At 62.6% G+C, this 57,292-nt stretch carries 52 protein-coding genes (2 of these 52 only partly in view); 6 read left to right on the top strand and 46 right to left on the bottom strand.

Annotated elements, in window-relative coordinates; translation table 11 throughout:
• The 22 genes from dnaG to ACTQ1Z_RS02625 all read right to left on the bottom strand — a co-directional run.
• On the bottom strand, nt 1–381 hold the 5' end (the start) of the coding sequence (gene dnaG, locus ACTQ1Z_RS02730) for a DNA primase (protein ID WP_441858535.1). Its footprint begins 1,518 nt before the window's first position; the window shows 381 of its 1,899 coding nt (coding positions 1–381); its start codon is at nt 379–381; its stop codon lies beyond the left edge, outside the window.
• Between the two features lie 22 nt (nt 382–403).
• Entirely contained in the window at nt 404–1,639 is a 1,236-nt protein-coding gene (ribF, locus tag ACTQ1Z_RS02725) for a bifunctional riboflavin kinase/FMN adenylyltransferase (RefSeq protein WP_441858533.1), read from the bottom strand.
• Complete coding sequence (truB, locus tag ACTQ1Z_RS02720) at nt 1,639–2,541, bottom strand: tRNA pseudouridine(55) synthase TruB (protein WP_441858531.1); 903 nt, start codon at nt 2,539–2,541, stop codon at nt 1,639–1,641. Before truB ends, ribF begins: the two co-directional genes overlap by 1 nt.
• 65 nt (nt 2,542–2,606) lie before the next feature.
• Nucleotides 2,607–3,683: a DHH family phosphoesterase gene (locus ACTQ1Z_RS02715; protein ID WP_441858529.1), complete on the bottom strand. Its 1,077-nt coding sequence runs from the start codon at nt 3,681–3,683 to the stop codon at nt 2,607–2,609.
• A gap of 3 nt (nt 3,684–3,686) precedes the next feature.
• Nucleotides 3,687–4,139, bottom strand: coding sequence for a 30S ribosome-binding factor RbfA (gene rbfA / locus ACTQ1Z_RS02710; protein ID WP_293834488.1), 453 nt, complete (start codon nt 4,137–4,139; stop codon nt 3,687–3,689).
• Nucleotides 4,140–4,221: 82 nt separating this feature from the next.
• The gene (infB, locus tag ACTQ1Z_RS02705; RefSeq protein WP_441858527.1) at nt 4,222–6,801 is read right to left on the bottom strand and encodes a translation initiation factor IF-2; all 2,580 of its coding nucleotides are present in this window, start codon (nt 6,799–6,801) and stop codon (nt 4,222–4,224) included.
• 83 nt (nt 6,802–6,884) lie between these two features.
• Nucleotides 6,885–8,144, bottom strand: coding sequence for a transcription termination factor NusA (gene nusA, locus ACTQ1Z_RS02700; RefSeq protein ID WP_293814096.1), 1,260 nt, complete (start codon nt 8,142–8,144; stop codon nt 6,885–6,887).
• 90 nt (nt 8,145–8,234) lie between these two features.
• Entirely contained in the window at nt 8,235–8,771 is a 537-nt protein-coding gene (rimP, locus tag ACTQ1Z_RS02695; protein ID WP_320680263.1) for a ribosome maturation factor RimP, read from the bottom strand.
• Nucleotides 8,772–9,063: 292 nt separating this feature from the next.
• Entirely contained in the window at nt 9,064–9,633 is a 570-nt protein-coding gene (locus ACTQ1Z_RS02690) for a PASTA domain-containing protein (RefSeq protein WP_320680262.1), read from the bottom strand.
• A gap of 58 nt (nt 9,634–9,691) precedes the next feature.
• Nucleotides 9,692–12,256, bottom strand: a complete 2,565-nt coding sequence (gene leuS / locus ACTQ1Z_RS02685) for a leucine--tRNA ligase (RefSeq protein ID WP_320680260.1) — start codon at nt 12,254–12,256, stop codon at nt 9,692–9,694.
• Between the two features lie 212 nt (nt 12,257–12,468).
• Nucleotides 12,469–13,980, bottom strand: a complete 1,512-nt coding sequence (locus tag ACTQ1Z_RS02680) for an IMP dehydrogenase (protein WP_441858525.1) — start codon at nt 13,978–13,980, stop codon at nt 12,469–12,471.
• Nucleotides 13,981–14,331: 351 nt separating this feature from the next.
• Nucleotides 14,332–15,633: a glycosyltransferase family 2 protein gene (locus ACTQ1Z_RS02675; RefSeq protein ID WP_441858523.1), complete on the bottom strand. Its 1,302-nt coding sequence runs from the start codon at nt 15,631–15,633 to the stop codon at nt 14,332–14,334.
• Between the two features lie 51 nt (nt 15,634–15,684).
• The gene (locus tag ACTQ1Z_RS02670; RefSeq protein WP_320680255.1) at nt 15,685–16,713 is read right to left on the bottom strand and encodes an RluA family pseudouridine synthase; all 1,029 of its coding nucleotides are present in this window, start codon (nt 16,711–16,713) and stop codon (nt 15,685–15,687) included.
• 1 nt (nt 16,714) lies between these two features.
• Nucleotides 16,715–17,245: a signal peptidase II gene (gene lspA / locus ACTQ1Z_RS02665; RefSeq protein WP_320680254.1), complete on the bottom strand. Its 531-nt coding sequence runs from the start codon at nt 17,243–17,245 to the stop codon at nt 16,715–16,717.
• Nucleotides 17,246–17,247: 2 nt separating this feature from the next.
• Nucleotides 17,248–20,070: an isoleucine--tRNA ligase gene (ileS, locus tag ACTQ1Z_RS02660; RefSeq protein ID WP_441858520.1), complete on the bottom strand. Its 2,823-nt coding sequence runs from the start codon at nt 20,068–20,070 to the stop codon at nt 17,248–17,250.
• A gap of 388 nt (nt 20,071–20,458) precedes the next feature.
• The gene (locus ACTQ1Z_RS02655; RefSeq protein ID WP_320680252.1) at nt 20,459–20,794 is read right to left on the bottom strand and encodes a DUF3783 domain-containing protein; all 336 of its coding nucleotides are present in this window, start codon (nt 20,792–20,794) and stop codon (nt 20,459–20,461) included.
• A gap of 104 nt (nt 20,795–20,898) precedes the next feature.
• The gene (locus tag ACTQ1Z_RS02650) at nt 20,899–21,486 is read right to left on the bottom strand and encodes an NADH peroxidase (protein ID WP_293814086.1); all 588 of its coding nucleotides are present in this window, start codon (nt 21,484–21,486) and stop codon (nt 20,899–20,901) included.
• Nucleotides 21,487–21,566: 80 nt separating this feature from the next.
• Nucleotides 21,567–21,992 carry a Fur family transcriptional regulator gene (locus tag ACTQ1Z_RS02645; RefSeq protein ID WP_320680250.1) on the bottom strand — a complete coding sequence of 142 codons (426 nt, stop codon included), beginning with the start codon at nt 21,990–21,992 and terminating at the stop codon, nt 21,567–21,569.
• 76 nt (nt 21,993–22,068) lie between these two features.
• Nucleotides 22,069–23,202 (bottom strand): acyltransferase, encoded by a 1,134-nt coding sequence (locus ACTQ1Z_RS02640; protein WP_441858517.1) that lies wholly within the window; start codon nt 23,200–23,202, stop codon nt 22,069–22,071.
• Between the two features lie 122 nt (nt 23,203–23,324).
• Nucleotides 23,325–25,217: an ATP-dependent zinc metalloprotease FtsH gene (gene ftsH, locus ACTQ1Z_RS02635; protein ID WP_320680246.1), complete on the bottom strand. Its 1,893-nt coding sequence runs from the start codon at nt 25,215–25,217 to the stop codon at nt 23,325–23,327.
• 87 nt (nt 25,218–25,304) lie between these two features.
• On the bottom strand, nt 25,305–27,215 hold the full coding sequence (locus tag ACTQ1Z_RS02630) for a fructose-1,6-bisphosphatase (RefSeq protein WP_441858514.1): 1,911 nt from the start codon (nt 27,213–27,215) through the stop codon (nt 25,305–25,307).
• 225 nt (nt 27,216–27,440) lie between these two features.
• Nucleotides 27,441–28,919: a L,D-transpeptidase family protein gene (locus ACTQ1Z_RS02625; RefSeq protein ID WP_320680244.1), complete on the bottom strand. Its 1,479-nt coding sequence runs from the start codon at nt 28,917–28,919 to the stop codon at nt 27,441–27,443.
• Between the two features lie 228 nt (nt 28,920–29,147).
• Here ACTQ1Z_RS02625 and ACTQ1Z_RS02620 point away from each other — a divergent pair, with 228 nt between their 5' ends.
• The gene (locus ACTQ1Z_RS02620) at nt 29,148–30,041 is read left to right on the top strand and encodes a TrmH family RNA methyltransferase (protein WP_320680243.1); all 894 of its coding nucleotides are present in this window, start codon (nt 29,148–29,150) and stop codon (nt 30,039–30,041) included.
• 157 nt (nt 30,042–30,198) lie between these two features.
• Here ACTQ1Z_RS02620 and ACTQ1Z_RS02615 read toward each other — a convergent pair whose 3' ends face one another.
• Together ACTQ1Z_RS02615 and glf are read right to left on the bottom strand one after the other, a co-directional pair.
• A complete protein-coding gene (locus tag ACTQ1Z_RS02615; protein ID WP_320680242.1) occupies nt 30,199–31,239 on the bottom strand; it encodes a glycosyltransferase family 2 protein in 1,041 nt (346 codons plus the stop codon).
• Between the two features lie 101 nt (nt 31,240–31,340).
• Nucleotides 31,341–32,543 carry a UDP-galactopyranose mutase gene (gene glf / locus ACTQ1Z_RS02610; protein WP_293814078.1) on the bottom strand — a complete coding sequence of 401 codons (1,203 nt, stop codon included), beginning with the start codon at nt 32,541–32,543 and terminating at the stop codon, nt 31,341–31,343.
• Nucleotides 32,544–32,699: 156 nt separating this feature from the next.
• Here glf and pta point away from each other — a divergent pair, with 156 nt between their 5' ends.
• A complete protein-coding gene (gene pta, locus ACTQ1Z_RS02605) occupies nt 32,700–33,680 on the top strand; it encodes a phosphate acetyltransferase (protein ID WP_293834462.1) in 981 nt (326 codons plus the stop codon).
• Nucleotides 33,681–33,761: 81 nt separating this feature from the next.
• Here the strand turns inward: pta and pckA are convergent, their stop codons facing one another.
• The 4 genes from pckA to ACTQ1Z_RS02585 all read right to left on the bottom strand — a co-directional run bounded on the left by pckA (nt 33,762) and on the right by ACTQ1Z_RS02585 (nt 38,733).
• On the bottom strand, nt 33,762–35,369 hold the full coding sequence (pckA, locus tag ACTQ1Z_RS02600; RefSeq protein ID WP_441858511.1) for a phosphoenolpyruvate carboxykinase (ATP): 1,608 nt from the start codon (nt 35,367–35,369) through the stop codon (nt 33,762–33,764).
• A 235-nt stretch (nt 35,370–35,604) separates the two neighbouring features.
• Nucleotides 35,605–36,255 carry a peptidylprolyl isomerase gene (locus ACTQ1Z_RS02595; protein WP_320680238.1) on the bottom strand — a complete coding sequence of 217 codons (651 nt, stop codon included), beginning with the start codon at nt 36,253–36,255 and terminating at the stop codon, nt 35,605–35,607.
• Nucleotides 36,256–36,315: 60 nt separating this feature from the next.
• Nucleotides 36,316–37,713, bottom strand: a complete 1,398-nt coding sequence (locus ACTQ1Z_RS02590) for an ATP-binding cassette domain-containing protein (RefSeq protein ID WP_441858508.1) — start codon at nt 37,711–37,713, stop codon at nt 36,316–36,318.
• A gap of 12 nt (nt 37,714–37,725) precedes the next feature.
• Nucleotides 37,726–38,733, bottom strand: a complete 1,008-nt coding sequence (locus ACTQ1Z_RS02585; RefSeq protein ID WP_320679444.1) for an ABC transporter substrate-binding protein — start codon at nt 38,731–38,733, stop codon at nt 37,726–37,728.
• Between the two features lie 338 nt (nt 38,734–39,071).
• Between ACTQ1Z_RS02585 and ACTQ1Z_RS02580 the strand changes: the two genes are divergently transcribed.
• Nucleotides 39,072–39,962 (top strand): aldose 1-epimerase family protein, encoded by an 891-nt coding sequence (locus ACTQ1Z_RS02580; RefSeq protein WP_320679443.1) that lies wholly within the window; start codon nt 39,072–39,074, stop codon nt 39,960–39,962.
• 273 nt (nt 39,963–40,235) lie between these two features.
• Here the strand turns inward: ACTQ1Z_RS02580 and ACTQ1Z_RS02575 are convergent, their stop codons facing one another.
• The 7 genes from ACTQ1Z_RS02575 to ACTQ1Z_RS02545 form a co-directional block, all read right to left on the bottom strand.
• Entirely contained in the window at nt 40,236–41,171 is a 936-nt protein-coding gene (locus ACTQ1Z_RS02575; protein ID WP_441858506.1) for a type I phosphomannose isomerase catalytic subunit, read from the bottom strand.
• 122 nt (nt 41,172–41,293) lie between these two features.
• Nucleotides 41,294–42,061 (bottom strand): gamma-glutamyl-gamma-aminobutyrate hydrolase family protein, encoded by a 768-nt coding sequence (locus ACTQ1Z_RS02570; RefSeq protein ID WP_320679439.1) that lies wholly within the window; start codon nt 42,059–42,061, stop codon nt 41,294–41,296.
• Nucleotides 42,062–42,064: 3 nt separating this feature from the next.
• Complete coding sequence (locus ACTQ1Z_RS02565; RefSeq protein WP_320679437.1) at nt 42,065–42,823, bottom strand: amino acid ABC transporter ATP-binding protein; 759 nt, start codon at nt 42,821–42,823, stop codon at nt 42,065–42,067.
• Nucleotides 42,824–42,847: 24 nt separating this feature from the next.
• Nucleotides 42,848–43,666: an amino acid ABC transporter permease gene (locus tag ACTQ1Z_RS02560; RefSeq protein ID WP_330027992.1), complete on the bottom strand. Its 819-nt coding sequence runs from the start codon at nt 43,664–43,666 to the stop codon at nt 42,848–42,850.
• Nucleotides 43,663–44,322, bottom strand: a complete 660-nt coding sequence (locus tag ACTQ1Z_RS02555; protein ID WP_320679435.1) for an amino acid ABC transporter permease — start codon at nt 44,320–44,322, stop codon at nt 43,663–43,665. Before ACTQ1Z_RS02555 ends, ACTQ1Z_RS02560 begins: the two co-directional genes overlap by 4 nt.
• Nucleotides 44,323–44,441: 119 nt before the next feature.
• A complete protein-coding gene (locus ACTQ1Z_RS02550) occupies nt 44,442–45,425 on the bottom strand; it encodes a transporter substrate-binding domain-containing protein (protein ID WP_441858503.1) in 984 nt (327 codons plus the stop codon).
• Between the two features lie 189 nt (nt 45,426–45,614).
• On the bottom strand, nt 45,615–46,784 hold the full coding sequence (locus tag ACTQ1Z_RS02545; RefSeq protein WP_320679433.1) for an acetate/propionate family kinase: 1,170 nt from the start codon (nt 46,782–46,784) through the stop codon (nt 45,615–45,617).
• 240 nt (nt 46,785–47,024) lie between these two features.
• Here ACTQ1Z_RS02545 and ACTQ1Z_RS02540 point away from each other — a divergent pair, with 240 nt between their 5' ends.
• From ACTQ1Z_RS02540 to ACTQ1Z_RS02530, 3 genes are all read left to right on the top strand, one after another.
• Complete coding sequence (locus ACTQ1Z_RS02540; protein WP_320679432.1) at nt 47,025–47,564, top strand: cysteine hydrolase family protein; 540 nt, start codon at nt 47,025–47,027, stop codon at nt 47,562–47,564.
• Nucleotides 47,565–47,625: 61 nt separating this feature from the next.
• Nucleotides 47,626–48,489 (top strand): PfkB family carbohydrate kinase, encoded by an 864-nt coding sequence (locus ACTQ1Z_RS02535; RefSeq protein WP_441858500.1) that lies wholly within the window; start codon nt 47,626–47,628, stop codon nt 48,487–48,489.
• A 36-nt stretch (nt 48,490–48,525) separates the two neighbouring features.
• The gene (locus ACTQ1Z_RS02530; RefSeq protein WP_293834432.1) at nt 48,526–48,804 is read left to right on the top strand and encodes a TIGR04076 family protein; all 279 of its coding nucleotides are present in this window, start codon (nt 48,526–48,528) and stop codon (nt 48,802–48,804) included.
• On the opposite strand, the gene ACTQ1Z_RS02525 is transcribed toward ACTQ1Z_RS02530, so the two are convergent.
• From ACTQ1Z_RS02525 to ACTQ1Z_RS02475, 11 genes are all read right to left on the bottom strand, one after another.
• The gene (locus ACTQ1Z_RS02525; RefSeq protein WP_441858498.1) at nt 48,801–49,307 is read right to left on the bottom strand and encodes a DNA-deoxyinosine glycosylase; all 507 of its coding nucleotides are present in this window, start codon (nt 49,305–49,307) and stop codon (nt 48,801–48,803) included. The genes ACTQ1Z_RS02530 and ACTQ1Z_RS02525 overlap by 4 nt on opposite strands.
• Before the next feature lie 18 nt (nt 49,308–49,325).
• On the bottom strand, nt 49,326–49,817 hold the full coding sequence (locus tag ACTQ1Z_RS02520) for an S-ribosylhomocysteine lyase (RefSeq protein WP_320679424.1): 492 nt from the start codon (nt 49,815–49,817) through the stop codon (nt 49,326–49,328).
• A gap of 104 nt (nt 49,818–49,921) precedes the next feature.
• Entirely contained in the window at nt 49,922–50,755 is an 834-nt protein-coding gene (locus ACTQ1Z_RS02515; protein ID WP_441858496.1) for a TIGR00730 family Rossman fold protein, read from the bottom strand.
• Between the two features lie 12 nt (nt 50,756–50,767).
• The gene (locus ACTQ1Z_RS02510) at nt 50,768–51,508 is read right to left on the bottom strand and encodes a YdcF family protein (RefSeq protein WP_320679421.1); all 741 of its coding nucleotides are present in this window, start codon (nt 51,506–51,508) and stop codon (nt 50,768–50,770) included.
• Nucleotides 51,509–51,611: 103 nt separating this feature from the next.
• Nucleotides 51,612–51,998: a fluoride efflux transporter CrcB gene (gene crcB, locus ACTQ1Z_RS02505; RefSeq protein WP_343006075.1), complete on the bottom strand. Its 387-nt coding sequence runs from the start codon at nt 51,996–51,998 to the stop codon at nt 51,612–51,614.
• A gap of 501 nt (nt 51,999–52,499) precedes the next feature.
• Nucleotides 52,500–53,369, bottom strand: coding sequence for a hypothetical protein (locus ACTQ1Z_RS02500; protein WP_320679419.1), 870 nt, complete (start codon nt 53,367–53,369; stop codon nt 52,500–52,502).
• 298 nt (nt 53,370–53,667) lie between these two features.
• On the bottom strand, nt 53,668–54,537 hold the full coding sequence (locus ACTQ1Z_RS02495) for a DegV family protein (RefSeq protein ID WP_441858493.1): 870 nt from the start codon (nt 54,535–54,537) through the stop codon (nt 53,668–53,670).
• A 94-nt stretch (nt 54,538–54,631) separates the two neighbouring features.
• On the bottom strand, nt 54,632–55,096 hold the full coding sequence (locus ACTQ1Z_RS02490) for a MarR family winged helix-turn-helix transcriptional regulator (RefSeq protein WP_320679415.1): 465 nt from the start codon (nt 55,094–55,096) through the stop codon (nt 54,632–54,634).
• A 92-nt stretch (nt 55,097–55,188) separates the two neighbouring features.
• On the bottom strand, nt 55,189–56,055 hold the full coding sequence (locus ACTQ1Z_RS02485) for an HAD family hydrolase (RefSeq protein WP_441858491.1): 867 nt from the start codon (nt 56,053–56,055) through the stop codon (nt 55,189–55,191).
• A gap of 8 nt (nt 56,056–56,063) precedes the next feature.
• Complete coding sequence (locus ACTQ1Z_RS02480; protein WP_441858489.1) at nt 56,064–56,687, bottom strand: DUF47 domain-containing protein; 624 nt, start codon at nt 56,685–56,687, stop codon at nt 56,064–56,066.
• Between the two features lie 144 nt (nt 56,688–56,831).
• Nucleotides 56,832–57,292: the 3' end of an anion permease gene (locus ACTQ1Z_RS02475; RefSeq protein ID WP_441858487.1), read on the bottom strand. 592 nt of this gene lie beyond the right edge of the window; the window shows 461 of its 1,053 coding nt (coding positions 593–1,053); its start codon lies off the right edge, out of view; the stop codon is at nt 56,832–56,834.

Below are 57,292 nucleotides of genomic sequence, written 5' to 3'. Positions count from 1 at the left end.
GCGCATGAGGCGGGTGGAGAAGGAAGCCTGGGCAGCCTCGAGCGCATCGATCACGCGCGTGCGCTTGGGCCCGCGCCTCGCCGTCCCCTGACCCTCTTCGATGTCGATGTGAGCTCGCTCCGCGAGGAAGCGAACGGCGTCGAGGAAGTCGAGGCCCTCGCGCTTCATGACGTAGTCGAACACGTCGCCACCTGAGTGGCAGCCGAAGCAATGCCACAGGCCGGTCGACGGCGTCACGTGAAACGACGGGCTCTTCTCGTGGTGAAAGGGGCAGCAACCCCAGAAGTCGCCGCCGCGCTGCCTGAGCACAACGGTCTCCGAGACGAGGTTGACGATGTCGGTTGCCTGGCGAACGCGCTCCTTGTCCTCCTCGGTAATCATGTGACACCCCCCGACCTCGTCGTTAGTTGATTCTGATGCCCCGCCCGCCAAGAGCGTGGCACGTCCAGCCTATGTTTCCGAGCACCGTTCGCTCGAGCTCCTCGAGCGTGGAGAACGGACGGGAGTCGCGCAGCCACCTCACGAAGGAGACGCACGCCTTGCTGCCGTAGAGATCCCCGTCAAAGCCGATGAGGTTCGCCTCGAGAAGCGTACCCTCGGGCGCCTCGCCCTCGAAGCTCGGCGGAAGGCCGATATTGATAGCGGCGGGATAGGCACTGCGAGCGCCATCCTCATCCGCAATCGTGACGAAGCCGGCGTAGACGCCCTGCTCGGGCACGCATGCAGAGGGGTCGCAGACGATGTTTGCCGTGGGGAAGCCAAACGACGCACCCTCTCCCCTGCCGTGCTCGACCCTGCCAATCACCATGTGCGGACGACTGAGAAGCCCGGCGGCCTCTTCGACACGCCCCGCATGCACCAGTCCGCGGATGCGCGTCGCCGTAACGGGAGCGTCGCACTGCTCGAGAAGATCAACGCCCGTGACGTCATAGTCGCGGATATCACCGACCCTCCGGAATAGCTCGAGATCTCCCTCGCCATGGGCACCGAAACGGAAGTCAGACCCAACGAAGACGGCTTCGAAATAGTCCTCGAACTCGTCGCCAAAGATGAGGCCAAGCGCCTCGCCGGCAAACTCCGCCCAAGTGAGCGATGCGAACTCGCGGTCGAAATCGACGCAGACGACCGAACTGACATCCGGGCAACCCCCGTCCCCATCGAATGCGAGCAACGCGCTCACGCGCCCCTCGTCCGAAAGAAGCTTTGAAGAGGGAGTGGGACCGGAAAGCACGTCCGCCGGGTCTGGCGTGAACGTGAGGACGGCGAGCTTGTCTCCCCGCTCTGCCGCATCTCGCGCCGCACGCTGAAGGAGCTTCTGGTGGCCGAGATGCACTCCATCAAAGACACCGATTACGCAGACGTAGCGATCAGACTTCAGGAGCTTCTGCCCATACGTCATGTACGAGACAAATTTATCGGAACCCTCGGAGCCTTCGACTGCCAGAGAGGCTAGATCCGCCGGCTCGGGCGTGTCGAGAAGACGTCCCGAGAGCGAGAGAAACTCTCGCGCGCGGGCGGCGGCGAGGGGCATCTCCGGCGCGAGGTCCATGAGCTCGCGGCCAAGCTCTGTGGAGTTTGCGGCAGCCACGGCCTCGGGCATCCCCGCAGGCGCGGCCTTCCCCATTGAACCCTTTGCCATCAGCGAACCCCTTCGATTGCCTGCGGGAAGTTGGTGGAGCAGACGAGATCGGTCGAGCGGCGTTGCCACACGCCTACGAGAGCGTGGTCCCACACGAGCGCAATAGGCTCGCCAGGCCTCGGCTCGCGGCTGGCGCCATCGAGCGAGACGAGGCCCATGGGAATGTGACGCCCGCAGGTGATATCCGCAATCTCGGCGACCTCGACCGCGCGCGTGGCGATACCGAGACAGGCAACCGGGTCAAGCGCGCGGTCCGCCATCAAGTCGCGGCCACGCTCGGCGAGCTCGTCGAGCGACACACAGTCGGCGATTCTCACCATGCCCGCACTCGTGCGCCTAAGACCGCAGAGGTGCGCGTGAGTCCCGAGCGCAAGGCCCAGGTCACGCGCGATGCTCCTAATGTAGGTGCCCTTCGACACGTCGAAGTCGCACTCCCAGACGAGGGGCGATTCCGCCGTGCCCTCGCCGGTGACGGAAAGCAAGCTCGCCTCGTGGATGGTCACATGGCGAGGCGACAGCTTAACCTCCTTGCCCTCGCGCGCGAGCGCATAGGCGCGCTTGCCACCCACGCTGATGGCACTAAAGGCGGGAGGCATCTGATCAAGCTCGCCCACAAGGCCTGCCACCGCACGCGCGGCGACGTCGGCATCGAAAAGCTCAGAGGGCACCGCAGAAGATGCAATGACCTCGCCCTCGGCATCATCGGTCGTGGTCTGCGAGCCAAACTCGATGCGCGCGCGATAGCTCTTGCGGTCGAGCGTGAGCATGCCAAGGAGCTTGGTCGCCTGCCCCACGCCAACCACGAGCACGCCGGATGCGTCCGGGTCGAGCGTACCGGCATGCCCCACGCGACGCTCGCCGAGCGCGCGCCTCACGCGGGAGACCACATCATGCGAGGTCATGCCACACGGCTTGTCAACCGCGAGAAGGGCGTTGATTGCAGATATGCCACGTCGCATAGGTGTCGTTATGCCTCTCGGTCGATGTTCAACGATAGCTGTCGAGCAATGGGGCCGGGGTTCTCGCCGGGACCCGCGGCGAGAACGGCTCGCATGAGCGGCAGGACCGCGGCGAGCGTGGCATCGATGCCCATGTCCGTCGTGAAGCCGGACGCGGCTTTGTGGCCACCTCCCCCGAAGGCGCGCGCGACGCCGGATATGTCATGGTCTCCCTTGGAGCGGAGATTGCCGCGAATGAGGCCATCGGGCGTCTCCTTGAGGAAGAGGGCGAGCTCGGAACCCTCGACGCTGCGAACGACGTCGATGAGGCCGTCGCACTCGTCAGGCAAGGCGCCCGTACGCTCGAGATCTTTCCTCGTTGCGTAGCTATAGGCGATGCGCCCGTGCTCAAACGTCACGATTCTGCCCATGACAACGCTCTCGAGGTGAAGGTAGGCGAGCCTGAAGCTCTGGTACACGTTGAGCGAGATGAGCGAGGGCGACGCGCCGGCGTCGACGAGCATGCTCGCGCACTCGAAGGCCTCGGAGTCCGCATTCTGGTACTGGAAGCGGCCCGTATCCGTCACAATCGCGCAGAACAGGCAGTTGGCGATATCGGGAGTGATCGTGGCTCCCATCGCAAGCGCGAACTCCGCGATGATCACGCCGGCTGCTGCCGCGTCAGGACGAATGAGCGCGACGTCGCCGAAAGGCGTCGTGGACGGATGGTGGTCGAGGATCGCGACATGAGCGCTGCGATCGAGCACTGGCTGAGCCTGATTCAGGCGTGAAGCGACGGAGAGGTCGACGATGATGAACAGGTCAGGGTCGCCCTCATACGCGCTTGCGCGGACGAAGGAGTCCGCTCCAGGAAGGAAGCGGTACAGGCGCGGCACAGGGTCGTTGTCTGCGAGCAGGTTCGTGACGTGCTTGCCCTCCCAGTGCTGGGAGATGAGCTGCGCGAGCGCAAGGCCAGAGCCCAGGGCGTCGCCGTCCGGGTTGGTGTGCGCGCAGATGACAATCTCGGTCGCAGCATCAATGAGTGCCGCCACCTGCGCGAACTTCTCTCGTTGTTCTGAGAAGACCTTCTCGTCCCCTACGTTCATGGTTTAAGCCTCAGCGTCCTCTTCGAGAGCGTCGACATCATCAGCGCCATCGGCATCCTCATCGTCCCCGGCGCCATCGACGATGGGATAGCCGAACTCGTCCTTCTCGACGTCGATCGTGGGAGGACGGTTCTCGAGGGCGACGGCGATGCGCTCGGCCTCGTCGGTAGTGGTGTCGAGAGAGAAGGCGAGCTCGGGGGTCACTCGCCAACCGAGGGCACGGCCAAGCAGCGAACGGAGGCGACCCTTGGCGCGATTCAGCGCCGCCATGACGGACTCGTAGCGCTCGGGCTCGCAGGAGACGTAGGCGCGAACGAAGGAGCGGTCGACGGACACCTCGCAACCAGTGAGGGTCACAAGCTCGAGATCGGGGTCGGAGATCTCGAACAGGAGGATGCTAGCGAGCTTCTCACGCGCAATCTCGCCGTTCCTACGCGAAGAGGAGTTCTGCTTCATCGTTTCCACCTTCTTTGGTCAAGTAGGGGCGACCCGCGTTGGGCCGCCCCAGGTACGTTACTAGCGTTATACCCGCCCGAGGCTACTCGGTGCGCGCGACCTCGTCGATGCGGTAGGCCTCGATCTGGTCGCCAGGCTTGATGTCCTGGAAGTTCTCGAGGCCGATACCACCCTCGAGGCCGCTGCGGAGGGTCTTGACGTCCTCCTTGTAGTGGCGCAGGGACGCGATCTTGCCGTTGTAGACGACGATGCCGTCACGGACGAGGCGCACGGAGTTGGTAGCGGCGATTTCGCCCTCCTCGACGCGGACGCCGGCGGCAATGCCGACCTTCGGCACCTTGAAGGTGTCGAGGACGAGCGCCATGCCCGTGGAGACCTCGACCTCCGTGGGCTTGAGCATGCCGATACGGGCAGCATCGAGGTCCTCGAGGGCCTTATAGATGACGTCGTAGCAGCGAATCTCGACGCCCTGGTGCTCAGCGGCGGAGCGAGCCTTGGCATCCGGACGCACACCGAAGCCGATGATGATGGCGTTGGAGGCGTCGGCAAGGGTGACGTCCGTCTCAGTGATGGCACCGACGGCGGAGTGGATCGTGTTGATACGGACCTCGGACTGATCCATCTTGTCGAGGGAGTCCTGGAGAGCCTCGATCGAACCTTGGACGTCGGCCTTGATGACGAGGTTGAGCTCCTTGACCTCGGCGTCCTCCATCGTGGAGAAGAGCGTCTCGAGCGTGACGTGCTTGACGCGGTTCTGCTCCTCGATGCGGGCCTTGAGGGCGCGCTGCTCGGCGAGGGCGCGGGCCTCGCGGGCCTCGGTGAAGACGCGGAACTCGTCGCCGGCGGCGGGAACGCTCTGGAGACCGAGAATCTCGACCGGGTCAGAGGGGCCAGCTTCGGTGACCGGACGGCCCTTCGGGTCGAGCATGGCACGGACGGATCCGTAGGCCATGCCGGCGACCAGGGAATCGCCGATGTGGAGCGTACCGCGGGTCACGAGGACCGTGGCGACGGAGCCGCGACCGCGATCGAGCTTGGCCTCAAGGACGTTGCCGGACGCGAAGGTGTTCGGGTTGGCCTTGAGCTCGAGGACGTCGGCCTGGAGAAGGACAGTCTCGAGCAGCTCGTCGATGCCAATCTTCTTCTTCGCGGAGATGTTGACGAACATGTTCTGTCCGCCCCACTCCTCCGGGATGATGCCATACTCGGTGAGCTCCTGACGGACCCTGTCGGGGTTGGCGCCGGGCTTGTCAATCTTGTTGACGGCCACGATGATGGGCACGCCGGCGGCCTTCGCGTGATTGATCGACTCGACGGTCTGGGGCATGACGCCGTCGTCCGCGGCGACGATCAGAATGACAATGTCCGTCACCTTGGCGCCACGGGCACGCATGGCGGTGAAGGTCTCGTGACCAGGGGTGTCGATGAAGGTGATCGTGCGGTCGCCGATCTTGACCTGGGACGCACCGATGGCCTGCGTGATGCCGCCAGCCTCGCCGCTAGCAACGCCGGTGTGGCGGATGGCGTCGAGCAGGGACGTCTTGCCGTGGTCGACGTGGCCCATGACGGTCACGACAGGAGCGCGCGGGAGAAGGTCAGACGGATCGTCGTAGAACGTGAAGGAGTTCTCCTCCTCCCTGCTCATGACCTTGACCTCGCGGCCGAGGTCATCGGCAACGAGCTCGATGAGGTCGTCGGACATGGACTGCGTCATCGTGAGCGGGCTGCCCAGGAGGAACAGGCGCTTGACGATGTCAGAGGCGGGAACGTCGAGCAGCTCGGCGAGCTCGGCGACGGTGGAGCCAGTCGGGACCTTGACCATGCCAATCTCGGCGACGTTCTGATCGTTTGCGATGGCCTCCTCGATCGCCTGCTCCTTGGCGGCCTGCTCGGCCTGCTTCTGGCGACGCTCCTTGCGCTTCTTGCGGCGCCCGGTCGACTCGCGAGACGCCTCCTCGACGCTGGCGCGGGCCTCTTCGAGCACGCGCTCGCGGTTGTACTCCTCGGCGGCCTTGGCCATGCGGCTGTAGCGATCCTCGCCGTCATCCTCGGTGTGGCCTTTGCGCTTGCCGCGACCGCGCGCAGTGGCGGCCTTCTCGGGCGTGGCGGGACCCTCGTCCTTGGGGGCGTTCTTCGCGGTAGCGTGCTGGTTGCCACGACGAGAACGGCTCGGGGCGGCCTCGGCCTTCTTGGCGGCCTGCTCCTCGCGCTGAGCCTTGAGGATCTGCTCCTGCTGGGCGATCTGGTCGAGCAGGCTGGTCATCGAAGGCACGGACTTGGGGGCGTTGTCGCGGACGCGGTTACGCTCCTCCTCTTCCTTGCGCTTGCGCTCGGCCTCGAGGCGAGCACGCTCCTCGGCCTCCTTGGCGCGCTCGGCCTCGCGGCGCTTCTCGGCCTCGAGACGCTCCTCCTCGGCGCGGGCGCGTTCCTCGGCCTCGGCCTTGGCCTTCTCCTCGGCCTCGGCCTGCTTGGCAGCCTCGATCTCCGCGGCGCGAGCCTCGAGGATCGGGGCCATCTTCTTACGAATCATCGAGACGTAGGCATCCTCGAGGGTGCTCGAGGCGGACTTCGCCGGGATCTTCATGTCGGCGAGGTGGCCGAGCATCTCCTTGCTCGTCATGCCAAATTCCTTGGCAAGGTCATGTACGCGGGTCTTTGCCATGTGACCTACCTTCCTGTGCGGGCAATCATTGCGGGTCTTGCCCGCGGGGTTTCAAGTCAAATGAGCCGTCTGGCTCGAGCGTCCTAGATCAGGGAGTCCGGGTCGTCGGAGACCTCGACGTCGTCGCCGGCAAGGGCAATGGCCTCGTGGACGCCGCAGTAGCGGGAGTTGGGGCGAGCCATGTTGCGGCAGCGGACGCCGTTGGCGCCGACGTACTCGCAGCGATGAGCCTCGTCGACGTCGATGAGGTCCTCGGGCTCGGCGGAAGGCGCGGAGATGCCCTCGAGCATACCGGCGGCGAGCGACTCGTTCTTGATGTCGATGTGCATGCCGGTCAGGCGAGCGGCGAGACGGGCGTTCTGGCCCTCCTTGCCGATGGCAAGGGAGAGCTGATCGTCCGGGACGATAACGGTGGCGTAGTTGGTGTCCTCGTCAAACAGGACGCGGGAGACCTTCGCCGGGGAGAGCGCATTGGCGACGCAGCGAGCCGGATCGTCGCTCCACAGGACGACGTCGACGCGCTCGCCACGGAGCTCGCCCACGACGGTGCGCACGCGGCTGCCTTTGGGGCCGACGCAGGCGCCAACCGGATCGAGGCGGTCATCGAGGGAGGAGACGGCGACCTTGGAGCGGACGCCGGCCTCACGAGCGATGGAGCGGACCTCGACGACGCCGTCGTAAATCTCGGGGACCTCGAGCTCGAAGAGGCGACGGAGGAGCTCCGGGTGGGTACGGCTCACCACGATGGACGGGCGGGAGTGCTCGCCGCGAACGGGCTGCACGGTGGCGTTCGGGTCGCGGACGTCGATGATGACGGCCTTGATACGCTGGTTGTGGCTATAGCGCTCACCGGCCGGACGCTCGTTGCGCTCCTCCGGGTGACGCTTGCGATCGAAGTGCGGGAGCTCGGCCTCGACGCCCTCGCGAATCTTGACGATCGTGAAGTCGGGCGTGGACTGGAGGACGGTGCCGGTGATGATGTCACCGACGCGAGCGGAGAACTCCTCGTAGATCTGCTCGCGAGCGGCGTTGCGGACGATGGCGTTGATCTCGGCCTTGGCGTGCTGCGCGGCGATGCGGCTCGTGTCCTTGGGCGTGACGTCGACCTCGTCGAACTCGGTGTAGTTGCCCTCCTCGTCCATCGAGTCATCCTTCGGGATGAGCTTGTAGACGTAGATCTTGCCGGTGGTACGGTCGATGGTGACCTTGGCGCCGAAGTCGAGGTGCATGACGTTGGCGTAGCTCGCGGCGAGCGACTGCTCGAGGCGGTCGAGCAGGTAGAGCTCGTCGATGTGCTTCTCCTGGCAGAGCATCATCAGGGCTTCCATCATCTCAGATGCCATGTGCGTTCCTTCCTGGTTATCTCTCATATGGCTCTAGGCCATTCGTTTCCAAACTGAGTGCGAAATGGGCAAACCCGCGAACGAAAGCCGTTAGGCCTTCTGCGCCTTGCCCTTCTTGGGCTTGTCGAAGGACTTCTTCTCGCCCTTCTCGAAGGTGGGCTTGATGGTGCAGCGACGTACCTCAGAGAGGGGAATCTCGACCTCGCCCTCGTCATCGACGATGACGACGGAGCTATCACGCATGCCGACAAGCTTGCCGGAGTAACGGCGACGACCCTCAACCGCAGTCGTCGTGAGGACGACGGTCTCGCCAGCGAAGCGCTCGAAGTCGGCCTCGCGGCGAAGCGGGCGATCGAGACCCGGCGAGCTCACCTCGAGGGTGTAGGAGCCGGAGAACGGGTCGAACGCGTCGAGAACCTCGGAGACCCACTCGGTCTGAGCGGCGACGTCATCGAGCGAGATGGTGCCCCTCTCCGCATTCTCCGGGTCATAGGCCCAGTCGATACGGACACGAACCGTAGGTGCCTTGGTGGCGCCAACGACCTCCACGTCAACGACGTCGATGCCATGCTGGGCGCCGGCGACCTCGAGGACCTCGAGGATTGCCGCGGCCTTGTCCTCTGCCATGTGACCCTCCTTCCTAGCGCGAGGCGTATAACCCCCGCTTACACACAAAGAGATGCGGGGCGAAAACTCCACCCCACATCCCTCAGTCAAACACTCTTATCGGAGACAGTTTAATAAACAAGCAGGTAACACGTCAAGATGCATTTTGTGTGTGCAGATATGTCACAAGTCGAGCACACAACTCGCATCCTCCTCGCGAAGCCTTGCTCCAGTTCTGATCGGCGGAAAGGCGCGCAGCCAGTCACCGGAGTGTCCTCGTCAGGCAAAAGAGACGCCACTCCCAAAAGAGACGCTACTCCCCCGTCTCCGCGACGGCCTCTCCGGCTGTTTCCGGAGCATCGCTCGCAGCCGCTGTCTCGGGGTTCTTCGCAACGTCGATGGTCACGGTCGAGCCCTTGTCGGCGCGCGTACCGGCGGGCGGATTGGTCGAGATGACGCGACCGGTTAGCTGCTCGATCGACTCCACCTCGTTCACCCCGACGTTAAAGCCCTTGTCAGAGAGGCGAGAAGTCGCCTGCTCGGCGCCAGAGCCGACAACGTTAGGGATTGTCCTGCCGCCAATGAGCTCGGCGCGATAGGCCATGAAGAAGACAAGGCAGCAGAATACCGCGACCAGCAGAAAACCAAGGAAAAGACGAGCGACGCGCTTGCCCGTCTCCCCGCGAGAGCGACGGCCCGCGCCCATGCCGGAAAGACCCTCCACGCTCCTGCGAGAGGCGGCGGCGAGGTCGGCGGAAGCACGCTGCTCGTGACGATTGACCCTATGCCCCCTCTTGGCGCCAGACAAGGCGCTCCCGCAACCGGGACAGCGAGTGGGGAGCAGACCCTCCCCAAGGTCACGACCGCAATGCGGACACTTCATGGCCGACCTCACCTCATAACATGACGGCGGGGCGCAAGAAGCGCCCCGCATAGACGGACTAATTGGCGACGACGTTGACGAGCTTGCCGGGAACGACAACGACCTTGCGAACGGTCTTGCCCTCGATCTGGGAGGCAACGGCCTCAAGGGCGGCCTTCTCGAGGTCCTCGCGGCTGGCATCGACGGCGACGTTCACGCGTGCACGGACCTTGCCCATGACCTGGACGGCGATCTCGACGGTGTCGGCACGAGAGAGCTCGACGTCGAACTCCGGCCACGGCTCGTTATAGACAGAACCGGTGAGGTGCAGGGCCTCGTGGTAAAGCTCCTCGGCCCAGTGCGGGCAGATGGGCGCGAGAATCGCCACGATGTCGTGGGCGACGCGATAGTCGAGCTCGTGGTTACGTTCATCGGCCGGGGTCTCGATGAGGTACTTGCTCGCGGCGTTCACGATTTCCATGACCGCGGAGATAGCGGTGTTGAACTGACCGCGATCGTAGTCGGCCGTGCAACGGGCACCAAGGCCGTTAAGCGTGCGGAAGAGCTCGGCCGCCTGACCATCGAGCTTCGTGTAATCGAAGTCGCCAGCCTGGGCGCCCTCGGAGAGCTGCCATACGATCGACCAGGCGCGCTTGATGAAGCGGTTGGCACCGGCAACGGCCTTCTCGTCCCAATCGAAGTCCTTCTCGGGCGGGGCGATGAAGAGGATGACGAGACGCATGGTGTCCGCGCCGAAGGGCCCGATGACGCTGGAGGGCGGCACGACGTTGCCCTTGGACTTGGACATGGTCTCGCCGTTCTCGTCCTTGACCATGCCCTGGCAGAGCAGGTTGGTGAAGGGCTCGTCGGCGTCGATCATGCCGAGGTCGCGAAGGACCTTGGTCCAGAAGCGGCTATAGAGCAGGTGGAGAATCGCGTGCTCGATGCCGCCGATGTAGTTGTCGACGGGCATCCAGCGATCAACCGACTCCTTGGAAAACGGGAGCTCGGTATTGTGCGGATCGCAATAGCGCAGGTAGTACCAGCTAGAGCACGTGAAGGTGTCCATCGTGTCCGTGATGCGCTTCGCGGGCTTACCGCACTTGGGGCACGTCGTCTCATAGAAGGGGGCGTACTCGGCGAGGGTCTCGCCGGCACCAAGGTCAAGGTTCTCGGGCAAGGTGACCGGCAGCTGGTCATACGGCACGGGGACGTCGCCGCAGCAGTCACAGTGGATCATCGGGATGGGGTTGCCCCAGTAGCGTTGGCGGCTGATGAGCCAGTCGCGGAGACGGAACTGGACCTTCGCGCGGCCAAGGCCACGCTCGGAGAGCCAGCCGAGGATGGCGTCCACTGCCTCAGAGTGCTTACCGCCCTTGAGGCCGGTGAACTCGCCGGACTGGACGAGGTAACCCTCGGCGACCATGGCGTGGTCCCAGTCGACGGACGTGACGCGAAGCTCACGCTCGTCCTTGAGTTCCTCGTAGAGGGGGTCATCCTTCTCGCAGATGATCGGAGCGATCTCGAGGTCGTACTTCTTGGCGAAGTCGAAGTCGCGCTGGTCACCGCAGGGAACACCCATGACGGCGCCGGTGCCATAGTCCATGAGGACGTAGTCTGCGACCCAGATGGGGGCCGGGCGGCCGTTGATCGGGTTGATGACGTAGCGGCCGGTGAAGATACCGTGCTTCTCGCGCTCAGAGCCCTGGCGGTCGACGTTGGAGACCTTCTCCGTCGCGGCCTTGAGCTCCTTGAAAGCAGCCTCGTGCTCAGTACCGGCGACAAGCTCCGCGGCGAGCGGGCTCTCGGGCGGGAGCAGGAAGAACGAGACGCCGAAGAGGGTGTCGGCACGGGTGGTGAAGACGGTAATCTTGCGATCGGTGGGCGTCACGCCGTCCTCGGCGGCGAGGGTAAAGTCAATCTCCGCGCCCTCGGAACGGCCGATCCAGTTGCGCTGCTGGGCCTTGACGTTCTCAGGCCAGCCCTCGAGCTTGTCGAGGTCGTCAAGGAGCTCCTGCGCGTAGTCGGTGATCTTGAGGTACCACTGGGAGAGCTCGCGCTTCTCGGGCACGGAGCCGCAACGCCAGCACTTGCCGTCGACGACCTGCTCGTTGGCGAGGACCGTCTGGCACTTGGGGCACCAGTTCACCGGAGACGTGGCACGATAGGCAAGGCCCTTCTCCCACATCTTGAGGAACATCCACTGGCCCCACTTGTAATACTCGGGATCACAGGTGCGGACGAGACGGTCATAGTCATAGGAGAAGCCCATGCGGCGCATGGTGGCGAGGGCGTTATCCATGTTCTGGTACGTCCACTTGCCGGCCTGGGTGTTGTGCTTGATGGCCGCGTTCTCCGCGGGAAGACCAAAGGCATCGAAGCCAATGGGGTGAAGTACGTCAAAGCCGCGCATGCGAGCCTGGCGAGCCATGGCATCGCCGATGGTGTAGTTGCGAGCGTGGCCCATGTGAAGGTCACCGGAAGGGTACGGGAACATCTCCAGCACGTACTTCTTGGGCTTGCTGGGATCCTCGTCGGTCTTGTAGGTGCCTTCCTCGGCCCAGACGCGCTGCCACTTCTCCTCAATGGCCTGAGCGTCATAGGCGGGGAACTCGTGCCTATCGTTAGTCTTCTCGTCGCACATCGTACGTGCCCTCCATGGATACAAGCGGATAACTGCTAAATAGTAGCAGCTTTACTGACAATAAGGAGATCGCGGAAAACGCCCGGTTATCCAAATGGTTACCACGGCAGACAGATCGCTCGCAATCCGAACGCCGACACGTCTCCCCACAACAAAAAGGCGCCGCCCCTCTACCTCGAAGGACGGCGCCACAGGAACGATTCTACGTTGTCCTAGTTAAAGGACACAGACTGGGTGCGGTCCTTGAGGACGACATCGTGAGCGCCACCCTCGACGATGGAAGTCGAGCTGACTAGCGTTAGTCGAGCCTTCTCCTGGAGCTCCTTGATGCTGTTGGCACCGCAGTTGCACATCGTGGACTTGATCTTGTAGATGGTCATGTTGACGCCATCCTTCAGCGAGCCGGCGTACGGCACGTAGGAGTCGACGCCCTCCTCGAAGGAAAGCTTCGCGGCGCCACCGAGGTCATAGCGCTGCCAGTTGCGGGCACGAGCGGAGCCCTCGCCCCAGTACTCCTTCATGTACTGGCCGTTTACGTTCACGCGGTTGGTCGGGCTCTCGTCGAAGCGGGCAAAGTAGCGGCCGAGCATCATGAAGTCAGCGCCCATGGCGAGGGCGAGCGTCATGTGGTAGTCATAGACGATGCCGCCGTCGGAGCAAACGGGAACGTAGATACCGGTCTCCTCGAAGTACTCGTCACGAGCGCGGCAGACGTCGATGAGGGCAGTGGCCTGGCCACGGCCGATGCCCTTGGTCTCGCGGGTGATGCAGATGGAGCCGCCGCCGATGCCGACCTTGACGAAGTCAGCGCCGCACTCGGCGAGGTAGCGGAAGCCATCAGCGTCAACGACGTTACCGGCGCCGACGATGACGTCCTCGCCGTAGTTCTCGCGAATCCAGTCGATCGTAAGCTTCTGCCACTCGGAGAAGCCCTCAGAAGAGTCGATGCAGAGGGCATCGGCGCCAGCCTCGAGAAGCAGGGGCACACGAGTGGCGTAGTCACGGGTGTTGATGCCAGCGCCAACCATATAGCGCTTGTGAGCGTCAAGCAGCTCATCAGGGTTGGACTTGTGGGAGTCATAGTCCTTACGGAAGACGATGCCAACGAGGCAATCATCGGCGTTGACGATGGGAAGGGCGTTGAGCTTGTTGTCCCAGATAATGTCGTTGGCGACCTTGAGGGTCGTCTCCTCGGTGCCCACGATAAGCTGCTCGCGCGGAGTCATGAACGTGGCGACCTTGGCCTGGTGGTCATCGCGGGAGGGACGGTAGTCGCGGCTCGTGACGATACCGAGGAGCTTGCCGTGGGGCGAGCCGTCCTCGGTCACGGGCATGGTGGAGTGACCGGTCTGCTCCTTGAGGCGTATGACCTGCTCCATCGTCATCTCCGGCGTGAGCGTGGAGTCGGACACGACGACGCCGGCCTTGTAGTCCTTGACGGCCTTGACCATGGCGGCCTCGGCCTCGGGGGTCTGGGAGCCGTAGATGAAGCTCATGCCGCCCTCGGTGGCGAGGGCGATGCCCATGCGCTCGCCAGAAACAGCCTGCATGATGGAGGAGACCATGGGGATGTTCAGCGTGACCCTCGGCTCCTCACCGGCCTTGTAGCGGCACAGGGGCGTCTTAAGGGAGACGTTCGCCGGGATGTTCTCGGAAGAAGAATAGCCAGGTACGAGCAGGTACTCAGAGAAAGTGTGCGATTCGCCTTCGAAGAACGTTGCCATGTATGCTCTCCCAATCTGTCTATTGCCGCGGACGGGGGCCCGCTGGCCGTATGCCGACTCAATCTTGACAATTGTAACGTCTGATACCGATGGCTTGCTACCACTATCTAATTCAGGGGACCTAACCTTTTGGCAGGTCGCACAATGCGCGAACGAAAGTCGCCACCCGCCACGCGAATTGGCACGCGACGCACGCACCACCTGAAAAAGGCACCTGAAAAAGGGACTGTCCCTTTTTCAGGTCGGCACGCGCCGCAAGCGCAAGGATGCAACGCATAAAGAAAGCGTGGCCACACAACGCCCAGTTAGAGCGAACACATGGCCACGCAATGAACCAAAGTAGCAGGGGTTCTATGAGTTCTCGGCGGCGTTGATCTGATCCATGGAGATGGAAACCGTGTGCTTGGTGGGAACCCACTCGACCTTCTTGAAGAGGGCCGCGATGCAGATGGGAATGTAGGTCATCATGAACAGCGGGAAGGTGAAGAGGTTCGTAAAGATGCGCCAGCGACGCTCCTTGCGGCAGATGATGTGCTTGCGCTCAGAAATCGTCGTGATGACGGCAAGGACGAAGAACGTCACGTACATCGAGCCGAACGTCATCATGAGCGAGCCCACCGCCATGGAGAGCTCGTTTTGCGTAGCGAGAAATCCGTGGCTCAGACCGCCGATGACGAGATAGACCGTGTTCACGAAGGCGGAGACGAGCGTCAGGATGTTGCCCGGCGCGATGGTCATCAGCATGTCATAGGAGCCGAAGCGCTTCTTGCCGACACCATGGATCAGGTCTCCCACATACGAGAAGAACACCTGATAGAAGCCCTTAGTCCAGCGCATGCGCTGGGTCCAAGAGCTCTTGAGGTCAATCGGCTGCTCGTCATAGAACTCGGCCGGGGCGTACGCGATGCGGATGCCGTTGGCGGCACAGAACGTCGAGAACTGGATGTCCTCCGTGAGGGTGTGGAAGTCCCAGCCGTTCATGCCCTGGATGATGCGCGACGAGACCATCCAACCGGAGCCGGAGATGGCGCAGCCCGTACCGCAGAGCATACGCGAGTTGTTGAGGAACTTGGCCTCGCGGAGGAACCACAGCGCATAGGCTGAGCTAATCCAGCTCGAGTCGAAGTTCTTGGAGTTGCGGTAGCTCGTAGCCACGAGGTAGCCCTGGTCAAAGACCTTGTTCATCTCCGTCACGTAGGTGGGCGACAGGAGGTTGTCCGCGTCGAAGACGAAGAAGGCCTCGTACTTGCCGGGATACTCCTCAAGGATGCGGGCGAAGCCGTAATCGAGAACCCAACTCTTACCCTTGCGGGCAAGGTCGTTGCGCTCGTAGACGATGGCGCCGGCGCGCCTCGCCTCCTCCGCGGTGTTGTCAGTGCAGGCATCTGCCACCACGAAGGTATCGATCAGCTCAGAGGGGTAGTCCTGAGCCTTGATCGAACGCACGAGGTTTGCGATGACGCTCTCCTCGTTGTGCGCGGCGATGAAGAAGGCATAGCGATGGTTCTTCTTTGCCTCCGGGAGCTTGACCTCTCCGCGCCTCCACGTCACGAGGATGTAGACGAACTGGTAGAAGTACGCGAAGGTGAAGAAGCACCAAATGATGAAGTTGAAGACCACAATGGGCGTGATACCCAGACGATTGAGTTCCAAAACGGCCTCTCGCTCGAATCGAATGCTTATGCGACCATGGCCAAACGAGTGCTAGGCGCGCCCAAGGAGCATGGGGCAGATACCCTCCCCCGCCTCGGTGCGGCCCATCGAACGACCTTCGAGCGATTCTAGTACAGCTGCGAGGTCATTAGGGAGTGTGTCGCGAAGCTCTACGGTCTCTCCGGACACGGGGTGCGCAAAAGAGACGCTCCACGAGTGCAGGAACTGCCTCGTGAGACCAAGATTCTGGGCAAGGTCGCCGCGTCCATAGAGCGGGTCGCCGATAACCTGGTGGTTGATGTGACGCATGTGAACGCGAATCTGGTGCGTACGGCCGGTGTAGAGATGGCACTCGAGCAGCGTGTAGCCCTCGTCGCGACGGGCCGCCTCGAAACGCTCGAGGACACGGAAAGTCGTGATCGCCTCACGCGCACCCGGCTCGTCAGAGACGGCCATGCGGATGCGGTCGCGCGTGGAGCGCGCGATGCCCGTGTCGATGGTGCCCGAATCCGCGGCGACATAGCCCCAGACCAGCGTGACATAGCGGCGGTCGAGGGTCCTCAGACGAATGAGGTCTTGGAGCGCCTTCTGAGTTGAATCATCCTTGGCGGCAAGCATGAGACCGGAGGTATCCATGTCGAGGCGGTGGACGATGCCCGGACGGTCATCACCCTGAAGCGTCCCCAGGTGAGCGAGCCCGCAGTGGGCAACGAGGGCGTTCGCGAGGGTGTCATCAACGTGGCCGGGGCTCGGGTGGCAGACGAGGCCCGGCTGCTTGGAGAGCACGATGAGATGCTCGTCCTCATAGCGGATGTCGAGGTCGATATAGGGGTTGGGCGCGAGGCCTCCCTCGGGCACGAGGGGCTCGGGGTCGTCAACCGTGGCGCGCACCCTGTCTCCGAGAAGGACCTTCTCGCTCTTCGAGGTCGCTGGCGTGTCATTGATCGTGACGAGACCCTGCTCCACGAGTTTTGAGCAGGCGGATCGAGACGGCATGCCCTCGCCCGTCGCGAGGAACGCGTCGAGGCGACAGCCATCGAACTCCAGCCCCACAAGAAGGTCGACTATGCGCTGCGCCATGCTAATTCTCCTCGCGCGTGTTCTCGGCATTCGACGCGGCGTTGGCGGCACCCGAGTCATCCCCCGCCTCGCGAGCGGCATCCCAACGCCAGGCAAGCACGAACGCGATGACTACGCCGCAAGTGACAAAGATATCGGCGACGTTAAAGACCGGGAAGTCGATGAAGGTCGTGCAGAAGAAGTCAGTCACGCGGCCAGCCGCCACGCGGTCGATGAGATTACCCACTCCCCCGCCCGCGACGGCGCCAAGCGCGCAGACAAGCGAGGCGGGCATCTCGTGCTCGCGAGCGACCCAGATGGCAAGACCCAGGCAGATGGCGACGGCGAGCACGACGAAGATCCAGGTTGAGCCAGAGCCGATCGAGAATGCCGCGCCCGTGTTCATGATGAGGGAGAAATCAAGCACGCCAGGAATGAAGGGCACGGGGCCGCCGGCCAGCGCCTCGCGCGCCCAGGCCTTGCTGACCTGGTCAAGCGCGACGGCGCAGGCGGCGACCCCTGCAAACGCAGCTATGCGGCGAGAGCCCGTCAAGGCTACTCCGCCTTCGTGGCGGCCTCGGCAACGGCCTCGCTGCAGCGGCAGCACAGACCGTCGGCACCGAGCGGACGCCAGTTCCAGCAACGCGGGCACTTCTCGCCGTGGGCGGGAAGGACCTCGCAAGCGAGCTCGTCGCCAGAGGCGAGCTCGACCTCAGAGCAGACGAAGGCCTCAGCGAGGAGAGCCTCGGAGCCCTTGAGGAGCTCGTAGGGCTCCGCCGGAAGCGTCAGGACGCAACGCGTGGCCTGGCTGGTCTTCTCGGTGACGACGCCAGAGGCGAGAGCGGCCTCGTTGGCCTTGGTGTAGGCACCACGAGCCTCAAGCATGGCGTTGTAGGCGGGCAGCAGGGCCTCGACCTCGTCGTGGGCGAGAGGAGCCGTCCACCAATCGAGGAGAGCGGCAAACTTCTGGCCATCGCGAGCGGAGGCCGGGAGGTGCTCCATGACCTCGTCGCAAGTGAACGACAGGATCGGCTGGAGATCGCGAAGGAGCATCTCGAGCAGGTAGTACCAGCAGGTCTGAGCGCTGCGGCGGGTCTTGGCGGAAGGAGCGTCACAGTACATGCGATCCTTCGTGGCGTTCAGGTAGCCGTTGGAGAGCTCGGTGACGACGAAGTCATAGAGCGCACGATAGACCTGGTAGAAGCGGTAGCCGGCGTAGGCCTCGCTGACCTTCTCGTGCATCTCGCAGGCGCGAGCCAGCACGAGGCGGTCATACTCCTCCATCTCAGAGACCGGCACGAGGTCGCACTCGGAATCGAACTGGCCCTCGAGCTCGCCGAGGAGGAAGCGGAAGGTGTTGCGGAAGCGGCGGTAGGTGTCAGAGGTGCGCGCGAGAATCTCGTGGTCGACGGCGACGTCGTGGCTCGTGTCGGTGGAGGCGACCCAAAGGCGCAGGATGTCGGCGCCCATCTCGTCACAGACCTTGTTCGGGTCGATGACGTTACCGAGCGACTTGCTCATCTTGCGACCCTGGCCATCAAGCGTGAAGCCCTGGGAGACGACGGACTTGAACGGGGCGATGTCATTCGCGCCGAGCGAGGTCAAAAGCGAGCTCTGGAACCAGCCGCGGTGCTGGTCAGAACCCTCGAGGTACATGTCCGCCGGATACTGGAGCTCGTCACGGAACTCGCAGACGGCCTTCCAGGAAACGCCGGAGTCCCACCAAACGTCGAGGATGTCCTTGCCGGGCTTGAGGTGGTGACCGCCGCACTTGGGGCAGACGCAGGCATCGCCGAGGTAGGACTCGGGAGCGTCCGTGAACCAGGCGTCGGAGCCCTTCTCGTGGAAGAGCTTGATGACCGCGTCGAGCGTGGCGTCGTTCATGACGGTCTCGCCGCAGTCCTCGCAGGTAAAGCTCGGAATGGGCACGCCCCAGTTGCGTTGACGGGAGATGCACCAGTCAGGCCTGCCCTCGACCATCGCGCCGATGCGGTTCTTGGCGTGCTCGGGGTACCAAGCGACCTTGTTCTCGATGGTGTCGAGAGCCTCCTCGCGAAGGCCGGTCTTGTCCATGGAGATGAACCACTGGTCAGTGGCGCGGAAGAGAACGGGCTGGTGACAGCGCCAGCAGTGCGGATAGCTGTGGTTGATGTCCTCGTGGAGGATCAGCATGCCGCGCTCGTCGAGCCAGGCGATGATCTTCGGGTTGGCTTCGTTGACCTCGAGACCAGACCACGGGCCGCCGGTGCCCATGGTGTCACCAACGTAGAAGCGTCCATCGTCGTCGACGGGCATGACCACGGGAATACCGAACTTCTGGCCGGCGAGGTAGTCGTCGACGCCGTGGCCGGGAGCGGCGTGGACGATGCCGGTGCCGTCGTCGAGCGTGACGTAGTCAGCGTAGATGAACTCGCCCTCGACACCCTGATCGCCAAAGATCGGCTGCTTGTACTTGTTGTGGCAGAGCTCGGTGCCCGTCATGCTCCAGGGCTCGCCGTCCTCGTCGAGGACGAGCTCGACGTCGCCATAGCCAAACTTGGCGCAGTCGCGCTCGACCAGGGACTGAGCCATGAGCTCAACGTGGCCGTCGTGGATGACGGCAACGTAGGAGGCCTCCGGGTGCAGGATGACGGCGTCATCCGCAGGGAGGGTCCACGGGGTGGTGGTCCAGATGTCGACGAACAGTTTGCCCGCCCAGGCCTCGAGGCCGGCGGGGATGGTCGTCATCTCGAAGCGCACGAAGATGGCGGGGCTGACCTCGTCGCCGTACTCGATCTCAGCCTCGGCGAGAGCCGTGTGGCAGTGAGAGCACCAGTGGACGGGCTTGTGGCCGCGGTAGACCATGCCCTTGTCGAACATCTTCTTGAAAACCTCGATGTCGGCGGCATCATGCTGGTGGTAGAGCGTGAGGTAGGGATTGTCCCAGTCACCGAGGACGCCAAGGCGACGGAAGCCGGCCTTCTGGAGCTCGATGTTCTCGACGGCGAACTCGTTGCACATCTCGCGGATCTCTGAGGTGGGCATCTCGTTGAACTTGGCGGTGCCGACCTTCTCCTCGACCTTGTGCTCGATGGGCTGGCCATGGCAGTCCCAGCCGGGAACGTAGGGAACGTCGCGACCCATCATCGACCAGTAGCGGTTGATGATGTCCTTCGAGATCTTGTTCATGGCGTGGCCGATGTGGATCGGGCCGTTGGCGTACGGAGGGCCATCATGCAGGACGAACTTGTCATGACCCTCGTTCTTCTTGCGCGCCAGCTCATAGACCTTGTTGTCGTTCCAAGCCTTGAGGCGCTCGGGCTCGCGGGCAGCGAGGCTCGCCCTCATCGGGAAGCTCGTGCTCGGGAGGTTCATCGTCTGCTTGTACTCGTTTGCCACCTGCAAAAACTCCTTTCGCGGGCATTTGCCCACATCAGCCAAGCGCCCGCGCGCGTTACACGCGCACGAAAAAAGCGCCCGCCCCGACCGCCGGGACGAAGCGCCTGGATACGGCTCGCGCCGTGACGTTTCGCTTAACCACCCAGCGGGCGAGGAACTCGCCTTACTCGGCTGGCCCGTCACGGGGACCATTCCGGCGACGCCTACTGGGGACAACGCTTGCACGCGCCTGTTTGGGCCGCAGCTCCGGGGTGATTTTCGCTTGGGTGTGACTGCGGGCTCCCACCGTCCCCGTTCGCTCTATGCCACAGTGACCAGGCTACTCTTCCCCATCACAGCTTTTCGAGGGGATATCTTAACACGTATTCGACCGGCGATGAGACTCGCTTTAGGAAGTCGCGGAACCTTCTCCCGTCATGGCCGCATGCTCGGCCTTGACGGCCACGATGAGGCGGACGAGGGGCCAGGTGCGGTTCTCACGCGTGAGGGCGGCCTTGGCACCCACGACGCAATCCTCCTCGCGGCAGCGCGCGCAGAACTCCTCCACCTGGGGCTGAGTGAGGCCGCAAAGGAGAACGAACTCCCCCGCCGGCACCGGGCCCGCATAGGGCACGGGGCTCGGCCTCATCGCCGGGAGGCGGGCGAAGGCTCCCGCAGGGTCACCGAGATGCTCAGGCATGGCCGTGCGACAGACGAGGCCCATCTCGCGAAGCACGGAGCGCACGGCCGCTCCACGCTCCGAATCAGGGCCAAGCCCCCAGAGCACGGCGCAAGGCACCGGCCCCGAGGGCTTGGACTTGGATGAGCTCTTTTTGCTCTTGCCCGGCATTAGCCGAAGTAGCGCTCGAGCAGGCCCTTGAGGGCCTTGCCGTGACGGGCCTCGTCACGAGCCATCTCGTGGACGGTGTCGTGAATGGCGTCGAGGCCGTTCTTCTTGGCGCAGGAGGCAAGCTCGAACTTGCCCTGCGTAGCGCCGAACTCGCAGTCAACGCGCCAAGCGAGGTTGTCCTTCGTGGTGGCCTTCATGTTCGGCTCAAGCTCGGTACCAAGGAGTTCCGCGAACTTGGCGGCGTGCTCGGCCTCCTCGTAGGCGGCCTTCTCCCAGTAGAGACCGACCTCAGGGTAGCCCTCGCGGTGGGCGATGCGGGCCATGCAGAGGTACATGCCGACCTCAGAGCACTCACCAGTGAAGTTAGCCTTCAGCTGCTCGAGGATGTAGGCCTTGTCCTCGTCAGAGATCTCGGGGTTGTCCTTGACGGTCTTGTCATAGATGCCGTACTCGTGCTCGGCAGCGAGGGTGAGCTCACCCTCGACCTTCTCGAAAGCGCTGGCCGGAGCGTGGCAGACCGGGCACTCCGCGGGCGGCTCGGCGCCCTCGTAGATGTAACCGCAGACCTTGCAAACCCACTTATCCATAAAATCCTCCTTTGTTGTGGCGGCGCTCCCAGGCACCGCCATCCTCTCCTATGCATGACGGCCATTGCTGACCGAGATGTCTAAGCCTCGCTCACCTGGGACGACGCATTCTCATGCGCCTTCTGGCAAGCCGGACACACGCCGTCGAACTGAAGCTCGTGTCCACTCACAGCGTACCCAGACACGGCAGACGCCCTCTCGTCGAGAAGTGCCGGATCGTCAACGGCGGGCATGATCACGTCATCCACCCTTCCGCATTCGACGCAGTGAACGTGATAATGCGGGAAGGTCTGGTGATCGAAGTGATCCGCGCCGTTGTTGATCCTGACGCGCAGCACCACTCCCTCATCCGAGAGCCTCGAAAGCGTGCGAAAGACCGTTGCCCTGCTGATGGAGGGATGCGTGGCATGAACGGTCTCATAGACCTCATCCGCCGTGGGATGATTAGCAAGCCTGACAAGCGCGTCATGAATGATTGCCTTCTGGACCGTGTTTCTTGCCGCCATGTCCCCTCCTTCCTTATGTGAGCTAATTAGTAGTATATCAAATTGCGACTAGATATCAATAGGTATTTTCTACTATTTAGTTAGCCTTAGTTGATACTTGCCGAGCGCCAGCTATCCCAAAGGCTTGTTTGAGGCAACGCTGGATGGGAGCGAGGAGAACGATGTCAAGAACGGATGCCGCGCACCATGAGAGCGCGTACGAGGCAAAGGTCGCCACCAGCCAGAGGAAAACGCGCGTGGCGCCATCAAAAGCCGCAAGGTCGACATGCCCAAAAACGAGCACGATGGCAGCGGCTTGAAAGAGATAAATCGAATAGCTGCGGCGGCTCGTCCACTCTATAAAACGCGTTGCGCGAGAGCCCCTCACGCGGACCCCCGCCGCAAGCACGAACGCCCCCACCGTGGAGAAAACCCAAAGATGGCTGGGATTGGAGCGTTCGAAGCCGAACTGCGCGAGGAGGGCGTCGCCAACCCAGAAGAGAAGACCGAGAAGAAGGGCGTGGTTGCGGGCTTCGCCCGACGTGACCGACCCGAGGCGACGGAGCGCATAGCCCATGCAGAAGAAGAGCGGGTATCCAAAGAGCGGCTCCATGCGCGCCGGGATGAGGTGAAGCAGGGTCGAAGAGAGATCAGCCGCCCAGGTCACGCCAAACGCAGAAAGCGAGGCGACGAGATCGCAGGCGACGCCCCAGAGGGAGAGCGCAATAACGACCTTAACGAGCAGCCTGAGCTGAGAGTCGCTTAGGGCCTCAAGCATGACGAACAGGAACGGGGCACCCAGGAGCATCGGTATGAGAACGGGGACGAACCACCACGCGCCAGAGATGATGCTCGAAGCGAAGGCGAGATAGCCCGCGGGGGAAACGGCGGAGGAAGCGTCCCCGTCAAGCCCCAAAGCGCCCAGATAGCCAAACCTCGCCGCAAAGGCATAGGCCACGACGGAATAGACGATGATCGGCACGACAACGCTCACGAACTTACCAAGGTAATAGTCGCGCAACGTTCCCTTGAGCGGCCGGATTGCGAAATAGCCCGAGAGGGCGAAGAACACAGGGTCACAGAGAAGGAAGAGCTTCGCGAGACCCTCGGTAACATCAGCGCCGCACACGACTCCGAGATACGGGACGGCGTGAACCGCGACGACGGCAAACATCGCCACGGACCTAAGAAGATCGAGCCCCACATCCCTCTCGCCTGAGCCTGCTCCCACGTCGCCTCCCTCATGTCTCTCGATCGATCCAACCAAATAACGCCCGGATACCATCATAGATGACATCCCGGACGTTAATAGCGCAGGGGTTCCCCGGCACATGGCCTGGGGAGCCCCATCACCTATTCCTGAGTCTTGGGAAGCGTAGGAGCAAAGCCGTCGTCACGCGTGAAGATGTTCATGAACTCCTCGCCCGTGATCGTCTCCTTCTTCTGGAGGTAGTGGGCAATCTCATGTAGCTTGAAGCGATGGGCCTTAAGCGTGTTGAGGGCGGTCTGATGGCCTTCCTCGACCAGACGCTGAACCTCCGCGTCAATCTGCTGCGCGGTTCCCTCCGAGCAGGTGAGCTCGGCGCCGCCACCCAGGTAACGGTTACGCTGCTGGCCAAGAGCGACCATGCCAAACTTATCGCTCATACCAAGCTGGGTGACCATGGCGCGGGCGATGGAGGTTGCCTTCTCGATATCGTTGCTTGCACCACTCGTCATCTCGCCGAAGATGATCTCCTCGGCGGCGCGGCCACCGCATAGAACGGCGATCTTGTTCTTCGCCTCCTGGCGGGTCGTGAGGAAGTGCTCGTCCTCCTCGACCTGCATGGTAAAGCCGAGGGCGCCGGAGGTACGCGGAACAATGGTGATCTTGGAGACGGGGGCGGAGCCCTTTTGAGCCGCGGCGACAATGGCGTGGCCCGTCTCGTGGTAGGCGACGACCTCCTTCTCGTGCTCGGAGAGAACGGTCGACTTCTTCTTCTCACCTGCGATGACGACGTCGACCGACTCGACGAGGTCCTCCTGGGTCACACGCTTGCGACCAAAGCGAACGGCGCGCAGGGCGGACTCGTTGATGATGTTTGCGAGGTCAGCACCAGAGGCGCCAGGCGTCGAACGAGCGATGACGCCAAGGTCGATGCCATTCTCCATCTTCACGTCATTCGCGTGGATGCGAAGGATGGCCTCGCGACCAGCGAGGTCAGGGAGCTCGACGGGGATGCGGCGGTCGAAGCGGCCGGGACGCAGAAGAGCCTGGTCGAGGGACTCGGGGCGGTTCGTCGCGGCAAGGACCACGATGCCCTTCTGGTTATCGAAACCGTCCATCTCGGAAAGGAGCTGGTTCAGGGTCTGCTCGCGCTCGTCGTTGGAGTTGAGGGAGCCATCGCGCTTCTTGCCCACGGCGTCAATCTCGTCGATGAAAATGATGCAGGGAGCCTTCTCCTTGGCCTGCTTGAACAGGTCGCGGACCTTCGCGGCGCCACGGCCGACGAACATCTCGACGAACTCAGAACCGGCGATCTGGAAGAACGGAACGCCAGCCTCACCAGCGACGGCCTTTGCGAGCAGTGTCTTGCCCGTACCCGGAGGACCAACGAGAAGCGCGCCACGCGGGCAGCGAGCGCCAATCTCGGTGTACTTACCGGGGTTCTTGAGGAAGCTGACGATCTCCTGGAGCGACTCTTTGGCCTCGTCCTGGCCGGCGACGTCCGCGAACTTGACGCCCGTCTCGGTGCCCTTGACCTCCTTGGCGTGGCTCTTGCCGAGCCCGCCGCCCATGCCAAAGCCACCACCGCCGAAGTTCATGGACGGGCCGTCATCACCCATCATCTTCTTCATGCGACGGTTAAGCCAGATACCGCCAACGATCGCCAGAAGCACGGGCAGGCCATAGACAAGCAGCATGTACATCCACAGCCCGGAGTTCTGGTCCGCGATCTGGGCTGAATAGGTGACGTTGTGCTTGTTCAGGCGCTCAGAGAGCGTGTCGTCATTGGGCCACATGGTGGCTCGATAGGTGACGTTATCCTCGTCCTTGCTCGTGAACGTGATCTTGCCGCTGTTGGTGTCGAGGCTGACCTCGTCAACCTTGTTGTCATCAACCATGTCGATGAACTCGCTGTACGAGACCTCACGCACCTGGGCGCGCTCGAGGCTTGGGTACACCACCGATTGCAACGCAACGATCGCCGCGATGGCGATGATCACGTACAAGATCATCGATTGGCGCTTTTTCTTGTCGTTCATTGTCCGTCCTTGGCTTCGGCTTTAGATGGAGTCAAGGATACCCATGCGGACGCTCCTAAAACAGACGACCGTACGATTACTGAAAAGCTAGGCAGCGTCACCGCGTTCAGGCAGCTCGCCGTTTCGGTAGGCGTCGAGAAGGGCCGTCAGGTCATCGATCTGGGCACGAATGTGAGCGCCCGTGTCCGTGTCCGCGACCTTCAGCGGACGAGGATTCACCTCGAGCTGGTCATCATCTGAATAGATGTCGCCACGGTCTGCCACAACGTCGCCTATCTCGTCATAAGGGCGGTGCGCCTTGATCCTCATGCCATTAGCGTCAACGATGAGCGTGTAGCCAGCGATGCCCGTCTTCGAGTGGTAGGCGCGGCAGAAGCCGCCATCGATGACGAGACGTTTGCCGGCGCCACGGATTGGAGTCTCTCCGGAAGCCTTCGACACGGGCGTGTGGCCGTTGATGATGTGGCCACCCTCGCCATAGAGGCCAAACTCCTCAAGCACGTGCTGACAGACATCGGGCCTGCAGGCGAGCTCGAAGTAGGGATCCTGGTCCTCGACCCACGTCGAGCGGTCCTTCACGAAGGTGCGCTCGAAAGTCTTCACCTTGCGACCGGCGAGCGGGCTCGAGAGGCCGCACCACATGTACCACATCCAGTCGAGCGTCTCCTCGGAGTGGTCGTGCCAGGCACGACGAGCGATGCGGTCGCACGCGTCGAGGTACGCGCGGCCGGCGATGTGGCGGTCCCCCACCCTGATCGGACGGAAGCTGCCGTCCTTGCGCATGGGAACGCAGCCATGGAAGAGGAGGTTGCCGTTGTAGGCAAGGTAGACAGAGCCATGCTCATAAAGGAAGTCAACATGGCGGCGGAGGCGACGACTGTTCGTGAAGCTGTCCACGAGGCTCGTGACGACACGTTGCTCGTCCTCCGTCAGCTCGTAAGGATGCTTCAGGTCGAGCGTTGGGAAGTCCTTCGTGGTGAGCTCGTACTCGTGCCCGCCGATACGGACCGTGCCCCTCTCGGCGTTCACATGCTCGAGAAGAAGCCTATCCCCCATGTCAAACTCGGGACGGCGAGCAATCACCTGCCCCATGAGCTTGAACATGATGACGGAGATGGCCTTCTCGGTGGGACTCAGCGACTCGCCGTCGCGGTAGGTCTTCTCAGCAAAGAGCGCGAGCTCGCGGAGCTGAATGCCGTAAGAGCCCTCGAGAATGTCGAGGGTGTCATAGTGGACGTTGTTGCGCACGACGGTTGCCACGCACACGGCAGAACCGGCTGCGGCGCCCATCCAGCAGATATCGTGGTTGCCCCACTGGATATCGAGCGAGTGGTAGCGCAAGAGGCGGTCTACGATGGCGTCGCCGTGGGCGCCGCGGTCATAGATGTCTCCCACAACGTGCACGTGATCGACGGCAAGGCGTTTGATGAGCGACGCCAGGCTGCGAATGAAGTGACCGGCGCTTCCCGTCTCGATGATCGACTCGATGATGCGCCCGTGATAGGCGGCGCGATCGGCCTGCTCGCCGGGGCTCGCGTGGAGGAGCTCGTCGATTATGTAGGCGTACGCCACCGGCATTGCCTTACGCACCTTTGAGCGGGTGTAGGCATCAGACAGGTAACGGGCGAGCTCGATAAGCATGCCGAGAGAGGCTCTATACCAGGAAGGCGTGTCCTGCTTCATCTCTTTGATGCGCCTGAGCTTCTCGTCGGGATAGTAGACGAGCGTGCAGAGCTCTGCCTGCTCGCTCGGGGTGAGGCGATGACGAAATACCGCGCGAACGCGCTCGCGAATAACGCCGGAGCAGTTGTTGATGATGTGGTCGAACTGCTCGAAGTCACCATGGACGTCAGAGATGAAATGCTCCGTCGCCTTTGGCAGGTTGAGGATTGCCTCGAGGTTGATGACCTCGGTGAAAACGGCTTGACAGGTAGGGAACTTCTCAGAGAGAAGCGTCAGGTACTTGATCTGCTGCTCTGTGACAAAGCTCTGCGGCACGGCGCACCCCCGTGGTCGATGGACGTTCTGCCATGGTATGCCGCACGCGCCGTTTTTAACGCACTGTTCCAGGATGCCCATAGATTGACCACGATTTACTGGTCAACTTACTATAGGAAATCCAATTAGCTCTGGCTTCAAAACGCAAGGCGCCCCGCCACATGGCAGGGCGCCAGTAGGCAATTCGTCTAGCGCGGCGCACGATGAACGATGCTCGAGCGAGGCCTAGTAGTGAACGACTACCACGTCACCGGTCTGGGTTGCGGAATAGAGGTCGGCGGCCTTATCGGATGGCAGGTTGATGCACCCGTGGCTGCCGGCGTACTTATAGATGGTGCCGCCAAAGCTTCCACGCCAGCTCGCGTCATGGAAGGCCCAGGCGTTATCGATGAAGGGCATCCAGTACTTCACGTGGCTGATGTAGGACGGCTGCTTCGTCACGGGGTCGATCGCACCACGGAGCTCGACGTCTCCGGATGCGCGATTGCCGTTGAGCGCGAAGACTCCCGTGGGCGTGTCATGGCCCTTGGAGTGGTCACCGGTGACACAATCAGACTCCCAGATGACCGCGCCCGAGTCGTCATACATACGAACGTGCTGCTCGGTGAGGTCGACATCGATGTAGCGATTGCCCCAATCCCTGCGACCCGCATCAGGAGCTGCGTTGGCCTCGTGCTTCGTGGGGACCGCGATGGGATCCGTAGAGCCGGCCTCGACAGCCTGCTGGAGCATGGGCGCCAGAGCCTCCTCGTCAATGGTCCAGCCATAGAGGTTCTCCCAGTGGCCCGTGCCGGCAGGAACGGTGACCTGCTTGCCGTCAGGGCGCGTGTAGGTACGCTCCGCGCCGCGGGTGTCATACAGGGCGCAGAAATCGGTCTTAAGCCACTCGTTCAGCTTGTTGGCGTCAATCGTGGCATTGAGCTGGTCATCCAGCGCGATCCAGTTCGAGATCTGGGCGCGGGTGACCTCGCCGGCCTGCATGCCGTTGAGCGTAAGCGGGATGTCCGCCTTCATGAAGCGATTCGCGTTCTGGGCGGCGGTGGCCAGGCTCGGCTCATCCTGCGTGACCCTGGCCTGAACGAGGCAGGAATCATCGAGCGTGATGCTCGCAGGCAGGCTCATGACATCCGTCGAGATCTTCTTGACGGTAGCGTCCATGTCGATGGCGGTACCAACCGTCTCGGGCACGACCTCGTACTGCTGCGTTTGCTCCGAGAAGCCAATCGTGGCATCCGTTGGCTGGGTCGCCGTCTTGTTAATCTCATCGACGAGGGGTGACAACAAAGCATCGAGCTGATCCTCATCAATGGAAGCACCCGTCGTAGGCTTGATGTCACGAGAGGCAAGGATGCGCAGGGGCCATTCCCAGGCATGCTGCTGCGAAACGATATCCCTAGTATAGGCGCCCTGGTCAAATGTCAGGTTAACGTCACTCCCGGAAAGGTCAAGGTCGATGCCGTCTCCCTTGACCTTCGTCTTATAGGTAGAGGCCTTGGAAGCGAACTCGGCGCTTACGTCACTCGCAAGCCTGAGTGAGACATCGGTGCCATCAAGCATGGTGTTAGGCATAAACAGAAATGAAAACGCAAGAACGCCGGCAAGGTAGGCTGCGAGGACGACGCCAGCGATCACCGCAAGGACGATGAGCGCGACCTTGCCCTTGCGACCTTCCGGCTTCTCAGGGGCAGCGGTGTGTTTTCCCATACTGGGCTTCGATTCTTTCCGCATTGAGGCTATCTGTCTTCCCCGGCCTACGCAGCCGCTTGTTTCCCGACACACAGTATGCTGTATCGTAGCGCATGGAGAAGACAATGACTCCCGCCATTCGGCTTCCATGGCATCGGTTTAACAGATAGCGACATTTGTCCCAACAAGGACGGGCATCAAGCCGCCTTGCCTCCGTCCGCGGGACCATAGCAAAGGGATAAGAGCATGGGCATCATTCGCATCGATTCCGCAAACGATCCGCGCCTTGACGTCTACGCGCGCCTTACGGATTGCCAGCTCAGGAGCCGACTCGAGTCCACCTCTGGCGTGCTCGTCGCCGAGAGCGAGAAGGTCGTTCGTCTCGCTATCGCACAGGGGCTCGAGCCCTTCTCCCTCTTGCTCGAAGAGAGACAGGTCGAGACGCAGGCGGACCTCGTGAGGCTCGTCGAGGGCATGGCGGGTGCCGAGGTCCTCGAGCACGCCGGCCATCTCGAGATAAAGCCGGTCGACGACCTCCCCGTCTACGTGCTCCCCCATGAGGAGATATCGAAGCTGGTGGGCTACAACGTGACGCGCGGCGTCCTCTGCGCCATGCGCCGCCCCACTGAGATGAGTGCAGCCGAGCTCCTCGCTTCCATGCCCGAAGCTCGCCGGGTTGCCATCCTTGAAGGCGTGACCGACGCCACGAACGTCGGGGCCGCCATGAGGAGCGCAGCGGCTCTTGGCGTAGACGCGGTGCTCCTCACTCCCACCTGCTGCGACCCCCTCGTGAGGCGCGCCGTCCGCGTGAGCATGGGAACCGTGTTCCAGGTGCCCTGGGCGCGCTTTGGCGTCTGGCCCAGCGCAGGCGCTGCAGATGCGGACGGCATGGCACTCCTCCGCAAGCTCGGCTTCAAGACCGCGGCGCTCGCCCTTCGCGACGATTCCTATTCACTTGGAGACCCTGAGCTTTACGGCATCGAGAAGCTCGCGATGCTCTTCGGCACCGAAGGCGATGGCCTGGCATCCGAGACGATCGAGGCGTGCGATCTCACCGTGCGCATCCCCATGCAGCACGGCGTAGACTCCCTGAATGTCGCCGCTGCGACAGCCGTCGCGTTCTGGGACCTCTGCAGATAAACGGCGGCGTGCCCCAACAGGTGAGGACCGCTAAAAAAAACGGGACCCGCCCACACGGACGGGTCCCGCAGACATCAAATCACCTGAAAAAGGGACTGTCCCTTTTTCAGGTCGGCATGCGCCGCAAGCGCAAGCGGTGCGCAGAGCAAACGTTGCTCTAGTTGAACTTCATCAGCTTCGAGGCGATGCGATAGATGCCCAGCGTGAACTTCTCTCCCGCCTTCGTGGGGAGGTTCGTCGCGATGCCCACGACGCCCATGCGCGCGCGGCGGTACATACGCTTGTCATAGTGCTTGAGGTGCACCCAGAGCTTGTCGCAGTTCTCCATGGCGTCCGGAGCATCGCTCAGGCGGGAGAAGATCGAGCAGACGGCCATCATCAGGGTGAAGTAGCCGACCATGTAGTTGCGGAGCTTCGTGCTCTCGACGTCGTCGTAGAGGTGATACGCGTCCATCATGACGCGCGTGACGCGCAGCTGCTGGTCGATGCGGCTGACCATAATCTTCTCGTTGACGGACTGGTCATCGCGACCAATGAGGTAACGATAGAGGTCGACGTCAAGGTAATAGAGCGTCTTGCAACGCGGCAGCGGCACATAGGCATAGATGTTGTCCACATAGAAGGTGTGGGGGGGCATCGGGACGCCGCCGTCACGAAGGACGTCGGTGCGATAGCACAGCGAGTGCATGAGCAGGTTCTGGGCCATGTTGAAGTGGCCGATCTTATCCCAGGTAATCACCTTGCCGCGCTTAAGCGCATACCTGAAGTCGACAACGTTGTTCGTGTTGTCCTCGACGTGCTCGTAGACGTAGTTGGTAATGACGAGGTCCACGCGCATGTCGCGCCACTCGAAGTCGCGAAGCGTCGAAAGGAGCTTTGAGAGGGCGTCCTCGTCAAGCCAGTCATCCGAGTCAACGACCTTGAAATAGAGGCCCTCGGCGTTCTCGAGCGCGGCAAGGACGGCCATGCCGTGCCCGCCGTTCTCCTGATGAACGGCCTTGATGATATTGGGATAGCGGTTCTGCCACTCAAGGGCCTTCTCGTACGTGTTGTCCTTGGTGGAGCCATCGTCAACGACGACGATCTGCACGTCATCGGCGTAGTCGCTGCCCTCGAGAATCGAGGTGATGCAGTGATCCATATACTCGGCCGAGTTATAGCACGGGATGCCGAAGGTTATGGTCTTGCCCTTTGCCATACGAGAAATCTCCTGGTTGCCCTCTGCCTTAGCAAGGCATTGCCTACACGGATAAGAGCGCCGGCGCCGCATGGACGCCGGCAACTCCCTGAAAGAACGAACTAGTTGTGAGCCGCGACGAGCTCGTCGGACAGGTCGAGCGCGCTGGCAACGACACCGTCCATGTCATAGTAGCGGTACTCGGCGAGTCGACCCACCGGGTGGAAGTTCGTGAGACGGCTCACGCGGTCGAGATAGCGCTGGTAAAGCGCCTTGTTCTCGTCCTCGAGAATGGCGTAGTAGGGAGTCTCGCCGCTCTCGGGCGTATAGGCCTTCGAGTACTCCTTCATGATCGTCGTCTTGCCCGGGACGACCTGGCCCGTCATGTTCTTGAACTCGGTGATGCGGGTGAAATCCTCCGTCGTGGTGTAGTTGACGGTACCCACGGGCTGGAACTGGTCCTCGTCGAGGGTCTCGAACACCATGTCAAGCGTACGATACGGAAGGGCGCCAAGGTCGAGGCCGAAGAGCTCGTCGAGCGGGCCCGTATAGACAATCTCACCGCCGTAGGGCTTGCCGCAGACCTTCGCGTAGTCCTCGTCGATCGTAAGGATGTCACGGACGTCGACACCGAGGAAGACGTCGATGAGGTCATGGTCGAGCAGGCGCTCGAAGAGCTTGGTGTAGCCCTCCGCCGGCATGCCCTGGTGGGCGACGCGCGGGAAGTAGCGCTCGTCATCGCCGACGAAGACCGGGACGCGGCCGGTGACGGAGGGGTCGACCTGGTCGGGCGTGGTGCCCCACTGCTTCATCGTGTAGTAGAGGAACACGTTCTTGTAAACGTAATCCGCGACCTCCTGGAGATCCGGATCGTTCTTCTCGCGAAGCTCGAGGATGGGGACCTTCTTGTTCTCGCCGAAGGTCTCGACGAGCTTCTGGTAGAGGGCCTCGCCGCGCTCCTCGCCAAAGGCGAGCTTCAGGCTCTTGTGGTTGAAGGGGACCGGCATGAGCGTGCCGTGGATGTTGGCGAGCACCTTGTGCTGGTAGTCCGTCCACTCGGTGAAGCGAGAAAGGAACTGGTGGACACGCTCGTCCTGCGTGTGATAGATGTGCGGACCATACTTGTGAACAAGAATGCCAGCCTCGTCCTCGTAGTCATACGCGTTACCAGCGATGTGGTCGCGGCGCTCGATGACGGCGACGCGGAAGCCACAGGCCTCCGCGAGACGGCGAGCACAGACCGAACCCGCATAGCCAGCTCCGACGACGATCATGTCGTAGCTGTCGGCAGAAAAACCAGCGGGAAGCCCGTTTGCGATACCCATTCATGTCCTCTCGACAAACTTGCGGTTCAAACGTGACGCACGCCATCGTTCTAGAGCGATAACGTGCGTCCAATCTGCATGTCATTCTATAGCAGACAACCTTATAATGACTATCGTGTCATCCATTGCCAGCAAAACGCCAAAAAAGGAGCGAACGTGAGCGATTTCCTAGATCGTATGAAGACTGCTGCAAAGGCTGAGAAGAAGACCATCGTCCTTCCCGAGGGCGAGGATCCGCGCACCATCGAGGCCGCCAAGAAGATCGTCGAGGAGGGCCTTGCCAACCTCGTCATCCTCGGCAACCCGGACGAGATCCAGGTTGAGGGTGTCACCGTCATCGACCCCCGCACCGCCGAGCGCAAGCAGGCCTACGCCGAGAAGTTCGCCGAGCTCCGCGCCAAGAAGGGCGTCACCCTTCCCGAGGCCCTCGAGCAGATGAACGACGCCACCTACTTCGGCACCATGATGGTCAAGATGGGTGACGCTGACGGTCTGGTCTCCGGCGCCTGCCACTCCACCGCCAACACCCTGCGTCCCGCCCTGCAGATCCTGAAGACAGCCCCGGGCACCAAGCTCGTCTCCGCCTTCTTCATTATGTGCACCAAGACCGAGCAGTATGGCGCCGACGGCACCCTCCTGTTCGCCGACTGCGGCCTGAATATCAACCCCAACGCCGACGAGCTCTCCGAGATCGCCCTTGCCTCCGCCGAGTCCTGGAAGGCCTTCATGCCCGGCGTCGAGCCCAAGGTCGCCATGCTCTCCTTCTCCACGATGGGCTCCGCCAAGGGCGATGTTCCCACCAAGGTCCAGGAGGCCGTCAAGCTCGCCAACGAGAAGAACCCCGAGCTCGCCCTCGATGGCGACCTGCAGCTCGACGCCGCTCTCGTTCAGAGCGTCGCTGATCTCAAGGCCCCGAACTCCACCGTCGCCGGCAACGCCAACATCCTCGTCTTCCCGGACCTCGAGGCTGGCAACATCGGCTACAAGCTCGTCCAGCGCTTCGGTGGCGCCGAGGCCTACGGCCCGATTCTCCAGGGCATCGCCAAGCCGGTGAACGACCTGTCCCGCGGCTGCTCCGCTGACGACATCGTGGGCGTCGTCGCCATCACCGCCGTCCAGGCCCAGATGGCCGAGTAACAGGTCATCACATATCGCACGCCAACGGGGCGCTCGCATTCACCTGCGGGCGCCCCGTTTTTGTGGCCTCGCAACCCGCGTCTAGGCGATATGGTGCGGGCCCGCGTTAAGGACGGCCTCGTCAAGCTCCGGATAGCGCTTGCCCATGTGGACCTCGAACATCGACGCGAGCTTCTCCGCCGCCTCGTCATAGGCCTCGCCCGTCGCCCAAGTATTGCGCGGGTTGAGCACCACGGGGCTCACGCCCGGGCACTCGACCGGGATATCGAGGTTGAGGCGATCGTCGTGCTCGTAGCCTGCGTTGTCGAGGTCACCCGAGAGTGCCGCCGCCACGAGTGAACGCGTCACGGCGAGACTGATGCGATAGCCCGTGCCATAGGCGCCGCCCTGCCAGCCCGTGTTCACGAGGTACACGCGAGCGTGAGTCTTGTCGATGCGCGATCCCAGCATGTCTGCGTAGACGCTGGGCGCAAGCGGCATGAACGGCTCGCCGAAGAGCGCGGAGAACGTGGGTTGGGGCTCGACGACGCCCTCCTCCGTACCGGCGACCTTCGAGGTGAAGCCGGCCATGAAGTGGTACATGGCGGCCTCGCGCGAGAGCTTGGAGATCGGGGGAAGAACGCCAAAGGCGTCACACGTAAGGAACAGGACTACGCTCGGCACGCCGCCACGCCCGTCGAGCTTGACGCTCTTGATGTGCTCCACGGGATACGCGACGCGCGTGTTCTGGGTGCGCGAGACGTCCGTGTAGTCCGGTTCGCGGCTCTCCGGGTCGAGAATGACGTTCTCGCACACGGCACCAAAGCGAATAGCCTGATAGATATCGGGCTCAGCGATGGGACTCAGGTCGATGGCCTTGGCGTAGCAGCCGCCCTCGATGTTGAAGATGCCATGCTCTGACCAACCGTGCTCGTCATCACCGATGAGCAGGCGGTTGGGGTCTGCGGAAAGCGTCGTCTTGCCGGTGCCGGAAAGGCCAAAGAGGACGGCGGTCTGGCCGGTCTGCGGGTCGATGTTCGCCGAGCAGTGCATGGACAGCACGTCATCCTCGACCGGGAGCAGATAGTTCATGTAGGAGAAGATCGCTTTCTTGATCTCTCCGGAATAGCCGGTGCCGGCGACCACGATACCTCCGTGGGCGAGGTCAAGGATGACGGCCGCGGAGGAATTGACGCCATCGGACTCCGGGTCGCAGTGATAGCCCGGGGCAGCGAGGACGTAGATGTCCGGCTCGCCGAAGCTCGCGAGCTCGCGTGCCGACGGGCGAACGAGCATCTGGTGGATGAACAGTGCCTGGCTCGCACGCTCGCAGATGACGCAAACCTTGCGGGAGTGGTTGCGGTCAGACCCGGCAAAGCCACGGACAACGTAGAGCTCGCGCCCGTAAAGATAGCCAGCGACGCCCGAGCAGATGCGCTCGTAGCTCTCGCGCGAAATGGGGGCGTTGACCTTACCCCAGCAAACTTTGTCATGAATCGCCGGATCATCGACCACGAAGCGATCGAGCGGAGAGCGCCCCGTGCGCTCCCCCGTGTCGACGACAAGAGAGCCATTCGATGCGAGTACGCCCTCGCCGTTGGCAAGGGCCGCTTCGACGAGCCTCGCGGGCGCAAGGTCCTCGTTCACCCTGGCGCTGCCAGGAACCGCTTGTTCACGCTTGAGAAGACGCCCCATAAGTGTCTGCTTCATGATGGTTGCCTCCAATATCCCCTACCTCGCAAGGCGAGGTGATGTGCCTCTGCCTCGCAAAAACGAGCCTTTGCCCAGGCTCGCGCGGCGCGAGACGTCATTGGCGCTTTGATACCCAATGACATGAGAGCGAAAGCGCCCCCAACGGCAGGCGGCGCTCATCGTGCCGTCAACGGGATTTGGATACTGACGCCAGGCTTGCTTGAGCCTGGCAAAGAAGACAGCCGCAGAAGTGCTAGGCCTCCACGCGGATGGAGACAATCCTGGGCTGGTCAGCGGGTGCAATGGTGCCGTTGTTGTCGCTCGGCTTGGCGGAGTCGCAGATGGCATCGACGACGTCAAGGCCGTCCGTCACGTGGCCAAACGCCGCATACTGGCCATCGAGGTAGTCTGCATCCTCCTGCATGATGAAGAACTGCGAGCTCGCAGAGTCCATAGCCGAAGACCTCGCCATGGAGATGGTGCCGCGCACGTGCTTGATGGGGTTGTCGATCCCATTGTCGCTGAACTCGCCGACGATGGTCTCGCCCGAACCGCCCGTGCCGTTGCCCTTGGGGTCGCCGCCCTGCATCATGAAGCCCCGGATGATACGGTGGAACGTAAGGCCATCGTAGAAACCCTCGTTGGCGAGCTTCGCGAAATTGGAGACCGTGATGGGAGCGGAATCCGCGTCAAGCTCGAGCGCGATGGTGCCAAAGCCCTCGATCTCGATCGTGGCGGCATGCTTGCCGCTCGCGAACTCCCCCGTCGGTGTGGAGGCCGCGGAGGCGCCGGAGGCGGCAGAGGTTGTCGCGGGCTTCGTGTCGCCGCCGCATGCAGAGAGGCCTAGGACGGCGACGCCAAGGGCGGCGGAGACGAACGTACGACGGCTGATAGAGCGAGACATGGGGCCTCCCAAGGAATCGTAAGTTAACTCGTTTAGTGTAACCCGAAGAAACCTGAGACCCTAAAAGGGCAAGACAAGCACACGAGCACCGAGCCTTGCCGCGTCGTCCTCGTCATGCGTGGCCACTACGAGGGAGCGTCCACGAAGTTCGCTCACGACGAAAGCGCATGCGGCATCGCGGGAGGCGGCGTCAAGCCCTGCGAAGGGCTCGTCGAGAAGGACGGCATCGCCCGGGGCGGCAAGGGCTCGGACGAGCTCCACGCGCCGGCGTTGCCCGCCAGAGAGCTCGCGCACGGGCGTACGCGCATCGACGTCGGGAAGAACGAGAGCGAGCATCTGTTCGAGGTCCTTCTCGGAATGACGGGGAGACGCGAAGAGGAGAACGTTCGCAAGCGCGGAGGCGTCCTCGAACAGGCGCGCGTCTTGGAACTCCGCTGAAACCCGAGAGGCGAGTTCGGCTCGACCCGCGTCTGCCGAGTCAAGGCCGGCGAGCACGCGCAGCAGGGTGGTCTTGCCGGCACCGGATGGCGCCATCACACAGAGGCGCTCACCCGAAGCGAGGCTCAAGGACACGGGGCGTCCCGTGGCGGCGCCATGAGGGAGGATGAGGCCGTCGGTCGCCATCGCACCGCGAGCGGGCTCGCCAGTCTCCCCCGTGGCCTCGTGCGCACGGAGGCGGCACGCCAGGCGAAGCGACGCCGAGCCGCTTAGCCTCAGGAGCCAAAGCATAACCCTCTCGCAGAAGCTCGCAAACGCGATCACGAGAAAGGTCCAGGCAAAGAGGTCTCCCGTCTCAAGCAGGAGCTTCGCCTGATATATGCGCTCGCCGATGGTACCCGCGGGCATACCGATGAGCTCGGCGGCAACGCCCGCCTTCCAGCTCATGCCTACGATGGCCTCGCTCGTGGCACAGAGATACGGCAGAAGCCCGGGCCAGGAGTACGCGAGGACACGCCTCATACCGGAAACCCCGTGGACCTCCATAAGCTCCGCCATAGACGCGCTCGCGTGGTCGAATCCCTCGAGCGCGGAGAAGTAGATTGCCGGCAAGGCCATGAGGAACACGGCGGCGACGCTCACGTTAGCAGCGCCCAGCCAGATGAGGAGCAGGACCACGACGCAGACGACCGGCGTCGCCTTGAAGACCAAGAGCGGTGGCCGGACGAGCTCCCGCGCGATGACATAGCGGTGCGACATGCCCGCCAACGCAAGCGCCACGACATAAGCGGCGAGAAGCCCTCCCATAATGCGAGCTCCGGAAACGAGCAGCTTAGACCACACGCCCACGTCACACATCAGCTCGCCAAAGCACGAGACAGCCTCGACGGGGCCAGGGAGGATCAGCGGCTGATCGATAAGGAGCGCCGCGGCCTCCCACACGAGAAGCCACAGGAGCACGGATGCGTTCCGCGCGCGGGCGTTGACCTTGGAATCCGAGGATGAGCTGGATGCAGACACTGCGGCACGACCCTAGGCGCCGTAGTAGAAGTCATCCCCAGGGAGCGAGCCGCCCACCGAGGAGGCGTCGAACTGCGAGAGGACGTCAAGGTATCCCGAAAGGGCGGCCTTCATGTCGTCACCTGCGAGGCAGACGAGGTTGCAACCCGGAATGGCCTTCTCGGCAACGGGCGCCGCGTCGATGATGCCATGGTCGACGACGGACTGGGCGTAGGTGGCGGGGTCCGCCTTCACGACATCGACCGAGCTCTCCTGCTGGGCGAGGAACTCCTCGACAGCCTGGGCGTTGTTCTCGGCAAACTCGCGACGGACGATGGTGACACCCGTGACCATGCGCGAACCGTCGGTCGCCAGGGAGTCCCAGACATCCGAAAGCGCGACGGGCGCGGAGAGGCTGTCGTTCTTTGCGAGCGCGGCGGTCTTGTAGGGCTCAGGCAGGACGCCGACGGCGGACGGATCCGCGGCGAGGGCGCTCACGACCTCAGCAGCCTCGCTCTTGAACTCGAGCGTCACGGCGTCCGTGATGCCGGCGCGATCGAGGAGATAGCCCATGACGTACTCTGGCGTCGTCCCCTTGCCCGTGAGATAGACGGTGCGTCCGGCAAGATCGGCGAACTCGGCCACAGAGGCGTCTCCGGTGACGATGCTCAGAACTCCCAGCGTGTTGATGTCGAGAGCCTGAATGGCACCCTGCGTCTTGTTGTAGAGAACGCTCGAGACGTTGGCGGGAACGAGGGCGATGTCGACGTCTCCCGAGATGACCTTGGGAAGGACCTCATCCGCCGTACCGTAGACCTGGAAATCATAGGTGTTCGTAAGACCGGTCTGCTCAAGGGAGGCCTTATCCATGAAGGCGACGAGGCCGATAGACGTGGGGCCCTTAAGCGACGCGACGCGAACCTCGACGGGGTCGGACGAGGTGGCGGCGGGAGCCGTGGCCCTCGAGCCACAGGCCGCAAGCGACAGAGAGGCCGCAACGGAACCCACGACGAAACCCTTCCTGGCGACAGTGATGTTCATACTTGTTCCACCCTTCCACATCATGCATGCCGCTCGAGGCAGCGATTCATGCGAGAGCCTAGACGTGTCGCATGCCGCACCTCGCGCAAGCTCCCCTGCAGTCTTCCTACTTGCGCGCGCCCTTCGACGGCCAAGGCCGCCCGGCGAGGGTTTGCCCGCAAGAAATCCTAGCAGGGTTTCGCGCGGAGATTGCCACATACGTAACGTCCTCATTGGCGATGAGGCATTTCGAATGAGGGGACAGATGACGTGCCACGTTCTCTCCGGCCAGATACTACAATCTGAAACAGCAGACATAGCAGGCAACCGTGCCTGCCCGAAAAACGCAAGGAGCCGCCATGTCAGTCGTCAAGATCTCCCTCGGAGAGTTCTCCGCGGCAATCGCTAGCAAGGGCGCCCAGCTCACGAGTCTCGTCCGTAACGATATCGAGTACCTGTGGCAGGCGGACGCCAAGTGGTGGCCTCGCAGCGCCCCCATCCTCTTCCCCATCGTAGGAAACCTTCGCGACGGATTCGCCATGTCCGCCGAGGGGGAGTGCCACATGGGTCGCCATGGCATCGCCCGTAACTATGAGCACGAGGTAATCGAGAACACCGGCAGCTCCGTGACGTTCCGCCTCGACAGCACGCCTAAGATGCACGCGAGCTATCCGTATGATTTCCGCCTTGAGATGACCTACGCCCTCGAAGGCGAGGGCACGCTGCGCCAGACCTTCTCGGTAACGAACACGGGCAAGGTCGACATGCCCTTCTTCCTGGGCGGACACCCGGCATTCAACGTTCCCGTGGTCGAGGGTGAGGCGTTCGAGGACTATTCCCTCAAGTTCACGCGCCCCTGGACGGGCACCACGCCAGGCCTTACCTCGGATGGCCTTCAGGACTACGCGCACATGACCACGCTGTTCGAGGACTCAGACACGCTGCCGCTCCGCCACTCGCTCTTCGACGACGACTCCTTCATGTTCACCGATGTCCCCGACGACACGATCACGATGGTGGGCCCCTCCGGTCACGGAGTTCGCGTCGATTTCCCGGACTTCCCCTACATCGGCATCTGGAGCGCGCTTCCCGCGGCAGACGGCACGCCGACGCCCTTCGTCGCGCTCGAACCCTGGTGCGGCACCGCAACTCGTACCGACGAAGACGACACCTTCGAACTCAAGCAGGGGCTCCTGATGGCTGCGCCGGGTGAGACCGTCAGGCGGGCCTTCACGATCACGGTGATGTAGCCACCTGAAAGGTTTGGGCCCCTCGGGCTCTGTTCTCCACTCAGACAGTTTCGGCGCGTTGCGCCGAAAAACTCGTGGCGAACAGAGTCCGAGGGGCCCTTCTTGTAGCGGCACGTCACGAAAGGCACGTAAGCAGAGGGGCGACCGCCCCACAGGACGAACGTTATATCCAACCGGTTCAAGAGCGCGCTAGCGGCTCATCCTCGCCGACAGCTTTCACTGCGCCTTCAGACAAGATGGCATCGCCGGAGAGACTTGCCGATGCGAACTCGACTACACCCAGGAGCAGATCAGCGTCATGTCACCGGAAAACACGAGGTCACCGCTCTGCGCAGGCGCCACGAAGTGGGAGCCCTTCTCAAGCTTGGCGCCATTTACCGCGCCCTCGCCCTCGATGACGCTCACGCACACGAAGTCATGGTCCTGGACGAGCGTCTTGGTCCCGGCGACGCGAACGCGCTCGACGGTATAGCGTTCGTTCGACTCGAGGAGCGTGACTCCATCGACCTCAGGAGCGACGATCTCGCCGCTCGTGGGGGCCTTTGCCGCATAGTCGACCACATCCATGCTCTGCTCCAGATGAAGCTCGCGCTTGGTGCCATCGGCCTGGATACGGTCATAGTCATAGACGCGATAGGTGACGTCGCTCGACTGCTGGGTCTCGAGGATAAGCGTGCCGGCCTTGATGGCGTGAAGCGTGCCTGCGTCAATCTGGAAGAAATCGCCCTTGTGGATGGGAACCTCATTCACAAGGTCGCCCCAGCGGCCTTCCTCAACGAGCTTGGCAAACTCCTCGCGGTCCTTAGCCTTCTGCCCAACGATGATCGTGGCACCCGGATCGCAATCGAGCACATACCAGCACTCGCACTTGCCAAGGCTCCCGTTCTCGTGGATGGCGGCATACTCGTCATCAGGGTGCACCTGGATCGAGAGGTCTCCATCGGCATCGAGGATCTTGATCAGCAGCGGGAAGCGATCGCCCTCCGCGTCGCCAAACAGCTCATGATGCTCGTCCCAAAGCTGAGAGAGCGTCTTACCCGCGTAAGGCCCGTCCACGACCTCGCAGTCACCCGCGGGATGCGCGCTGATGGCCCAGCACTCGCCAATGGCGCCCTCGGGGATGTCATAGTGAAAGACCGTGTCGAGCCTACGGCCTCCCCATATCTTCTCGTGGAAGATGGGCTTCGTGAAAATGAGATCATGAGCCATAGCGGTTCCCTTCAACACGTTTTGACTACGCTACAAACAGAGAATGGCTATGCGATTCTACCTGTCTAATCGCATAGCCATTCATACTAGATTATCTATGCGCGAGATGGCTTTCCGTTACGTTAGCACGCCGCGACGAACGCCTTCCAGAGGTTGAAGTCCTCCTCGCACTTCTCCCACGTGTACTCGGGATGCCACTGCACGCCAAGCACGAAGCGCTTCCCCGGCATCTCGACGCACTCGGGGATGCCGTCATCGGACGACGCGGAGAGCACAAGGCCGTCGCCCAAATCCTTCACGCAGCAATGGTGCGCCGAGTTGACGCAGTAGCCACGCGAACCACTTGCGCGCGCAAGGAGGCTCCCCTCGTCGATCTCGACCTCATGGCAAGTCCTCGTGAGGAGGTCTGCGTGATCGTGCGAGGTAGACCCCTCCCGACGGGAAATCGACGGCACGTCCATGTCTAGCGAGCCGCCAAGGGCGACATTAAGCACCTGGGTTCCGCGGCACGTCGTGAACAGGGGCTTGTCGGCCTCCACGACCTTGCGGACGAGCGGGATCTCGCAGGCGTCGCGAACGTGGCAGAGAAGGGACTCGTCATAGGGACGCTCGTCTCCCCAGAGCTTGGGGTCGACATCCGGGCCGCCGGGGATGGCAACGCCGTCCGCCAGCTCAACGTACTGGTCAATCACGTCCTCGTCATCCGTAAGGGCCATCTGCACGGGAAGACCGCCCGCCGCGAGAATCGCGTCGATGAAGACGGTGGCGCCACACTCGTTGGGCGCAAGCTTCTCGGTCTTGTGGAGGTGGCCCTCCTCATAACGCGCAGCGACGAGAATGATGGGCCTGCGGCTCTGAGACGTCTTGGTTTGAGCTTCGTTCTCCGCCATGCCTTAATGCTCCTTGATCGAGTTGAGGAAATCGCGGGCGCGCTGGGTCTTTGGGTTGTCGAAGAACTCGTCAGGCGTGCCCTCTTCAACGATGGCGCCGTCCGCCATGAAGATGACGCGGTCGGCCACGCGGCGCGCAAAGTTCATCTCGTGCGTGACGACGACCATGGTCATGCCGCCGCGAGCGAGCTCGACCATGACGTCGAGCACCTCGTTGATCATCTCGGGGTCAAGGGCGCTCGTGGGCTCGTCGAACAGCATCGCCTTGGGGTTCATCGCCAGCGAGCGGGCGATGGCGACGCGCTGCTGCTGGCCGCCGGAGAGCTGCGCGGGGACCTTCTTGGCCTGCTCGGCCACGCCCACGCGCGAGAGCAGCTCCATGGCGCGCTTCTCGGCCTCGGCCTTCGAGACGCCAAGGACCTCGGTGGGCCCGAGCGTGACGTTGTCGAGGATCGTCTTGTGCGCAAAGAGGTTGAACTGCTGGAAGACCATGCCGAGTTCGGCGCGCGTGCGAGCGAGTTCCTTGCCCTCCTGTGGCAAAGGCTCGCCCTCAATGAGGATCTCGCCAGAATCGATGGTCTCGAGGCGGTTGATCGTGCGACACAGCGTCGACTTGCCGGATCCGGACGGGCCGATGACAACGAGGACCTCTCCCCTATCGATCTTAAGGTTGATGTCCTTCAGGACGTGAAGGGCGCCGTAGTGCTTGTCGACGTGGCGTAGCTCGATGACGGGCTGCTCGCCCGTGGATGTCTGGTTCATGACTTTCTCCCTTGGCAAGTGCCGCTAGCGAATGATCTTGACGCCGGTGCGGCGCGAAACGGTGACCGCGGCCTTGTTGATCAGACTGTTGATGAGAATGTAGATGACAGCGACCACAAGGTACGTCGAGACGAGCGCGTCATAGTTCGTACGAAGGACCTGGGCGTTCTGCATGAGGTCAGGATAGCTCACGACATACGCGAGCGCCGTGTCCTTCACCACGACGACGAGCTGGCTGATGAGCGATGGGATGACGAATCGGATCGCCTGAGGGAGCACGATCTTCGTCTTGACCTTCCAGCGCGTGAGGCCGATCGAGAGGCCCGCCTCGGTCTGACCGCGAGGCACCGCGTTGACGCCGGCGCGGAAGACCTCCGCGAGGACACCGGAGGCGGCGAGCGTCACCGGGATGCACAGCATCCAGAACGCGGGCATCTTGATGCCGAGGTTGGGCATAGCAAAGAAGAAGAAGTAGATGAACAGCAGGCTGGGGACGCCACGAAGCACGTTGGTGAGCACGGCGCACACGGCGCTCAGCACGCGGAAGTGGCTCGTGCGCCCGAGCATGAGCAACATGCCGAGCACGAGCGAGAGCACCGCCGCGGTAAGCGCGACGGCAAACGTGCCCTCAAGGCCCTTGAACAGGTAGCGCCACGTCGTGCGCCAGGAGAACAGCTCCCAGTACCTGGCAGAGAGCTGGCCAGTAACCCAGAAGCGATACACCACCCAGGCGGCGAGGGCAACGAGCAGCACGAGGGAGACGACCGTACCGATAACCATCTTCCTGCGTGTCTTGGGACCCGGCTCCTCATAGAGGGCGTCCCTCATCGTCTTTGCGCTCATCGGATCACCCTGACCTTCTTATCGATGGCGTTGCCAACGAAGCCAGCCACCAAAGCGGTCGAGATGTAGCCGGCAGCAGAGACGAAGAACGTCACGATGCCCGCGGACTCACGCGTGTTGATGTAGGTGACAACGCCCGTAAGCTCCTGCGGCGTCATGGGGACCTGTGATCCGAGCGCCGTGGTGAGCATGACGGCGATGAAGAGGTTCGTCATGGGGAGCACGGTGGAACGCAGAGCCTGGGGAATGACGATCTTGCGCAGGATCTGGCCAAACGAGAGACCGATGGAGCGCGCTGCCTCGATCTGTCCGGCACCGATGGTGTTGATGCCCGACATGAAGTTCTCAGAGCCAAACGCCGTGCCGAGAAGAACGGTCGCGAGGATGACGCTCGGCTCGTAGTCGAGCAGAAGCTTCAGGTGAGGGAGCGCGTACACCACGATGAGCAGGAGCACCGCTCCGGGAATATTGCGGAAGATCTGCACGTAGAGATCACCGAGCAAGCGCAGCGGCTTGAACGGCGAGACGCGCATAACGGTCACGAGCACGGAGAACACCATGACGAGCGCGAACGAGACGAGCGTGAGGCGCCACGTCGTCAGAAGCGCGGTCAGGTACAGAGGACCGTATCCGGAGATTAGCTCGGGAAGCCCCATCGTACCTCCTTACAGGGAAAGGGGCCCGCCGCCCAAACGGACGGAGGGCCCCGGACTATCTAAGAACTCAAGAGGCACTGGAACGGCCTCCACCTAAAGGGAACCCCAGCAAAAGAGCCTTAGGCGCCAATCGCGGGCGGCTCGGGGATCGTGTCGATGCCGCAGCGGTCAGCGACGGCAATCTTGTAGAGCTTCTCCCAGTTGCCGTCATCCTCGAACTTCTTAAGGAAGGCGTTGATGAAGTCGACTGCGTCGGTATTGCCGAGCTTCACGCCGATGCCGAGGTACTCCTCCGGACCGAAGGCGTCGCCGGCGATGCGATACTTGCCCGGGTTCTTGACGACGTTGCCCATCTGAAGCGTGTTGTCGACCACGTAGGCGTCGACACGGCCCTGCTCGAGGGCGGCACGGCACTCGTCATCCTTGGAGAACTCCTGAATCTCAGCCTCAGGAGCGTACTGGCCAACGACCTCGGGGCCGGTGGAACCGGACTGGACGGCAACCTTCTTGCCGGCAAGGTCGTCAACGGAGTTGATGTCAGCGTTGTCAGCAAGGACGAGGACGGCGTACTGGGTGCTCATGTACGGGCCGGCGAAGGAGATGACCTGCTTGCGCTTGTCCGTGATGGTGTAGCTGGCGAAGACGGCATCGACCGTGTCGTTCTGGAGGACAGACTCGCGCGTGTCGCTCGTGAGCTGCGTGTACTCGTACTTGGTCTCGTCACCGAGGATATAGCGAATGAGGCCGAGGTACAGACCGGCGTCAAAGCCGTAAACCTTGTTGTCCTGCTCGTCGAGCTGGGAGAAGATGGCAGAGGTGCGCGTGGCGCCCAGGCGGAACGTGCCGGCGGACTTGATGGCAGCGGCCCAGGGGTTGGCGGCGATAACGTCATCAGCGGCGGGCTCGATCGAAGCGACGAGCTTGTTGAAGGCGTCCTTGTCGATGCCCGTGGCGGAAGCATCCGCGGCGGCAGCGGTAGCGGCGGCGCCGGACGTGGCAGACGGGCCATCAGAGCAGCCAGCGAGGCCGAAGAGGGCCGTACCGCCCATAACGCCAAGGCCAAGGGTGATGAACTGACGCCTACTAAAGGTGTTCTTGCTCATGGGTTATCCTTCCCTATGACTTGAATCCCATAATTAGTGTACTGGTTGGGGTGTTGGGCATACTTTACCCAATTTCCAGGACTTTATAAATCCTACTAAAGAATGGTGTAATTGGGTTGAAACAAAGAAGGCGACGACGAGCACCATGCTCGCCGTCGCCCAACTAAAGCAACCTATGTGACGCGACTCTTAGCCGAGAAGCGCCTTGACGTCGAGAGCGATCATGAGCTCCTCGTTGGTCGGGATGACCCAGACGTGCAGGCTGGAATCCGACGTGGAGATCTCACGCGGATCGTCGCTGCGGACGGCGTTCTTGTCGTCATCGATCTTGACGCCCATCCAAGCGAGGCGGTTCACGACCTCCTTGCGCATGTGAGCGGAGTTCTCGCCAACACCAGCGGTAAAGACCATGGTGTCAACGCCGTTCATGGCCTGGACCATGGTGGCGAACTGGGAGGCGACGCGGTAGCTCCACATGTCGATGGCCATCTGGCAGCGCTCGTTGCCCTCGGCGGCTCCGGCCTCGATGTCGCGGCAGTCGCTGGAGACGCCGGAAATGGCGGCGAGGCCAGACTGCTTGTTCATCATCGTGTCGATCTCGTCGATGGAATAGTGACCCTCGCGGGAGAGGTAGAAGACGGTGGCCGGGTCAACGGTACCGCAACGGGTGCCCATGATGAGGCCGTCGAGCGGGGTGAGGCCCATGGTGGTGTCCATGCACTGGCCGTCCTTGATGGCGCAGAGGGAGGCGCCAGAGCCGAGGTGGCAGCTCACGACCTTGTGGGCGGTGTGGTTGGAGACCTCGTCGACGGTGCGCCAGATGAAGCGGTGGCTGGTGCCGTGGGCGCCGTACTTGCGGATGTGCAGGCTGTCGACGACGTCCTTCGGGAGGGCGTAGTTGTGAGCCTCGGCGGGCATGTTGTAGTGGAAGGAGGTGTCAGCGACGATGACGTTACCGATCTCCGGGAACATCTCGCGGCAGATCTCGATAACGTCAGCCTCGGCGTAATTGTGGAGCGGGGCGAGCGGGGCGACCTCGCGGACCCAGGCGAGGGTCTCGTCGGTGACGACCTTGGACTCGGGGAAGTACCAACCACCCTGAACGACGCGGTGGCCGATGCCGTCGATGGGCTTGTCAACGCTCTCGAGAATCTCGAAGACGTGCTTGATGGCCGTCTTGTGATCAGGCAGGGCAACGTCGAGCTGCTGCTTGCTGCCGCCCATCTCGGAGTGGCCGATGAAGGAGCCTTCGATGCCGATGCGCTCGCAGTTGCCCTTGGCGTAGACCTCGCGAGTGTCGACGTCGAGCAGCTGGTACTTGAGCGAGGAGCTGCCTGCGTTGATGACAAGAACGTTCATGTACGATCCTTCCCCATGACGAAGCGCCCGTTGGCGCCGTGCCTTTGCGCGATGCAAGTCGCTCGCGCGGATTTCCAACTTGACTATGATAGCGCGTCAAGTGCCCCTGCCACACGAAATCCTTAGCATGCGTCCCTCGCCCACTCTTTCCTTAGGTTTCGTCTGCGTTATCCTTGTTTAAATGCACAGCCGGAAGTGCACATTTGCATGCGCCCCACACCATCACCGATAGGAGATGCAATGGCTCGCGACTACTTGCTCGTCATCGACATGCAGAATGACTTCGTGGACGGCTCTCTCGGCACGCCCGAGGCGGCGGCGATCGTGAGTGATGTCGCAGAGCACGCCCGCACGTTCGAGGGAACTGTCGTCTTCACCTATGACACCCACCGCGACGACTACCTCGAGACCCAGGAGGGCAAGCACCTCCCCGTCCCCCACTGCATCAAGGGGACGCCGGGTTGGAAGCTCACCCCCGTCTGCGACCTCGTCCGCCGCGCCCGCAACGCGAGGGTCTTCGAGAAGCGTACCTTTGGCTCCACCGCACTCGCCTCCTGGCTCCTCGACAAGAACGCCCATGGCGGCGGAGTGGCCTCGGTCGAGCTCTGCGGCCTCTGCACGGACATCTGCGTCGTGAGCAACGCGCTGCTTATCAAGGCGTTCATGCCCGAGGTTCCCGTCCGTGTCAACCCAAGCCTCTGCGCTGGCGTCACGCCGGAGACCCACGAGGCGGCCCTCACCACCATGCGCATGTGCCAGATCGACCTCATCGAGGAGTAATCGCCCACTCCGCGCAAGCGCCCCACGGCGAAGCATGACAGCCCAAGACCCAAGGAGCCCCATGGAAGACAACGTCAATTCCAAGCGCATCCTGCTCGTCAACGATATGGCCGGCTACGGCAAGGTCGCCCTCGCCGCCATGATCCCCATCCTGTCCTCCGCGCACCATCAGGTGTTCAACCTGCCCACGGCGCTCGTCTCCAACACGCTCGACTACGGCACTTTCGACATCCTCGAGACCACGGGCTACATGCGCGGGGCCATCGACGCCTGGGAGAAGCTCGGCTTTGAATTCGACGCCGTGGCGACGGGTTTTCTGGTGAGCGAGGAGCAGACGAAGCTCGTCGCAGACTTCTGCCACGCGCGACACGAGACGGGAGCCACCGTCTTCGTCGACCCGATCATGGGCGACGAGGGCAAGCTCTACAACGGCGTAAGCGAGGCGACCGTCGGCTTCATGCGTGAGATGTGCGGCAGCGCGGACGTCGTCATGCCCAACTTCACCGAGGCGGCCTTCCTGACGGGCCTCTTCAACGAGAGAACCGCTCCGGGGGCGAAGGGCCTGACGCACGCGGAGGCCGAGGAGCTTGTCGCCGGGATGCACGAGCTGGGCGCCGCCAAGGTCGTCGTCACGAGCTGCACCGTGGATGACGAGCACACCACACTCGTGAGCGAGGGCGCAGGCGGCGAGCTCACGGTTCTCCCCTATGACGAGGTGCCCGTACGCTTCCCCGGCACGGGCGATATCTTCTCCGCCGTCCTCATCGCCGACATGCTCGGCGGCACAGGGTTCGTCGCGTCGACCCGGCGAGCGATGGACGTCGTTCGCGACCTTCTCGTCAGGTGCGAGCACAACGAGGACAAGTTCAAGGGCATACCCATCGAGCTTTACCTCGACCGCATTGCCGAGGTCGGCCACGCCTAGGAGCACTCACACGCCAACAACCCCGAGGAGGAGCCCATGGCTCGCAGGCCCCGCATCCAGATAACGCTTACGGAGCGAATCGGCGCCCACCCTTGCCACCACGGGCATAAGCCGGGTGACACCTGGGACTTCGACACCGAGCGCGGCAAGCTCTGCCCCATGGCCGCCCACGTCGCATTTCCCTATGTGGACATCTTGCGCTACGGCGGTTCCGTTCCCGGCAACGAGCCAGGATGCGCGCGCTTCTGCTGCCCTGACGTCGACACGATCAACGTGTTCGAGGCTCGTATCGTCGAGCGGGAGGAAGGCCGCTAGCGAACGCCGAGCGCCGCAAGCTCCTCTGCCCAACGCACTGTGAGACGATCGAGCGACCACGCGGCATTTGCCGGGCTGGTCGAGGGCATCACGATGGCGGCGCGGCCGGCTATGGCTTCGAGGTAACGATGGTAAAGCCGCCCCGACGTCGCGCCGTTGCAGAGGATGGCCTCGATGGGCGCCGCGGACGTGACGCGCGCGACGTCGACAGGCACGACGTTCTTGATGCTCGCGTCACTCGAGCCACGAATGTCGCAGCTGGCGATGACGTCCCAGAGGGCGATGCCATGCGCAAGCAGCATCCCGCGCTTCTCGGCGACGGACGTAGGCGTGGGCTCACCCAGACAAGAGGCCATGACGCGCCAGAAGCGGTTCTGCGGGTTGCCGTAGTAGAAGTCATTCGCGCGCGACAGCACGCTAGGAAAGCTCCCGAGCACAAGGACTCGGGAGCTTTCGTCATAGACAGGCTCGAAGCCGTGATCTATGTGCTGGTAATCAGCCACGATTATCTCGAACCCAGGCTACTCACCCGTGGGGTAGTTGAGATGCGCCTCGTCAATGCCGTCGAGGTCGCGCTCGAGGTAGCGCGCGGCGAGCCACTTGGCCATGCCGAGGTTCTGGTCGAGATAGTTGCCGCACTCCTCGGGCCTGGCACCCGGGATCTCGCCCTCGAAGTCGCGGACGAACTCGAACATCTCACGGACGAGCGGCAGAATCTCCTCGGAGGAGACCTCGCCAAAGATCACGAGGTAGAAGCCCGTGCGACAGCCCATCGGACCAAAGTAGACGACGCGCGGGGCCCACTCGGCATGGTTGCGCAGGAAGGTCGCGCCCAAATGCTCGATGGTGTGGCACTCCGCCGTGTTCATGACGGGCTCGTCATTGGGGGCGGTGAGGCGCAGGTCGAACGTGGTGACCGCCATACCGCTCGCGGGGTCACGATCGATGCGGCTCACGTAGATGCCCGGCTCGAGCAGAAGATGGTTGACGGAGAAGCTCGCGATGCGCTCCATGTGACTGTCCTTTCCCACGCCGCCCTCGACAGGCGGCGTTCCGGCGTTCCGGCGTTCCGGCGTTCCGGCGTTCCGGCGATTATCCTACGTTTCAGTGACACAGCTTACACGAGCGAGCGGCCGCACGTAACGATTTCGACCGCCTCGTCCACGTCATCCGTGACTTTCACGAGCTCAGGATCGAGCGGAGAGATCATGCCCTCATCCATCACGGGGCCTTCGATCCAATCAAAGAGGCCGCGCCAGTACTCCGAGCCAAACATGACGACCGGCATGCTCTTGACCTTATGAGTCTGGATGAGGGTGAGTAGCTCGAAGCCCTCGTCGAGCGTGCCGAATCCACCCGGAAACACGATCGAGGCGCTCGAGTACTTGACGAACATGGTCTTGCGAACGAAGAAGTACCTGAACGTCATGCCGAGGTTGACCCAGCGGTTCATACCCTCCTCATGCGGCAGCTCGATGCCGAGGCCCACAGACTTGCCACGCGCGCTCGCCGCTCCCCTGTTTGCTGCCTCCATGATGCCGGGGCCGCCACCTGTGATGACGGCGAAGCCACGCTGGGCAAGAAGCCTTCCTGCGCGGCGCGCCGCGGCATACATCGGATCATCGCGCTTGGTGCGGGCCGAGCCAAAGCAGGAGATGGCGGGGCCGAGATCGGCCAAGGCGCCAAAGCCATCGACAAACTCGGACTGGATGCGAAGAACGCGCCAGGGATCCATGTGGAGCCACTCGGTCGAATCCTCGGAGTTGAGAAGTTCCTCCGTCGTGCTTCGCTCGGGGATGAGGTCTCCTCGAAGGATGACCGGGCCCTTGTGATACGTGACATCGAAGGGCTCGTCTGGGGGTCGGGACGCGTCGAATGGCGCGACAGCAGGCTGACGAGGACCAGGGGCAACGTCGAGCTTGGCACCCTCGGCCAGATGCTTGTCGTTCATGGCAACCTCCAACTAGAGATTTCCGACCATGGCGTCCTTCGCAAGCGCCGCGCACTCGCGAACGCAGGCTTGCGGCAGGTAGAGGGGGTTTGTGGGCGCTGAAATGCCATAGACGTTGCTCAGCCCCTGGCGACGCGCGATGCGGGTGGCGCGCAGCACGTGGAAGTCATTCGTGACGACGCCCACGGAGGCGTCCGGGGAATCGAGGAGCGCCGCGGAAAAGCGCAGGTTCTCGGCCGTGGTGGTCGAACGGTCCTCAAGCAGAATGCGCGAGGCATCTACGCCCGCGGCCTCAAGGTAGCGGGCCATCGCCTCCGACTCGCTGCATGGTTCGTCAGGACCCTGGCCGCCGGAGACGATGCAAGCGGTATCCGGGTTCCGCTCCAGATAAGCCGCAGCCTCATCCAAGCGATAACGAAGCGTCTCCTTGGGAGAGCCATCCGCATTGAGATTCGCCCCGAGGACGACGATGCAGTCTAGGTTCGTCGGCGGAGTCGAGAAAGCCGCGCGCATGATGAGCGCGCAACCTGCAAAAACACCGCACGCAACCAGCGCCATCACGGCAACGGCAATCCGGCGGGTCCATACGGGGAGCGCTTGCCAGGCACCTGTTCGATGCGCCCATCCTGCAGCAAGAAGCGCCGCGCCCACGACTATCCACGCAAGGAAGAACCCACGAGCGGGATACAAAACGCCCATAGCGGCACCATAGGCGACGCTGACGACACCAACAGCTATGAGGATGATTGCCATAACACGCACCTTCGATCAGCCGAGGAGCTCGAGGCTCGCGCGATAGCGGCCCGGCAGCACGCGATACAGAAAACGTATACCCAAGCCGCCGAATCGATATCCCCTAAACACGCGGGCACAGTCCACCGGCAACGAGCTGACCAGCAAAGCAGGCCAAGACGCCAAGCACGAGACTGAGCACCACGTATCCCCCGCCGACAAACCAGTTGCCGCGTTCGAAGAGTCCCGATGCCTCAAGGGCGAAGGTGGAGAAGGTCGTGAATCCGCCGCAGAATCCGGTCTTGAGCAGAAGCGTCGTCTTGGGAGGAAGCGAAGCGGGAACGGCGAGGCCAACGATAAAGCCGATGCAAAAGGCGCCAATCACGTTCGTGACGAAGGTGGCAACGGGAAACCCCGCATCCGCAGTGGACCCAAATGGCGCAAGCGAGATGAGCCATCGTGCAACAGACCCAGCGCCTCCGCCAACGAACACCGCAAGAGCATCAAGCATGATCAATCCTTCCAAAAATGCGCGTCAATTCGCTCAAGGATACGGGCCGGGATACAACCTCGAGCCACACCCCTCCCAAATAACGCGCGTCAACGCGCTCCAGCATACGCCGAGAAATGAAGGGATACCGAAAGTGAGCAGCCAAATCAAACCTGCCAAAGTAGCCCATAGAACGTCAATCGATCTACCTGCGGGTTTTCAAACGCAAATCGACCGTCTACTCGCACGAGCGCCATTTGGCTGCTCACTTTCGCATTTAAGGGACTTTCCGGCACTTTCCCGCGTCAATCCAACGGCAAAACAAGGCAGCGAGACATTGATTCGAACAAAAGGAGGGCCCGGACATATGCCGGACCCTCCCAAGTCGTCGCAATAGTCGAACCTCGCCAGCCCAGAAGCGGGCATTCGCAAGCGTTCGTGCTAGCCGAACCGCGCCGGTTCAGAAGCGGGCGCTCGCATTAGCAGAACCTTGCCGGCCCAGAACGTGCAAGCCACAGGCACTTAGCTTCTGTTGTTGCCGCCAATCAGCTCGTCGAGAATCGACGGGCCCATCGGGTTCTCGTTGGCGATGCGCTCGCTTTCGAGCACCTCGATGTGGTGCTGCTGACTGATGTGGAGCATCACGACAGCGATGGCAACACAGAGGTCATCATGGGCGGTATCGCTAATCTCGATGTTGTGGGAATCGGCACGGCGGCAGCCGGACAGAGCGAGCGTGCCCTTGGAATCGCGAAGCTTGAAGTCAAAGTTGAGGAGATCATCGCCCTTGATCTTCCAGTCCGTCTCACCAACCGCGATGGTGTGGGGAGTCTTCAGCAGATCGCGGACAAGGCGAACAGAGTGGCCGTTAGAAAGCTTGATGTCATAGACGTGGCTGGTCGAGATGACCTGGCCGCGAACCGTGCCGAGGACGGAGCCGCCCGCCGCGCGAATCTCGGCCTTGGGCCCGAAGGCGCCCGTCCTGCCGCTAATCTCGAACACGGTGTTGCCAGACCCGTCGACGATATTCATCTCGGAATCGAAGACGTCGGCAGCGGCGCCCTGGAAGTGCAGCTTGCGAACGGCGCCGGTAACAGCAGTGAAGGCCTTAGTCTCGGACTTCTCGCCCTCCTTGTTCTTGGCTTTGGTCGCGACGATGTTGCGCGCGCCAAGGACGATGAGCACGATGCCGATAAGGGCGAAGGACGCGCCGGCGATGGCCGCCATATTGGAGCTATTTGAACCTGGGGTCGTAATCGCGCCATACACGTAGAGGCAGCCGGTAATGACCAGGAGGGTACCCCAGCCAATGAGCATGTAGGCGAACGTCTTCGCCATCGTACGCTGGGTCTTATAGTCTTGGGTCCTGATGTCGTACTTGTTCTTTGCCATGCGTGCCCTCCCGGCCTGCGCACGGCGCCCGCGCAGCCTCGGCGGCGCACGTTGCGTGGCAGGATTCTCTGTTACGAAATTGTTGCGTAGAGAAGTGTACCCGAACGAACGCAGAGCAACCTCGCAAATGACCGCCCTCGCGAGTCATTCTCTGGTGGGTGGCGACGAACGCCTGGCACTGCCGCGGACCGGCGGTCCGCCGGCGAGCGCCTGGGCGGCGCCGCAGTCCGGCAGCAAGCACAGCCCAACGGCTAGCGCAGCCCCGGATTGCGAGCCCAACCGGACAAAGTGTGGCAGCTTAAGCGCTCTTCTTGAAGAACGCCAACGCGATCGCACCGGGGCCGACGTGGGTGCCAATCGTCGCTCCCACGGAGTGAACGGGCAGGTCATCGGCGCACACGTTGGCCTCCCAGATGCCACGGGAGTCCTCGATGTACTTCCTGAGCAGGACATCGTCGAGACCGGCGTAGCCAAGCGCAATCGGCATCGAGAAGTCAATGCCACCGGACTTCTCGATCTGCTGGGTCAGGAGGTTGCGCCCGTTCTTGGAGCCACGCGCCTTACCCAGCACGACGACCTCGCCATCCTCGACGGAGATGACCGGCTTGATGGAGAGCAGCTGACCCACGGCAGCGGCGGCGGCAGGCACGCGCCCGCCACGACGGAGATACTCGAGCGTGTCAAGCAGGCCCACGACGAAGATGTCGTCGCGCACCTGCTCGAGGGCGGTGGCGATGTCCGCCGCGGTAAGGCCCTCCCTCACGAGGCGCAAGGCATAATCGACGAGGACGCGCTCACCCACGCAAACGTTGCGGCTGTCAACGACGTAGACGCCGCCATCAAAGCCAGACGCAGCGGAAACGGCACTCTCATACGTGCCGGAGAGCTTTCCGGAGACCGTGATAACAACGGCATCCTCCCCCGCCTCGCGTGCCTCGCGAATGGCGCCCTCGAAGGCATACGGGTTCACCTGGCCGGTCTTCGGCAGGTCATCGCACTCGACGAGGAGCTCGTAGAAGCGCTTGTGCGTGAGGTCAACGCTGTCGGCATAAGTATCCGAGCCAAAGGTGATGCTCAGGGGCAGGACAGTGAGCGCCGGGCTTCCGGCGGCCTCGATGTCTTCCGGGGTTATATCAGACGCGGAGTCCGTGATGATGCGAACGGCCATGGTGAATCCTCTTCCTTTTCACGCGTGCGAAGGCAAGGCCCACAAGAATAGAGGCCTCGTGACCCATCGCAACGCTTCGATGGACGCCTGAGCGCTAACGGCCGATGCCGTGAAGACACTCAAGGACGGATTCGAGGGAGTCGTACAGGCGAACGCGCGAGCGGCCGTCGAGCGCCGAGTCGACCCTCGACATGACGCGCGAAATCGCCTGATCGACGCGACCCATGAGCTCACGGCCAGCCTGCGTGAGGCAGATCTCGGCGCGATAGCGGCGTGTGGTCGACTCTGGGTCATCCTTGACCTCGACGAGCTTAGCCTCGCTGAGGCTCGCAATCGTACGGCACACGGCGGCGCGAGTGACGCCGGCCGTGCGAGCAAGCTCTGCCGCCGTCATGCCCGTGGAGGAGCGGCCGAGATAGTAAAGGCACATGAGGTCCGCGCCACGAAGGCCCAGGCGCTCGCACTCCACCGCACGGATGCGCTGAATCTCCTTTTCCGTCGAGGAGATAAGGCGAACGAACTCCTGGAAACGCTCGCCATCCGTGTTTTTCTCGGCCATCGGCCTCCCTCTTTCTGATCCGTCCCGTGCATCATAGCAGAGCTTGTTTACCGCTCAACATCTCTACACAAGGTTCCAGCATGTGGCATGGTTCACTTCGCGCTGCCGTGGACCGTTCGCACCATGTGCCTGGGCACAGCGTAGAGGACGTTCGAACCAATGACCTCGCTGGCAGCGCGCTTCGCGTCATCACAGGCGCCATGGGGCGCGTACGCATGCCCGAGGGGCGCAAACCTCTCGAGCATGGCGATGTCGTTGCCGCCGTCTCCGTAGACGGCGACCTCGTCCTCTCCGATGCCATAGTTTGCCGCAAGCCAGGCGATCGCCTCGCCCTTGTCAACGCCCGCGCGCGTCACCTCGAACATGCTCGGGTTGAAGGGGGCGTTGACCACCTTGTCAGAGCGCTCCGCAAAGAAGGCATTGAGTTCGCGGATCAGGCCCGAATCAGTCGTGCGGCAGTTGATCTTGCAGATCTCGTTCTCGAGGATGGCGGAGGGCGTCTGATCGTAGAGCATCTCGTCCGCCGCGCGCATTCCGGGCGCGTGCATGGCGCGCAGGCGGACGTAATCCTTAACGCGCGTCACAAGGCCATGGGCGACGTACTCCGCGTCATAGGCCTCGCGAGACGTGCAGACGTAGCTGTGACGCCTGCCGATGCACAGAAACGGCGCCTCGGGAAACGCCGCGAGCGCCTCCTCGACAAACGCCGGGTCGAGCGTGGCGAATCGCAGCAGCTCGCCCTCCCTCGAGAGGACGATCGAGCCGTTCGCGCAGACGACGTCACACGGGAGGTCCCCAAAGCCAAAGTCGCCGGGGCGGCGAAAGGTCCGCCCCGTGGCGATGGCGAAGCGCGCACCCGCTTCGACCACGCGACGGATCGAGGCCGCCACCGGGCGCGTCACGGAATGCGTGGCGCCCAGCAGCGTCCCGTCAAGGTCTGATGCGAACAGGCGAATCAAGACAGCACCTAGTTGTTCTGCATGATGATGCCCTCGACGCCGTCAGCAACACGCTCGCACGCGTCGAGGCAGCTCTCGAGGACGGTGTAGATCTCGCGCATGCCGAGGACGCGGAGGGGGTCCGTCTCGGTCATGTGGAGCTCGCGCATGATGCGGAGGAAGATCTCGTCGCCCACGGACTCGAGGGTGTTGATCGAGACGACGTGCTCGTGGAGCGACTCCGGCTTCTTGAAGTTGGGAAGCTCGGCGATCATGTTGCGAACCTCCTCGGCCGCCTTCACGAGCATCGTCACCATCTCGAGCGCGCCGGGCGTGAGTTCCTGGATGTTGTCGTAGTAAAGGCGATGGAGGACGCCCTCGATGTAGTCCGTGACATCGTCAAGGCTGGAGCTGAGCTTTGCAAGGTCCTCACGCTCGATCGGGGTGATGAAGGCCCTGAGGAGGGTGTCCATCATGCCGTGGCGGAGGTCATCGGAGGACTGCTCGATCTCGTGCATCTCGTCCATGTACTTCTCGAGCTTCGCGGGATTGTAGTCGCGCATGATGCCCTCGAGCAGGTGCGCGGCCTTGCAGATGTTGTCAGCGCAGGAGTTGTAGTTGTCGAAGTAGAAGGAGTCGCTCTTACGAGCCATGTCGGTTCCTCTCGATTGGGGACGTTGGGGTGAGCTACCGGCGACAACGCCGGAGACGATACCTGACGTGCGAGCCGCGGCGCCCGCGGAGTAGCGACGGGCCCGCCGGCAGGGGCGACGGTCTGCCGCCTTGGCAAATGCCGCCTAGAACAGGAACATGAACAGCTTGGCCATGGCGAAGCTGATGAGCCCACAGCCCGGGAACGTGAAGACCCAGGTCAGCATCATGTCCTTCACGACGCCAAAGTTGATGGCGGAGAGGCGCTTCACGGCACCGACGCCCATGATCGCGCTCGTCTTGGTGTGGGTGGTGGAGACGGGAATGCCGAGCTCGGTCATGATGAGCAGGCACAGCGAGCTCGCTAGGTCCGCGGCAAAGCCCTGGTACTTCTCGAGCTTGACCATGTCCATGCCCACGCTCTTGATGATGGGCTCGCCGCCGACGCTCGTGCCGATGCCCATTGTGATCGAGCAGAGCATCATGAGCCACACGGGGATGACGACGCCCTCGACGCTCGACTGACCGCCGCAGAACGCCACGCCTAGGAAGAGCACGCCGATAAACTTCTGGCCGTCCTGGGCGCCGTGCATGAAGCTCATGGCGG

It is taken from the genome of Parolsenella sp. LCP21S3_E11 (assembly GCF_052118165.1).
GTDB lineage: Bacteria > Actinomycetota > Coriobacteriia > Coriobacteriales > Atopobiaceae > Parolsenella.
Note: the sequence above shows the minus strand (reverse complement) of the source record. Positions and strands in the feature narration are given on the sequence as shown.

What these genes read in the sequence shown, in the direction of transcription:
- ACTQ1Z_RS02565 (WP_320679437.1), bottom strand. Translation starts at nt 42,823, where the DNA reads ATGAACCAGACATCCACGGGCGAGCAGCCCGTCATCGAGCTACGCCAC.
- ACTQ1Z_RS02715 (WP_441858529.1), bottom strand. Translation starts at nt 3,683, where the DNA reads ATGAACGTAGGGGACGAGAAGGTCTTCTCAGAACAACGAGAGAAGTTC.
- crcB (WP_343006075.1), bottom strand. Translation starts at nt 51,998, where the DNA reads ATGCTTGATGCTCTTGCGGTGTTCGTTGGCGGAGGCGCTGGGTCTGTT.
- ftsH (WP_320680246.1), bottom strand. Translation starts at nt 25,217, where the DNA reads ATGAACGACAAGAAAAAGCGCCAATCGATGATCTTGTACGTGATCATC.
- ACTQ1Z_RS02520 (WP_320679424.1), bottom strand. Translation starts at nt 49,817, where the DNA reads ATGGAGCGCATCGCGAGCTTCTCCGTCAACCATCTTCTGCTCGAGCCG.
- infB (WP_441858527.1), bottom strand. Translation starts at nt 6,801, where the DNA reads ATGGCAAAGACCCGCGTACATGACCTTGCCAAGGAATTTGGCATGACG.
- ACTQ1Z_RS02580 (WP_320679443.1), top strand. Translation starts at nt 39,072, where the DNA reads ATGTCAGTCGTCAAGATCTCCCTCGGAGAGTTCTCCGCGGCAATCGCT.
- glf (WP_293814078.1), bottom strand. Translation starts at nt 32,543, where the DNA reads ATGGGTATCGCAAACGGGCTTCCCGCTGGTTTTTCTGCCGACAGCTAC.
- ACTQ1Z_RS02595 (WP_320680238.1), bottom strand. Translation starts at nt 36,255, where the DNA reads ATGTCTCGCTCTATCAGCCGTCGTACGTTCGTCTCCGCCGCCCTTGGC.
- rimP (WP_320680263.1), bottom strand. Translation starts at nt 8,771, where the DNA reads ATGGCAGAGGACAAGGCCGCGGCAATCCTCGAGGTCCTCGAGGTCGCC.
- ACTQ1Z_RS02680 (WP_441858525.1), bottom strand. Translation starts at nt 13,980, where the DNA reads ATGGCAACGTTCTTCGAAGGCGAATCGCACACTTTCTCTGAGTACCTG.
- ACTQ1Z_RS02615 (WP_320680242.1), bottom strand. Translation starts at nt 31,239, where the DNA reads ATGGCAAAGGGCAAGACCATAACCTTCGGCATCCCGTGCTATAACTCG.
- ACTQ1Z_RS02575 (WP_441858506.1), bottom strand. Translation starts at nt 41,171, where the DNA reads ATGGCTCATGATCTCATTTTCACGAAGCCCATCTTCCACGAGAAGATA.
- ACTQ1Z_RS02650 (WP_293814086.1), bottom strand. Translation starts at nt 21,486, where the DNA reads ATGGATAAGTGGGTTTGCAAGGTCTGCGGTTACATCTACGAGGGCGCC.
- rbfA (WP_293834488.1), bottom strand. Translation starts at nt 4,139, where the DNA reads ATGAAGCAGAACTCCTCTTCGCGTAGGAACGGCGAGATTGCGCGTGAG.
- ACTQ1Z_RS02690 (WP_320680262.1), bottom strand. Translation starts at nt 9,633, where the DNA reads ATGAAGTGTCCGCATTGCGGTCGTGACCTTGGGGAGGGTCTGCTCCCC.
- ACTQ1Z_RS02620 (WP_320680243.1), top strand. Translation starts at nt 29,148, where the DNA reads ATGGGCATCATTCGCATCGATTCCGCAAACGATCCGCGCCTTGACGTC.
- ACTQ1Z_RS02495 (WP_441858493.1), bottom strand. Translation starts at nt 54,537, where the DNA reads ATGGCCGTTCGCATCATCACGGACTCCGCGTCTGATATAACCCCGGAA.
- ACTQ1Z_RS02625 (WP_320680244.1), bottom strand. Translation starts at nt 28,919, where the DNA reads ATGGGAAAACACACCGCTGCCCCTGAGAAGCCGGAAGGTCGCAAGGGC.
- ACTQ1Z_RS02480 (WP_441858489.1), bottom strand. Translation starts at nt 56,687, where the DNA reads ATGGCTCGTAAGAGCGACTCCTTCTACTTCGACAACTACAACTCCTGC.
- ACTQ1Z_RS02500 (WP_320679419.1), bottom strand. Translation starts at nt 53,369, where the DNA reads ATGGCAAAGAACAAGTACGACATCAGGACCCAAGACTATAAGACCCAG.
- ACTQ1Z_RS02670 (WP_320680255.1), bottom strand. Translation starts at nt 16,713, where the DNA reads ATGGCGCAGCGCATAGTCGACCTTCTTGTGGGGCTGGAGTTCGATGGC.
- ACTQ1Z_RS02560 (WP_330027992.1), bottom strand. Translation starts at nt 43,666, where the DNA reads ATGAGCGCAAAGACGATGAGGGACGCCCTCTATGAGGAGCCGGGTCCC.
- ACTQ1Z_RS02515 (WP_441858496.1), bottom strand. Translation starts at nt 50,755, where the DNA reads ATGAACGACAAGCATCTGGCCGAGGGTGCCAAGCTCGACGTTGCCCCT.
- ACTQ1Z_RS02535 (WP_441858500.1), top strand. Translation starts at nt 47,626, where the DNA reads ATGGAAGACAACGTCAATTCCAAGCGCATCCTGCTCGTCAACGATATG.
- ACTQ1Z_RS02490 (WP_320679415.1), bottom strand. Translation starts at nt 55,096, where the DNA reads ATGGCCGAGAAAAACACGGATGGCGAGCGTTTCCAGGAGTTCGTTCGC.
- ACTQ1Z_RS02530 (WP_293834432.1), top strand. Translation starts at nt 48,526, where the DNA reads ATGGCTCGCAGGCCCCGCATCCAGATAACGCTTACGGAGCGAATCGGC.
- ACTQ1Z_RS02645 (WP_320680250.1), bottom strand. Translation starts at nt 21,992, where the DNA reads ATGGCGGCAAGAAACACGGTCCAGAAGGCAATCATTCATGACGCGCTT.
- ACTQ1Z_RS02510 (WP_320679421.1), bottom strand. Translation starts at nt 51,508, where the DNA reads ATGGCAATCATCCTCATAGCTGTTGGTGTCGTCAGCGTCGCCTATGGT.
- ACTQ1Z_RS02570 (WP_320679439.1), bottom strand. Translation starts at nt 42,061, where the DNA reads ATGGCGGAGAACGAAGCTCAAACCAAGACGTCTCAGAGCCGCAGGCCC.
- truB (WP_441858531.1), bottom strand. Translation starts at nt 2,541, where the DNA reads ATGACCTCGCATGATGTGGTCTCCCGCGTGAGGCGCGCGCTCGGCGAG.
- leuS (WP_320680260.1), bottom strand. Translation starts at nt 12,256, where the DNA reads ATGTGCGACGAGAAGACTAACGATAGGCACGAGTTCCCCGCCTATGAC.
- ACTQ1Z_RS02555 (WP_320679435.1), bottom strand. Translation starts at nt 44,322, where the DNA reads ATGGGGCTTCCCGAGCTAATCTCCGGATACGGTCCTCTGTACCTGACC.
- nusA (WP_293814096.1), bottom strand. Translation starts at nt 8,144, where the DNA reads ATGGCATCTGAGATGATGGAAGCCCTGATGATGCTCTGCCAGGAGAAG.
- ACTQ1Z_RS02550 (WP_441858503.1), bottom strand. Translation starts at nt 45,425, where the DNA reads ATGAGCAAGAACACCTTTAGTAGGCGTCAGTTCATCACCCTTGGCCTT.
- pckA (WP_441858511.1), bottom strand. Translation starts at nt 35,369, where the DNA reads ATGAAGCAGACACTTATGGGGCGTCTTCTCAAGCGTGAACAAGCGGTT.
- ACTQ1Z_RS02540 (WP_320679432.1), top strand. Translation starts at nt 47,025, where the DNA reads ATGGCTCGCGACTACTTGCTCGTCATCGACATGCAGAATGACTTCGTG.
- ACTQ1Z_RS02545 (WP_320679433.1), bottom strand. Translation starts at nt 46,784, where the DNA reads ATGAACGTTCTTGTCATCAACGCAGGCAGCTCCTCGCTCAAGTACCAG.
- ACTQ1Z_RS02585 (WP_320679444.1), bottom strand. Translation starts at nt 38,733, where the DNA reads ATGAACATCACTGTCGCCAGGAAGGGTTTCGTCGTGGGTTCCGTTGCG.
- ribF (WP_441858533.1), bottom strand. Translation starts at nt 1,639, where the DNA reads ATGGCAAAGGGTTCAATGGGGAAGGCCGCGCCTGCGGGGATGCCCGAG.